Genomic DNA, 50,026 nt, shown 5'->3' on the forward strand with positions numbered 1-50,026 from the left:
ATAGAAATTTTTTAGGAATTACGTGAGTTCATATCTCTAGCCTTTTCTATCCTTCTATTTCCATGTTCTTACGATTGTTATATAATGATAAGTATGTGTTTTATGGGATGAAATGTTTTGACAGTATACCTAATATTAGATGGGAATTTTTGGCGAAAGCAGAGGGAGAAAATTTCATGAAGAAGAAAATCCTGTTGTGGATCTTAGGGATTGTTGGTGTTCTTGTTATTGGCGGCGGAATTTATGCGTATACATTATATTCAAAGGTTTCCAACACATTAGAAGCTGTGCAGCAGCCTTTAAATCGAGAAAAATCAGAAAAGCGCGAAGGTAACGTAGACTTGAAGAGTAAAACACCAATTTCGATTTTAATGCTAGGTGCAGATGAACGTGCGGATGAGCAAGGTCGTTCTGATACCCTACTCGTGCTTACGTTGAATCCAAATACAAAGTCGATGAAAATGGTAAGTATTCCACGTGATACATATACAGAGATTGTCGGTAAAGGCACGAAGGATAAAATTAACCACGCCTATGCATTTGGCGGCATTGATATGTCAGTGAAGACAGTAGAGAATTTCTTGAATATTCCAATTGATTATTATATTGAAGTAAATATGGCAGGATTTAAGGATATTGTAGATGCAGTTGGCGGTGTGGATGTTGTGAATGATCTTGACTTTACATATAGCGGACATCATTTCGTAAAGGGTCCTATTCACTTAAATGGAGAAGAAGCACTTGCGTATTCTCGTATGAGAAAAGAAGATCCACGCGGTGATTTTGGCCGTCAAATGAGACAGCGTCAGGTGATTAAGGCTGTTATTCAGAAGGGGGCAAAGTTTGATTCACTTGCAAACTTCGGCGATATTCTAGGAGCGATTCAGCGTAACGTGAAAACAAACCTTTCGCAGGACGATATGTTCCGTATTCAGCAGGATTATGCAGTAGCGCGCAATGAAACAGAGGAAATTCAAATTGAAGGAACTGGTGGCATAGCAGCTGATGGTATTTGGTATTACCATGTATCGGAGGAAACACGTCAGCAGCTTTCACAAAAACTCCGTCAGCATTTAGAGCTGAAGTAATATAATTCATCATTGGTTAGCTAGTATAAATGTCAGCGATCAGACTTTAAAGCGTACATGTAATGGTTTATTATGACTGCCATTACATGTACGCTTTTTTTGTATTTTGTTATTATAGTATATCTTTCGGACACATTTTATTGTTTATATAAAAGAATACATTGAGTTAGATTCCGCTTTATTTTTCTTGTCCTTAGCTTTTTTAAACGGTGTAGTATCCGGAGCTATTGCTGCTGACGAAAAGATGAAAATCCCCTGGTCGGTAAATTCCAAAAAGCAACGATAGCTTACGATGCCCTACTATTAGAATAGAAGAATCAACTTGCCAAAATTCAGCACATTAAAGTATTATCTACAAGGTAATTATTGACTATCTTATTTTAGTCTAATATAGGAACTTAAGATGAAATTTTAACTGGATAAAAAAGGTGTAAATATATTATATTATGCAACTTATATAATGTTCACCTTGATTAGCAATATAGTTATGCAATGTGCAAAATACACTTGCCGTTTTCTTACAGGAAACATTCTTGCATAGGGGATATTAGCAAGTGATGAGATATATTTGGCAATCAAAAAATGGGTTTTCTGCAACTTTGATGAGGCAGATAACTTGAAAGGGGTAGCTAAGGTGAAAAGGAAGCTATTAGCTTGGATATCAGGAGTTATAGGACTTGCTATACTTGGAGCTAGTATATACACCTACCAAGTGTACGCTAACGTTTCTAAAACATTAAGTGAGGTGAATCAGCCGTTAAAGCGCGATACTTCCACGAAACAGTCTGAAGATATGAAGCAGGGTGCTCCTATTTCCATTTTGTTAATGGGGGCTGATCCTCGCGGAGAGGAACGGGGCCGTTCAGATTCATTAATGCTGGTTACATTAAACCGGACTAAGCAATCTATGAAAATTCTAAGTATTCCGCGCGACACATACACCGAGATTGTCGGAAAGGGAGTCAAGGATAAAATCAATCATTCCTATGCATTTGGGGGCGTTGATACAACAGTTGCGACTGTTGAGAAATTTTTAAATGTACCTGTGCAATATTATATCGAAGTGAATATGGAAGGATTTAAGGATATTGTAAATGCAGTAGGCGGTGTAGATGTGAATAATGATCTAGACTTTACGTACCAGGGCATACACTTTGAGAAAGACACTCTCCATTTGAACGGTGAGGAGGCTTTAGCATACTCCCGAATGAGGAAGCTCGATTCCCGTGGTGATTTTGGCCGGCAAATGAGACAGCGCCAAGTTATGCAGTCTGTGATCAAAAATGGCAAAAATATAGAAACTCTTTCGAACTATGGAGCAATCCTGGACGTGATTCAAAAAAATGTGAGAACAAACCTAACGCAAGATGAGATGTTTAAGATTCAGCAAAATTATGGAGAAACCCGTAATAATATTGAGGAAATTGAAGTCAAGGGTGAAGGCCAAATGATGGGAGATACTTGGTACTATATTGTCTCTGATGAGGTACGTCAGGAGCTATCCAAGAAACTTCGTGAGCAGTTAGAATTACCGGCACAATAGCATGAATACGGGCTGAGCTAAAAGCATAATCGGATCTTTTTTGAACTGAAATGGGAAATGGACTATTAAGGGAACCGAGTAAAATGAATATTTCTATGATGGTCTATTTCCTATTTTTCTTCGAATTTTTATAGTGCAGGGGTTCTGGGGCAGCCCCCTTTTTGTGTTGTTGGAGTGCCTCAGTATACACTGCTTGCTGACATTCAATTGTAAATGTATTTAACATCTATGTTATGCAGGGTAATAAAAGTAATACAATCTTAACCAGTAGATGTATTTACTCCCCGAAATAACTTTGTTAGTCTAATCTGTAGATTAATGGCTAGGTTGTTTGCAGGTCAGACAAGATAGGATTGATGATATATTTGGCTACGATAAAGGCAAACTTGTTGAAAGGCAAGGACGCAAAACTTCAGGTCTACGGTTCTGCTCAAGGGCTATGATGGCTGGGTTACCGAATAGCTCCTAAGGAAAGAGATATTTGATTTATAGGTAAAGATAGGCTTTTGTGTTTTCACGCTTAGGACAGTTCAAAATTATGAGAGGAGGCTACTGTGATAATAGCCAATGCTTTGATATTCAACTCTATTTCCAACGTGATAACTTAGCTGAGAATACTGTAAAGTTAGGTGGCTGCATGATTAAAATATTATCAAATGGTATGTACAAAAGAATGAAGAATCTTTTGGGTCACGATCGACGTAAACAAACAATTTCAAGCTATGAAACTGCTAATGGAAACTTTGTATTTGAAGATGCTTCAAGAAAAAGGAAGATTGTAATCTGGTGTTTTCTCTGTAGTTTGGCCATTCTTGCTCTTATGATACTAGTTATATCTGGCTTAAGTATATATCTTAGCCCTTTGCTGCCAAAGTGGGATACAAAAGAAGTAAACGAATTTTCAAATATTAGACCATCAGGGAAGGAGGCTGCTAGTCCTCTGACACCTTTTGATACTGATAAAAACAGTACCTTCCAACAAAAAGAAGATATACATATGGATGATACGTATGCGTTCTATGTGAATTGGGATCCGAATAGTGAACGATCATTAAAGCGTAATATAGATACGATAGATGTTCTCATTCCCCAATGGTTCCATGTGCAGCCTAACTTAGAACTAGGAGAAGACGTTCAGAAGAATATAGGGGATTTAGCGAAAAAGCATGATGTTAAGGTAGTTCCCTTAATTAGCAATTTAATTGATAATGAGTGGAATCAAGAAGTAGTTCATAACCTATTGATTTCTCCTCCAGCAAGGTCAAAGCTCATACAGGATTTACATGGACAAATTAAAAAGTATGGCTATGATGGCATAAATATAGATTTTGAAAATATAAAGGCAGAAGATAAGGAATTGCTTACAAGCTTTATGCAGGAGCTATACGGCGTGTTTCATTCTGATGGGCTTCTAGTGACAATGGATATGCCTCCAAATGACAACGCATTTGATTATAACGCATTAAAGCTATATTCAGATAAAATGGTTGTAATGTTGTATGATGAAAACTTTCAAACTCCAGGTCCTATAGCCTCATCCACGTGGTATCAAGAAAATCTTGCGCGTATACCCAAGGATAAGCTTGTCGTTAGTTTGGGCAATTATGGTTATGACTGGGAATGGGAAAGCAGTGAGCCTGGGAAGGTAGTATCCTTTGAAAATGTTATGAGAATGGCAGATAAGGCAAACTTGCGGGTCCAATGGGATGACATGAGTAAAAGTCCCTACGTGAGATATACGGATAAAGACAAGCTGCACGAATTATGGTTTTTAGATGGTGCCACATTCTATAACCAATTAAAAACGGCTTCAGCAGCTGGAGTCAAAGGGGTTGCGTTATGGAGATTGGGTACGGAAGATCCAGCGGTTTGGGATGTTCTAGAGAATCGAGGGATTGATACACTGCGTCATATAAAGAGTAGTGACAACATCTACAGCTCTGGAGGGGGTAGTATTTTCCAATCTACATCATCTCAGAAACAGGGAAAGCGAGAGGTTATTTTAAATGATTCCGGTCAAATTTCGGGCGAAGTTTATCAATCTATGCCTAAATCATCTGAGATGGAGCGTTTAGGTAATGCGAAAACGAAGGAAGTGGTGCTAACCTTTGATGATGGACCTGATCCCGAGTATACGACACGTATATTAAACATTTTAAAACAGCATCACATAAAGGCAACATTCTTTGTTATTGGTAAAAATGCTATGCTCAATAAAGGCATTGTGCAACGGATATATATGGAGGGACACGAAATTGGTAACCATACGTTTTCCCATCGACATACAAATAGCATATCATACAACCAATTAAAGCTGGAATTGAATGCGAGTCAGCGTGTAATTCAAGGTATTACTGGGCATTCTTCTTTACTGTATCGCCCTCCGTACGGATATGTGGATACACCTACGGTAAATCCAGATTTTAAAAGGATGCTCTATACGACTGAAATGGGCTATCTTACAGTTAATTATGATATCGATTCCAGAGACTGGGAAGCAACAAACAGTAAGGAAATTGTTGATAACGTTCTACAGCAGCTGCCTAATGGCAATGTGATTTTACTTCATGATGGCGGAGGGGACAGAAGCAGTACTGTTGGGGCACTTCCTGAGATTATTGAGACCTTACAAAGTAAAGGCTATACATTTGTAACAGCTAGTGAGCTAATGAATACGAAGAGAAGTTCGATTATGCCTTCCGTCAAGGAAGTAGAAAGACCGTTAGTAGAGAGCTTTAAAATTATTATAGGAAATGCAACTAGTTTAAATGGAGTTATTTCCTTATTACTTTATACTGTGTTAGCTCTCTCTGTCCTTCGTGTTTTTATACTAGTTTACTTTGCCTTACGGCATAAAAGGCAGGCTCAGCTGTCTAAGGCAGGTAATGATTCATTTCAGCCCTTTGTGAGCGTCATTATTGCTGCTTACAATGAAGAGAAGGTTATCAGCAGGACTGTGCAGTCGATTCTAAAAAGTGATTATCAGCATTATGAAATTATTGTTGTAGATGATGGTTCTCAAGACCGGACTCCTGCGATCGTATCTGAGAATTTCTCTAGTAATGAAAGGGTACATTTAATTCGTAAGAAAAACGGCGGGAAATCTTCAGCGCTAAATAGGGGAATTCAGAAGGCAAAAGGTGACATCATTATTGCTATTGATGCTGATACAATTATTTCGCATAAAGCTATGTCGTTACTTGTCCGCCACTTTATCGATAAAAAGGTTGCGGCCGTATCTGGCAATATGAAGGTTGGGAACATGCGTAATCTATTAACGATTTCTCAGCATATCGAATATGTGACAGGATTTAATCTAGAAAAACGCGCGTTTAGTTTTCTAAATTGTGTTACAGTTGTTCCTGGGGCAATTGGCGCTTGGCGTAAACAAGTGATCTTGGAATGTGGGGGATTTACGGACGATACGCTGGCAGAAGACACGGATATGACCTTAAGAATTTTATGTCAAGGCTATACAGTTGCTATTGAAGAGAATGCGTATGCTTATACAGAGGCGCCGGAAGGTATACGAGGATTTTTCAAGCAGCGGTATAGATGGACTTACGGCACTTTGCAATGTCTATGGAAGCATAAGCGTGTGATGTTTTCTAGGGAGCAAAAATCATTGGGTTGCATTGCAATCCCTAATATGCTGCTGTTCCAATATGCATTGCCCTTGGTGGCTCCTGTTTTAGATGCTTTGGCCATCTTCGGGGCCCTTTCGGGAGATATAAAGAAGGCAGCATTATTTTATTTAGGTTTCTTTATCATCGATCTTGTTATTTGTTTATTTACCTTTAGGCTAGAGAAGTTGAGCCTTAAACCGCTTATTTCTCTTTTCCTGCAACGGATGTTTTATCGTTACATTATGCCTTTAGTTGTTTGGAAATCTATTCATGCTGCCATAAAAGGGACACGGGTTGGTTGGAATAAATTGCAACGATCTGGAAACCTGGAAGTGAGTGAATCGGTCAAGAGAACAGGATGATTTCCCTTTTAATAATTTCTTCAAAAGTCCTTCCCTGTGAGAGGGAGTTCTACTGAGCTAAAGCGCACATGATGTTTGTATACACTTGAACGCCTTCTTTCGTTTGAAAAATCTTGCTATTACCGAATGTATTGGTAATGGCAAGGTTTTTTTCATTTGGCACACAGGAATGCTTTTATTTAGTAAGCTTTATAGTTGACGAGTTTGTTTTTCAACAATCTGAAGCAGACCAATGTCTGCTTGTTTTTTTAACACTGTGAGAAAGTATAAATTTCCAGCTGAAAGCGAATTTGACATAGTCCGAAATTTTAGGAGCACAGTATAAGTGCAACTACGCCTCTATCTTCGCCCAAGGGCAGGGCTCACCAACCGGCGAGTTTTCTTAATCAAACGTTTGATTAAATATGATATTGTGAGCAGTTTAGACGTGAAAGGTGTACGTTTGACAGTTGTTGTAAGGATGTTGTCAAACAAGAGAGGGCTATTGCTTGATATTGAATTGGAGGCATATTTAGTCAAACACAAGTGCAAAGGAAGCCCGCTCATGCAGTATGTTCTTATTTTCTCACATGGAATAAGCATATTGCTTTGACTCATACAGTTCCAGCAATTCTCGATCATCAAGCTCTAGGATTGCTGTTTCATGTAATGCAGCATCTAGTTCTAATACCTTCCTTTCATATGTTTCCCGTTCTACTTCATTTAAAAAATAATATTTGATAATCATAGCTCATGTTTCTCCCTACCATTTCTTTTTTCTAGACAGAATTATACGTCAAGCTATTCTGACAATCAAACGAGAGGGCTTTTTTATAAAACATGATTTTCAGTTATTGAAAGAGAACTCATCCATTGACGCGCCATTAGACGAAGACAGAGACTTATATTTTATTACGAAAATTTCCCATTGCATCAGAATTCACTTCTAGATGGTTAAATTGCAAAAAAAGTGCCGTCCTCTCGTAAGGACGGCTATTTTGTACTGATTAAGAAAAGGGGGTACTAGTATTGTATCCATCCCAGATTTTCTTCATACATAATTTTGTGTATAAAATTCAATCTATTTCCTATTAATGAATAATTTGTAAAAATATAAGGAATTCCGTTGTATATATATGGAATTAAAGATATAATTATATAATAGAAATGTGAGAAAGAAGGAGAGAAAAGCATGCAAACTAACGCGGCATTGGCTCCGAAGAAGCGGAAGAAAACGTGGATTGTAATCGGAATCATTACGGTTATTGTGGTTATGGCTGCTATTAATATAGCAGTTATGCAGAGTAAGAAGACGGGTAAAGCTGCAGATTTACAATTTGTAAATATAAAGGAACGAACATTGAGCAGTACAAAGCTTGTGGCAGGGCGTGTGACACCGGGCGGTACGGAGACATTTTACGTTGATGCAGCCAAGGGAAGTGTAAAGGATATTTTTGTAAATGAAGGCGATGAGGTAGCTGAAGGTCAAAAGCTATTTTCCTATGAAAATCCTGAGCTGGATTTGCAAATTAAACAGGCAGAGCTGCAGGAAAAAAGAACATCCCTGCAATATGATCAAGTAAAGGGAAATATTAAATCGCTAAATGAGGAGATTCAAAAGGCGGAGGATGAGGGTGCGGATGCTGCGGCATTAAATTCTCAGCTAAAGGATCTGGAACTGCAGGAAAAAACAACAGAGATCGAAAAGGAACAAAATCAATTAGAGAAGCAGCAGCTAGAGAAAAAACAGGAGGAGCTTATTGTACACAGCACAATTAACGGGCGCGTACAAACGCTTGATAAAGATGCGGCGCAAACTTCTTCAGCAGCAGTTGGGCAGGCAAAGGTATTTATACAGCTTGCATCAAAGGACCCATACCGTGTGGAAGGAACATTATCAGAGCTGCAGAAGGCACAGGTGCAGCCGGAGCAAGCAATTACTGTTACATCTAAAGCGGTGGCGAATAAAACATGGACCGGGAAAATTATTGAGGTAAGTGATTACCCAACAACGGATGCAACAGCTGAGGCAGCAGGCGGACAGGGAACACAAACCATTTCTTATTATCCATTTAAAGCTGTGCTTGATACACAGGATGGTCTCTCACCTGGCTACCATGTATCGCTTGAAATTAAATTGTCTGCTAATAAGATGATCGCAGCGCCTCGCAGCAGCATTGTAGAGGAAGGAGACGAGAAGTTTCTCTACGTTGTAAAGGATGGCAAGCTGCAAAAGCAATCAGTTAAGACTGGTATGAGTGATGGTGAATGGATTGAAATTACCGAGGGTGCAGAAGCGGGACAGAAAGTGCTTAAAAATCCTTCTGAATCTCAAAATGTGAAGGATGGAATGGAAGTGACTCCAAAATGATTCGTTTGAAGCACGTCTATAAGACCTATCAGCAAGGCGCATTAAATGTACCCGTGCTGCATGACATTGATGTGGAAATCGAAGGCGGTGAGTTCGTTTCCATTATGGGGCCATCGGGTTCAGGAAAATCAACCTTAATGAATATTATCGGTTGCTTGGACCGTCCGACAGAGGGAGAGTACATATTAAATGATGTAAACATTTTACAGGCTGATCAGAAGCAGCTTGCACTACTGCGTAATAAAAATATTGGCTTTGTGTTTCAGCATTTTCACTTGCTGCCGCGGCTTTCCGCAGTAGAAAATGTGGAGCTGCCACTCGTATATGGCGGAATGAGCAAAAAGGAACGACGCCAGCGAGCGCTTGAGGCATTGGGAAAGGTTGGTTTAGCAGATCGGGTTGATCATTTGCCAAATCAATTGTCAGGTGGTCAGAAGCAGCGTGTAGCGATTGCGCGCGCAATTGCTAATCAGCCGTCCTTCATTCTTGCCGATGAGCCGACAGGTGCACTCGATTCAAAATCAGGCGAGCAGGTAATGGATATTTTTACGCAGCTTAACCAAGAGGGAACAACCGTAATTATGGTTACGCACGAGGAAGAAGTAGCTGCTTATACGAAGCGCCGCATTATTTTGCGTGACGGCCGTATTACGGAGGATCGGAGGGAAGTACATGAGCTTCATGGATAGCATTAAAATTGCGCTTTCCTCCATTATGGCGCATAAGCTGCGTTCTGTTTTGACAATGCTTGGCATTATTATTGGTGTCGGTTCCATTATTACGATTGTAGCAATTGGGCAAGGCGGCGAAGCGGCGCTCAAGTCGCAAATTGCCGGCGATGGAAATAACACCATTCAGCTTACCTTTACACCGGATGAAGAGGATTTGTTTGCCAATCCTTTTGAGCAGACGCCGACATTTACGCAGGATAACTTGTTCCAGCTTCGGAAGATTCCAGAGATCTCACATGTGATTACAATGAATAGCTCCATGAATGACATCACAGTGGGGGAAGAAACGAGCAACGTAAACATCAACGGTATTACAGAGGATTATTTCGCGGTGAACAAAGTGGAAGTGACGAAAGGGCGAAAGCTCGATGAAGGGGATTTCTCACAGTCAGATAATGTTGTTATGGTGAATGAACGAACAGTGAAGGAAGTATTTCAAGGGGAAAATCCGGTTGGACAAATTATTGAGGTCATGGGGCAGCCATTTCGGGTTATCGGTGTATTTAAGTCAGGTGATGAGTTTTTAGGTTTTGGACTTCCGGAAATGCTGATGCCATTATCCCTTTGGCCAGTTTTATTTGGAACAGATGATATTCAATCTGTTACGATTCAGGCAGTGGATGCGGATAGCATGCAAATCGCCGGCCAGAAGGCAGCTGATATGCTGAATGCAAGTAAGCCTGATGATTTAAAAGGGAAATATGAGGTATTTAATTTGGAGGAGCTGCAGAAGCAAATTTCGCAACTTACTGGCATTATGACAAGCATTATCGGCGGGATTGCCGGCATTTCTCTTCTTGTCGGAGGGATTGGTGTTATGAATATTATGCTTGTATCTGTGACAGAACGGACAAGAGAAATTGGTATTCGTAAGGCACTTGGTGCAACACGTGGAAAGATTTTGCTGCAATTTCTTATTGAGGCAATGATGCTTACTGCACTTGGCGGCATTATTGGGATTGGGCTTGGTGTTGGTGGAGCGTATATTGTTTCCATCTTTGCAAAATGGCCGCCTCTTGTCTCATGGCAGGTCGTTGTCGGCGGTGTTCTATTCTCAATGATACTTGGCATCATCTTTGGGCTTATCCCGGCCAACAAGGCGGCGAAGCTCGATCCGATCGATGCGCTTCGGTATGAATAAAAAGTGCAATCGACCCGATTTGTTCCCGCGGAAGGCGCTCCTTGCCTTCTATGGCAGGGGATATTCAGCGGATGCGGTCTGTTTTACAACCTGTGGTCATAAGACCTACAGGTTGTATCATAGAATTTTTAATGAAAAAGGAGGAGATTTCTATTGGAACCAAATGTAACAGCAACAAATGTAGAGTTGGAAAAACCGTCATTATGGGCCGTTATTACATCCCCATCTCTTCAATTTGAAAGGATGAAGCAAAAAGCGCCAATAGGTCTGCCTATGCTGCTGATGGCAGTTTTATATGCGGTCATTGGTGCACTGAGCGGTTATTTTGTTGCATCAAGTCCAGAGGTTGCAGGACAGATGCCGGCAGATATTCCAGAGGAGGCGCAATTTTTTGCCTCTGCGACATTCGTTGCGATTATAGGCGGCGCTGGTGCCCTAATTGGTATTCCGTTATTATTTTTAATTACAGCACTGTTTTACAAGATTTGTATGATGATCATGGGGAATGATACATCCTACAAGAAGCTGTTATCGATTTCGATTTATACGAGTGTAATCGGTGTGCTTGGTGGAGTCTTGAATGTGCTGTTGATGGCCATATTTGGCGGCTTAGATGTACAGTATACAAGTCTTGCTCCACTGTTTGAGACAGGCACGATGCTGCATAGAATTGGGGCGGCATTTGAGGTATTTAGTATTTGGAGTCTTGTTGTAACAGCCATTGCATTGCAAAAGACGGCAGGTCTTCGCAAAGGTCAGGCAATTACACTTGTTGTGATATTCTTTGCGATTAGTCTTGGTCTCAGTATGCTTGGCGGCATGTTTGGCAATGCCAGCGTTGCACCTTAATACGTAAGAGAAACGTCACCATTGATGTTGTAATTCTACAATCAATGGTGACGTTTTTTATTGAAGATACATATCTTGAAAGCTGCCTCTGGATATGGGTATAGATTAAAAAGCAACTAGCATGTTCTATACTGGGGACGGATTCCTTGAACATCTCTACTAGGGGGGTGACGGAATTTCATCCTCCCGTAGCTTGAACTATTGATGTACACTGATTTCAGTTGATTCTAACAGGGGATAGCAAATGGGATACATGATTAGAGTCATATTGGTTGGGGATGATGAATTTTAGCGTCAACAGCTTCCTTCAGATTTGGATAAGAAATAATGTATTAAATATTCAAATATAAGGAAGGTGTTCCTGTTTCTATAGCAAATATATAGATTTATAGTTTTTTATTTTCTAAATTTTGGGATAATAGAAAACTATCTTAATTAATATGGTTTACCCTTATCAAGGAAGGAGGGCAGCTACATAACGAAGTCCATATGATTAATTTATATCCTTCATGTGGTTTACTTCTAATATTAGTATCGTTCTTAATAAGGAATTCAGGGGGGCACTATGAAAAAGATTACTAGTTTTGTTTTAAGTGCGAGTTTGGTATTTGGGGCTATTCCTGCTCTTGCAGAAGCTTCTCAATCCGCAGATCAGCCAACTGGAAATCTGAAAAAGGGATCTCAAAAGGTAACTCCAATTGTTCAGGTTCCGGCTAAAAGCGCCAAAAAGGCCAGGGATGTACAAAGTTTTGCAGTCAAAAAAGGTAAAAAGTTTAAAGAAAATGAGCTTATCGTGAAATTCAAGAATACCTATGATGTGCAAAGCTTAGGGGCAGTTCAGGGTGCATTAGGTTTAAAGACGAAGAAGGATTTGGGAGATAAGGGAACTAAGCTTGTGGAGTTTAAATCCGGGGTTAAAATAGAGGATGCAATTAATGCCTTAAAGGCTTCACCTCTAGTAGAATATGCAGAACCCAATTATATTCTATATCCTTCAGATGTAGAAGCGGAAGCAACACCAAAGGATGTCACAGATCCTTTATACGGAGAACTGTGGGGATTGAGAAATACCGGACAAGATATTGAATGGGTTACAGGAACACCAGGAATTGATATTAAAGCAGAGGGAGCATGGCTAAGAACACAAGGAAACCCAAATGTTGTAGTAGCCGTTATTGATACAGGTACGGATATTAACCACCCAGATATAAAGAATCAAATCTGGAAAAACCCGGGAGAGATTGCAGGTGACGGCATTGATAATGATCAAAATGGTTATATCGATGACGTGAATGGTTGGGATTTCTTCCATGGCGATAATACAGTTTTTGATGCCGATGATGGGGATGAGCATGGGACGCACGTATCAGGCACAATTGCAGGCTCTGCTAATAGCATAGGGGTAATTGGTGTTGCTCCAAACGTAAAGATTATGCCGCTTAAGTTCCTTGGACCAGATGGCGGGGACAGTGCCGACGCTATTCAAGCAATTAATTACGCCAAGGCTAAAGGTGTAAAGATTACTAACAACTCATGGGGAGGCGGAGACTTTAGCCAAGCCTTATATGATGCGATTAAGGGCTCAAACTCTCTATTTGTAGCGGCAGCTGGAAATGACGGGGTAAATATAGATACTCAGGTAAGCTATCCTGCTGGTTATGACCTATCTAATATTCTGTCAGTAGCTGCGATTGATAATACGGGAAATGTGGCTGATTTCTCTAACTATGGTACGAAAAACGTAGATATTGCAGCTCCTGGAGTAAGCATAAAGAGCTCTGTTCCGAAAGGATGGTCCTCGGATTATTCTTATGCTTATGAGTACCTGAATGGAACATCAATGGCCACTCCTCATGCGACGGGGGTTGCGGCATTGCTGCAGAGCGCAAATAGCGCTGTTAGCCCAGCGGAGATGAAAAGTTCCATCATGAATACGGTTACAAAACTTTCCTCCTTAACGGGAATAGTTGGGACAGGTGGTCTATTAAATGCGCAGGCGGCTGTTAATACGCAGGCTGATAATGATATTCCAGGTAAACCATTCCCTGGTACAACTGTAAGCGGTACTGTAAGTGCTACAACGGATTTGGATGATGTCTATTCCTTGGATCTGAAAAAGGGTGAAAAGGTAACAGTAACATTAACAGGTGCTACTGGAACAGATTTTGATCTCTATCTTTATAAGCCTAGCGCGACAACGGTAAAAAGCAGTGATGGAATTGCAATTTACTCTGAAAAGGCTGGGACTTCCAGTGAAACCTTCACGTATATTGCACCTGAGGCAGGAACGTATTATGTTGACGTATATGCTTACAAAGGATCTGGAAGTTATACAGCAACAGTGAAGCAAGGAGCAACAGCAGGAACATACGAGAACACTGCTAAGGAAATCGGATATATAGGAACATGGAGCACTTACTCCACTACAAATGCATCAGGCGGATCCGATGCAAGAACAAATGCAGGTGGAGCTCAAGCGCAGTTCGTCTTTAATGGAACAGGGATCTCATTAAAAGGGGTTAAGGCTAATAGCCAGGGAATCGCAAAAATCACGATAGACGGTGTTAGTTCGGAAGTAAGCTTATATTCTGCATCTGCTGTGTATAAGACTGAATACTTTAAAAAGACGGGATTGACAGCAGGAAGACATGTAGTAATAATTGAGTGGACTGGAAAAGCTGCAGCAGGTGCTCGTAAGACATCTACTAATATTAATTTGGATACGATAGTTGTATATTAATCATTTCGAATGATTACATGAGGGACGGGCAAAATGCTCGTCCCTTTTGCTGTAAAAAAATCTCCCAACCCCTTTTGAAACATTCCTAATTTTATACATGGTAGCTGTTTTCTAATTAGCAACTTTAAGTTACGCCTAGCCGAACTTCAAGTTAAGAACACACAGAGTCATGTTTGGGCAGATGAGCATTCTTAGCATTTCTTTTATCGTAAAGGTACCGCGGAATAACAAGAAGGACGCGTCTTTTAGAAGGATGTTATGATGAAGCCGTCTACATTTGAGGAAGCTGCCCAGTTATATGAACGAATGATTCGCAAACAATTAAAGAGGCTATGTATTTATCGGAATCATGATGAATTTTATCAGTGTGGTTTAATTGCACTTTGGAAGGCATATGAACAGTTTGATGAGCGAAAAGGGGCCTTTTCGACGTATGCGTTCTATACAGTGCGAGGTTATTTGCTTGGGAAGCTGAATGGGGAGCGAAGGATAGAAGAAAGGCAGGTTATGCTGGGTCCGGAGCTTGCAGAAACCATTTCAGCTGATGAAGCGGCGAGTGATGCTGATTTTTTTCAGTATTTGGCACCGTTAAATGGGAGGCAGCGCTTAGTTATTGAGGAGCGGTTTTATCATGGTAAGAAGCTGACTGTGATTGCGCAGGAGCATGGGATGACATACGATCAAGTACGTTCATTTTACCGGAGGGCTATTCAGAAAATAAAAGAGTATATCGATGAGCAAAAACTGATGTGAGAGAGGGAAAGGCTGCCGTTTGGCAGCCTTCATTACGTAGAGCAAAGCTGGAAGTGCGTAAGAATGCGGGCGGCTCTTTGCAGCTGTTGCTTGGTATAGTATGTACTGCAGTCAAGCAGAAGCTCCTCGCCATTTGTAAATAACAGCAAGGTTTTCTTTCCTTGCGCCTGGACCTCACGTACATGGGCATAGCAGTACCAAATGCAATCCCATTTGTTTGGTGATGTAGAGGGAATAGGGCAAATGTTTCGTTTCCAGCACAGCGGAATCGGCAGGTTTCTCTGGATATGGAGAAGACGCTTAATGGCCTCTCGTTTGCCTTGGTAGCTTGCGCCAGTACGTATACAAGCGTCGTCGAGCAGCTGCTTACATGTTTTTTCGGAATAAAAGACACCTCTTGTATCAAGAATTTTCGTTTGATATAGCGGATGGGCATAGGGAAGAAACGCAATGGTGTATTCACAAATCTGATAATCTGTTGATTTCATTGGATATCCTCCTTTTATTTTTGGAGTTTTATTTCACTTTTATATTATAACTGGAAATTAGTTCCTTTGAGGTACGAAATTTAAAATTTTAGGACAAAACTTGTAAAAAGATGTTTGAATGTAGCGTTTTCGGGTACGATAACCGTATCTTTACGGGAAAGAGAGAACGAGCATGAAACGAAAACGAATTTTTATTTGGCTGGTCGTTTGTCTTGCGGTGCTTGTAGGGGGAGCTGGTGTTTATGCTTATCAGGTCTACTCCAATGTGAATCAAACACTTGAATCGGTGCATCAGCCTGTGCGTAGAGAGGCGATTGAAGTAAGACCAGAGCCTCTTGAGTTAAAGCAGCTTGACCCCGTTTCGATAGTGCTGCTTGGTGTGGATGAACGGCAGGGAGACAGGGGACGTTCCGATTCTCTTATGCTTGTTACTGTTAATCCGAATGAGAACACAACAAAGCTTGTTAGCATTCCGCGCGATACATATGTCACAATAGAAGGAAAAGGCAGGCAGGATAAGGTTAATCATGCATATGCCTTTGGCGGCGTTCCAATGACGCTGAATACGCTGGAGCGATTTCTTAGTATTCCAATTGACTATTATATTGAGGTGAATATGCAGGGTTTTCAGGAGATTGTTGATGCGGTCGGCGGTGTAACCGTTCATAATACATTTCCTTTTAGCTATGAGGGCCATTCATTTGCAGCGGGAAGCATTCCGCTCAATGGAGCGCAGGCACTTGCGTACGCGCGCATGCGTAAGGAGGATCCAAAGGGTGATTTTGGCAGGCAGGAGCGGCAGCGGCAGGTCATTGAGGCAGTGATGAAAAAGGGCGCTTCTTTTTCTTCCCTTACGCGTTACGAGGAGATCCTCCAAGTTATTCGGCAGCATGTAAGGACGAATCTAACAGCTGCAGAAATCTATGAGATGCAGAAGGATTATCAGCAAGCTGCGCAGAGCGTAGAACAAATTGAAATTATTGGGGAAGGAAAACGAATTGGGGGTATTTGGTATTACGTTGTACCAGAGGCAGTGCGGCAGCAGTTATCAAATCAACTGCGCAAGCATTTAGGACTAGCTACAGAATCTTAATGCAGATTGGAGAATTCCAGTCTGTTTTTGTTTGCTCTAATTTGGTAACATAGAAACGAAGGGAGTTGGTACGATGTGGAAAAAAGTTGGAGCTGCTGGTATTATAGCTTTGACGTTGGGGATAACAGTAGCCGGCAATCTGCATTTTAAGGACAAAATTAAAGCCGCAACAAATAACATGAAAACGGTGCTTCAGGATGCTGTACCTGGAGGACAATCGCAGGACTCTTCTTATACCGAGTACATGAAGAATCTGCCAGAGGCAGTACAAACGAAAATCAAACAGGCGATAGAGACGAAAAAGCCTCTTCAGCTTGTGATTGCTGGGGATGAAGCTGTAACAGGCTGGCCTGAGATACTAACAAAAAATCTACAGGATACATACGGGCCTGGTGTTTTTCAGGTTACTGTGAAATCGTACCCACAAAAAACAACGCAGCAATGGGTAGATGAGCAGATTTTTGAGGATATAGCCCATTCGAAGCCTGATATTGTATTGTACGAGCCTTCTTTGCTTGTTGATGCCGGTGTAATTGGAAAGCAGAAGTCGATGAGTAATATTTCTGTCATTTTGGATGAGATCACAAAGAGCGTCCCAGGTGTTGCTATATTCGTACAGCCGCCGAATCCGCTGCACCAGGCAAAGAATTATCCGATTACTATAAAATTATTAAAAGACAGCATGGAAAGCAAGGGCATTACATATCTAGATCATTGGCAAAGCTGGCCTGATCCAAATGGAGATGATATTGTAAATTATCTTGAAAAATCGGATGGCTGGGCAAATTCAGAGGGACAGCAGGTTTGGGCACAATATTTAACAAACTATTTTACAGGGGACCAAAAGGAATAGAATAGGAATCTACCTGAATATGTTGACTTCATTTCTGTTTACTCCTACGATTAAAGAGAGTACATACAGCAGTGAGGGGGAGCGGGAGTGTTTTCGGATTTTTTAAAGAAAAATAAGAAGATGGCATGGTTTCTGGCGATTGTGCGGTTTTTCTTAGGAATTGTATGGTTTAGGCATGGGTTTGAAAAAATTTCAAACAAAAGCTTTGATGCTTCCGTCTTTCTGAAAGATGCAATTGCTAAAACATCAGGGACTGATCCAGTTGTGCAGGATTGGTGGGCATTTATCGCAAAGTACTTTTTCCTGCCGAATGTTGATATTTTGAATTATCTTGTGCCAATTGGGGAGTTCTTCGTCGGTCTTGGTCTCATGACCGGTGCATTTACAAGACCGGCTCTCTGTTTTGCTCTTATTATGAATTTCTCCTATTTACTAAGCGGCTCCATGAATATTAATCCACAAATGATTCTTTGGTCATGGCTGCTTCTATCGGCACGTGATAATGCTGGACGAGTTGGGGCGGATGGTTGGATTTTTTCTTCTATTAAGAGGAAAATGGCTGCACCGCCAGCCAAGCCGCCGGCTAAACCGCCAGCATGAAAAAAGCCTGTTGAAGGCTTTTTTTGTTTTGCTCACGGAGTTCGATAGTTGAACAGAATATAAATATTTTACTCATGGAAAGATAAATATATAATAGTACTTATAATCTATAATTCGTACGAAAGGGCAAAGTTACTGAAAGGTGACGACGCAAAGCTATAGGGGCTAAGGTTCTTTGAACTATGCCAGCCAGTTTCCGAATACAATTTCCTTTGGTCGATTTATGCAAGATTATGAACAAGGACTAATGGAGGGATTATTTATGTGGGGTTTTATTTCAGCTCTTTTTGCTTGTAGTATTGTGACTGTTTTTATTATGAGTTTGCTAAGGGGGACTAAAAGAATTAATCAACCTATCGATTATGATGAATTAGTGATCCAAAAAGCAAGATACTACCTATCCATGCGTAAATTACCAGCAATGCAAGGGCAAAGATGAAAGATAAACTCAAACAATGGAAAGCAGATTTACGGGAAATCCAAGAAGAAAAAAGGTTGAAAAAACAAAAACATAAGAAAAGTAAGAAATTCAGTGCTAATACATCTGATTTAATGGGCGTGAATCAACCAAAATATATGAAAAATAAAGGGAGATGGCGTCAAAAGTAAAGGCTAAATCGTCTTAATAAGGTGCATGTGATGTGAACATGGGAATGTGTAACGAGGATAGGGCTCGATAGTTGAACAGAATACGGCTTTGGAAATAAATCGAGGGCGACCTAGGCAGCTCTTTTTCTTTTGTTTTGAAAAGGGAAGAAACATGAATAGCATGGCTTTGTTTTAAATAAAACCGTATTATGCTCCCCTTCTTAAGATGTTAATTTATATAATGTAAGAATTTCGTTTTGACGCTCTAATATTGGTGTAACTTTCTTAATTATTTGACGTAATTTCTTCAAAATTATATGTCACCAGCCCGCTCTAGCAAAGTAAATCCACCCGGTCCTCAAAAAGAACCGGAAACAAAACAATAGGATAGCAAGCAAAACGTTGTACATCTACAGCCTAAATTCGTAGCATGCTAACTAATAATTTTCTAAGAACTTGAATTTACTTCAAGTTCTTTTTTTGTGTTGAAAGGAGGTTATGCACTTTCTGTGAAAGAATAAAAAGTGCCATAATTTAAGAAATGGACAAAAAAAATAGAAGGTATTAACCCTCTACGAAAAAATATTTAGCTATGTATTTTACTATCTCGCCCTTCTTCTTCTTTCTTCTTCTCTTCCTTCTTCTCTCAATGCTTCGTCACGGTCATGACTAAGCAAAGCTGAAAAGGCTATTCCTAATACTGTGATAACCATTTTAAAAGGCCACTTAAAGAAAACTCGCCAAAATCCAAATTTTTTTATTAGTAAAATATTTATACCCCATCCTACTATCATTACTAATAGCCACAACCAGCCATCCATTAATACGTCTCTCCTATCAATATTTGAACTTCCCGCTTAATGTAAAATCGATTACTTTCTTCTCAATAAGTCTTCTATTCTATCCAGCTTGTCCTCTATGGTGTCTCCGGCCAATAACCTACCTATAATTGGAATAATAACAAAGATAACAAAAATAATAATAAATACCTTAATAATTTGCCATCCATTACTCAAGGTTTTAGCCGGGTGGGTAACCATCCACTTAAAATCGTCTAAAATGCCCCAATTACCTGTAAAAGCCATGTACCCCACAAAGAAGATGACGCACATTAACAATCTCAATAAAAACTTATTCATGTCTTCTTCTCCCTACAACATCTAATTTCAAATCTAGCATATTCAAATCTATTATAAAGAAAATGTTGGTAGGCTTACCATGGTAATTGATTCCTGTTAATTTGAGGGCTATTTTTTATCTTTTTGATGTCATAACTTAAGAAAGTTACAAATATCGGTTCAGCTTTACACTAAATTTGCATATTATCCCTTTATGAAATATGTTCAGGTAGTATAATTTTCATTGTTTAGAAAAAGGAGGTAAATATATGGATTTTAGAATTATTAGGGATGCAGCGGGAAAAGCCATTGGACTTGAAAGGGTGCATGGTGGGACTACTATAGCACTAATCTTGACAATACTTTTGGCACCCTTCATTTTCTTACTCTTTTCTGGTGCAATCATGAATGCGACATATTATCATTGGTCCTTTTTAACTAAATTATTTATTGTTTTCACAATAATTCTCTGTGTATTATCCAAGCGTGGAAGCAAAGGGAGATATGGAAGTAGTTTACTTGTTTCGTTTCTTCTTTTCCCTTATATGATCATTACACCATTATTTCTTCTTGCTCCATTCGGTTTTCTTGTGGAGCAAACAAGTCTGGGTGATTACCTTGTTGGGGAAACTAACAAATCACATCTTTTACCTAGTTACTTGTTCTTTGGTCTGGCCCCTTTGTTTGTAGTTGGAATTACCAGGGGGCTGCTAAGTTTTTTTGCAGCCTGGTCAGACGGTTCAGGGGAAAAGAAAAAACAAAAAAGAGTACAAGAAATGAAACCGATGGAAGAAGTAAAAGAAAGACGGTTAACAATGTTGGCACGGGCAGAGAAGGAAATTGAGAAGAGAAATAGACGATCCTGATAACGCTATTTTGTAGTAGGTCAGGGGCAGCTATCGGCTGTCTCTTTTAGATAGATATTTTTCAAGGGTAGTCCAGAGCTGCTCTCTTTATTTTGTAGAAAGAGGATAAGGAAGTGGAAGACATCCGTGAAATCAAGCAGGAACAGAAGGATATGCAAAGGGATACGCGTAATCTCAAAACTCGGATTACTGTGAATGGGCGAGAGATTACGGACATTAACAAACAATTGGAAAAATCAATAGCAATACAGCGTGGATTTTGCGCATGATCATTGATGCTATCGTGGTTAGATTAATTGGTCTACTTATGAAGGGGCGTATGAGAGTATTAAAAATCTTATGAAATCCTCTCAGCACCAGTAGGGCTTTCCTAACATATAATAATAGGACAAGTTGATAATATTGGGAGGAGAGTGATATATGGAAGGAAACGAATGTCCAAAAGAAGAGATGAAACAATATAATGAAGAACAAAAGAACCTATACCGAGATGTCCGTTCCTTAGAAACAAAGGTACTTCTGAATGAAATCAAAGGAGAGCTTCAAGGAATCAAAAGTAATACCACCTGGATTCTACGTGTTATCATAGGTGCCGTTATTACGTATATCTTATCAGTTTTATTTCGGGGTGGGCTGTAAGATTACTCTAGATAGGTGGGACTATACGGTCTATTGATTCATGTTTGTAATAGGAGATAGTGAGATAAATAAAGGGATTTACTATGAAGCTCACAAAAGGGGGCATTTTTAAGGGGTGGCGTAACTGGAAAACTATGGTTGCCCTTTTTTCACACTGTAGGAAAGTATAGATTTCCAACGAGAAACGAATTCAACGTAGTCGGAAATTTTGGGAACCCAGTATAAGTAGGGCTACGCCCCTGTCTTCGCCCAAGGGTAGGGCTCGCTAATCAGCGAGTTTTCTTTATTGGCCGGCTTAATTGTAACCCATTATAATCTTTTGCATTGGGAAATCGAGCTAGACTTTTGGAAAGAAATTGTATTTACGATTGGTGTTCCTTTGGGATTTGGACCAACCATGAAACGAACGGAGATGCTGGATAATGACACTCACATTAAACTGGTTGCTTGAGAAAGCGAACAAGAAACTAAATATGGCAGGGGTGAATTTTTGGACAGCAGATAATGTTTTTAACAGTCAGAAGTAGTTTATCTAAGCTATTTGTTTTATTTCTTGGACTTGTTTCATAATCTATATTAAAGAAAAGTATTCAGTAGATAACATCTGAGGAAATGGAGGTGAAAGAAATGAAATGGCGTTATATTTTGCTGCTTGCATTAATGGGTGGCCTCCTCTATTTAGCAAATACGAATCCAGAAAAGGGAGAATACACAAAGTGGGCTTCCGAGCAGCTTATTCAGGGGAGTGATCTTCATAAGGCGTTATCGAAAACCGAACAGGAGGATGCAGGCAGTCTTTTTGGGGAGCTGGCGTCCCTTGGTAAGCGACTAACAGAGAAATACGTACAGCCACAGGTTGGTTTGTTAATTGAAGAGTATACAACAAAGAAGGACTATATATTTTTTTCTACATATACAACCTCATTCACCATCGGAGGGAAAACTTATACGTATGTAACAGTTGGTGCAGCGAATCGTTTCGTGCCGATTCAAGTACCAGAACAAACGAAGGAGGAAGGAGCCTAGGCTCCTTCCTTTTTCGTACTGTAAGAAAGTATAAATTTCTGGCTGAAAGATAATTCGACGTAGCGAGAAATTTTAAGAATAAAGTATAAGGGCAATTACAACTCTGTCTTCATCCAAGGGCAGGGCACACCAATCGACGAGTTTTCTTTATTGATAATGATTGATTATTACAGAGACATAGGGTTAAACATTTGTATATAGAAGCTTAAGCCAACCGATAAGCGAAACCCATAAAATGAACGACAGGACACTTCCAAAAAACAGTCCTTTCAAAAAATTTCCTTCCGTGTGTGTGTTCATACTATCCTTCCTTTCTGGAATGAATAATAGTCATTATTGGTTTGAGATGCTTATACTATACATAATATTCCACATTATTTTTGTAGGCTCTTTCGAAAAAGGGAGGTTTAAGTCTGAAAGAATCACATTTTTCTTATACCGTAGAAAAGTATAAATTTTCGGCTAGAAATTATTCGACATAGTAGGGCATTTTAGGGGTAGAGTGTAAGTGCAACTACATTTCTGTCTTCGTCTACCAACCCTATTAGGAGGAAATTGAAAGAAGCGGCCTGAGAAGATTCCCTCTTTTTACGTTGTCAGTCATGAGTAAACGAGAACAATGTGATTTCTTATATTTGCATAGTATGCGGGAACAGAAGCTATATCTAATTTATAGATGCTTTCCTTAAAATTAATCGTTCTCGTTTTTGTTGGATCACGTTTAAAGTATTTCATCCAATAAGATAGTGAGAAATTAGAGAAGACCTAGTATGACTCATTTGTATGATTACACGAAATACAACATATGGGTAATTTATACTTTTCCGAGATTGATTGTTTAACACTAAAATCTATTATGCTATTATGTAAACATTGAAAATTAATAGACTGGGGAACGAAAGAATGAAATCAATCTTATTGAGAGCAGGATTATTAACTTGTTTGATACTCTTAGGTTACTCTTATAAAGGAGCTTCCGCGGAGGTGACATGGCCATCTAAATGCGTATCATATGGTGAAATAAAGCCAAATCAAAATCCTTCTTTTCAGCATTTAAACTGCTTACTAACAAATGCAGCTTTAGAAGCAAACATCCCTCCCGAGGTTGTAAAGGCCGTGGCTACAAAGGAGAGCGGTTGGAAGCAATTTGATGGAAACGGTCAACCGATCATTTCACAAGATGGTGGAATTGGCCTCATGCAAATTACAAATCAATCAGGCTATGATCAACAGAAATTGAAGTATGACATCAACTACAATATCCAGGCTGGTGTTGAAATTCTTAGTAACATGTATCAGCGTACAGATCTTCCAAAAATAAAAGATGCCAAATCAGAGGTTATTGAGAACTGGTACTTTCCTGTCATGGCTTATAACGGTACGAAGCCTGCAAATAGCCCTCTTTATCAGTCCGATGGAACAAGAAATATAAACGCCTATCAAGAAGAAGTCTTTTCCTTTATTGAACGAGACAGCTTCCTAAATGATACAAAGTTAGGCCAGTACCCTTTTAAGACAACTGATTTTGAATATGATTCCAATAGTGATGCGAACATTAAATTTGAAAAGATGGAATATACACTAACAGATTCGCTGCATCCTTCTACATACCTTTTCCAAACAGGTGATCAGGTAGTTGTAACAAAGGATAGTGTAAATTTAAGATCACAACCTAGTAGCTCCTCTTCAATTGTAAGTGTGTTAGCTAAAAACACTAGCCTGATTATCCAGGGGAATTTTTCATATGATCAATCTTTAAGCAGTAGCAACCAATTTGTATGGTACCCAGTGAAAACTGCAGATCAAAGGGTAGTGGGTTATATTTCCTCTGCCTACATTATGGAAGTAGGAAAAGTAACAAAAGTAAATGTAACAACAGATAAACCAAGCCCCCAAGCTGTGGCAACACCGATTACGTTGACAGCTACATCAGAGGGAAGCAGCAACCCTATATATAAGTTTTACATCTTTGAGGGAGATACGGGAAAAGTAGTACAAAACTACAGTGAAAAAAATACCTTTACATGGAAACCAGAACGAGCAGGAACATATAGGTTATCAGTACATGTGAAGGATATTAACTCCCAGGCGGCTTATGATACTTACTATTCTTTCTGGTACAAAGTACAGGATGGGAAGGTAACCCAGATAAATGTAACAACAGATAAATCAAGCCCTCAAGCTGTGGCAACACTGATTACGTTGACAGCTACATCAGGGGGAAGCAGTAACCCTTTATATAAATTTTATGTCTTTGAAGGGGATACGGGAAGAGTAGTACAAAACTACAGTGAAAAAAATACCTTTACATGGAAACCAGAACGAGCAGGAACATATAGGTTATCAGTACATGCAAAGGATATTAACTCTCAAGCAGCTTATGATACTTACTATTCTTTCTGGTACAAGGTACAGGATGGGAAAGTAACTCAGGTAAATGTAACAACAGATAAGATAAGTCCATAGAATACTGGTACTCCAGTTATCATTTCAACAACATCTGAAGAAAGCAGCAACCCGGGGTATCGATCTGTGTCCGGGATGGTAACTGTGTTCTTACTACATCGCAGGAGTATAGGGCGAATAGTGCAACTACATAGACACCAACAAAGTCTGGAGTCTATACAGTAATTGTTTATGCAAGAGATAAGAACTCTGGAGCGAATTATGGATCTCGAGCGGAAATGTACTATAGAGTACAATAAATAAAATAACCAGCAAAACCAAAAAGGGCGCCAACTATGATGCGCTCTTTTCTCATGTCCATCGGTATTTGAGCAAGCGGGGACAACGTGCTCGTTCTATATACCACATCAGTCTCAAGGCCTAGTAATGGCAAGGGATTTGCGCTGTTGGTTTTGCTAGCTTGCTAACGAAATGAAAACTTGAGTAAAAAAACGAAAGGTAGTATTGCCGCTGAAATATTGGTTGTATACGATTTTGAACGATTGAGGGTTGGAGTACGAATTGAAAAGCATTAGCATCCTCGAAAAGTATGTTTTAAACATTATTTTTGGTCACCACTTCCTGCAGAAGAATTAAAAATCTTCTATGAAGCAATAGATAAAGGAGTAGAAATGGTTCTTAAAATACGATCTAGTATTTAGCCATCATCAATAAATTTAGGGGTTGTCCATTTTTGTCCTTCTGTGCTGTTAGTTTTTGTAAGTAATTGAGGTTTTAATTTACTTTTTTCACCAAAATCCCCATGATAAGATATAAAAATAAAGCGTTTTCTTTCCCGTTGTTCTTTTTCATAGAAGATTCTCTACTTAGAAAATTAATTTTGTTATTTTACCTTTCTAACTGTTTTTTATGATTCTAACAGGTATAGAAGGTGTTAGGTAATTCACTAGATAAAGGCATAACCTTTAGTCATTTGTTCTTTGTGAGGAAAAGGCTTTTTGAGAAGGTTAATCTTGTTCTTTTGATTTTCTTAATTTTCTTATTGGGATATGCATGAGCTATAAAGAGCACGGGGGAGCGATGAAACTCTACTTGTATTTGGTCGCTTAAGTGGAGTGGAGCTAGTAGCGAAACCGACCCCCTCTAAATAAATTATGGGGGGATTTTTTTGAAAAAAGGTAGCTTATTAGCAGGTATTGGAGTTATGGCATTGAGTGTCGGTATATGGGGAAATCCTTCAATTTCCTTAGCAGCAGCCCCACCAAAAGTCTCTGGAGGATCTGTAGTTTTAATGGGATTGGAACCAGAGGACGGACATCTTGAGGGCGGGCGTCGGGCTCATGGTCCTATTAGCGCTTACGTAAACATCGTAAAAAAAATGAAAGTTACAAATGGTGGAAATGGGATCTTAGTAATCGGCGGATCCGGAAATGATAATAATGCTATTAAGGTGTTTTGGAAGGAAATAGCATCAAAAACTAATATGAAAGCGACTTTTGTATCTGGTAATAATATTTCTAGCCAATCATTTGATGGGTTTGCCATTATTGCTATCGCAAGCGATATATACAATACCCCAAATGGTGGATTAACGAATGAAGAAAATGACTTGTTAGCAGCACGTGGGGGGGATATAGCCAATTTTATAAATAAAGGCGGTGGATTATTTGGGGGAACCTCAGATTTTGATAATCCATATGGATACATGACAAGATTTGGAATCTTTACATTTAATCTTTATACCAACAAACCTATTATTAATAAGGTCTCGATAACTACTGAAGGTGCGGCATTTGATATGAAAGCTGATGAATTGAGTGTACCGGCTTGGCACGATGAATTTACGGCTTTCCCAAATTTCTTTAAGGTTTTGGTACGTAATGAAACGCCTTTACAACAATTTTCACAAAAAAATCCACTTGCAATCGGTGGAAACAGTGTTATTATATCCCCACAATTTGGATTTAAAAAGGTAACAGGAGGGGGATATGTTGAAAATGATAAGAATAAGCAATCATTTGGTTTTAACATGTTGCCGGACGAACAAGGTTTAAGAGTTCAACTTGAATATAATGATCATTTGAAAAGTAATAAGACTGATGTAGTAAAGATAAAAATAGATAATTATGCGATGAGTCTGAAACAAAAGCTTGCAGAAATTAAGGAGAATGGAAAAACTATCGGGATTGAATTTGATACAGTCGGAGAAGTGACAAGTTCTACCTCTGGCAAGCAAAACAGCACTATTCATATTAGAGTTGTTGATCGTGGGGAACCTGGTACAAAAGATGAGTTCCGATTAACTATACTTGATGGACCTAATAAAGGATATACATCACAGTCTGGTATAATTCAAGGAGGCAATATTCAGGTACACCAATAACCTGAATTAATTAGATTGCGAAGGGGAAGACAAACGGGGTTGTTGAAAAATACTCATTCAAAGTAACGAGAAGACAAATTCCTACAACATGTAGAGCTTGTCTTCTTTTTTGTTGAGAATACAATTACATTTTCAACAAAAAAGTTATTTGTTAGCGAAAGACACCTAATCTTGTTGTTCTAAAGAACGATTCTACGGTGGATGGTGTAAAGTTCTATATTAATTTCTATTTTTAGAGTTAGTTATGATAAGTTTCTAATTTTTTTATCTATAATAAAATTTGGAATTAGATTATAATTATTTCCGTAGGCAAACCTTGTGAAAACATGGGGCGCAAAGCTTTAGGGGCTAAAATAGCAAATGTTATCAAGCTAGCCAGCTGCCGTTCACGTGAAAGAGGAATTAGAGGAGTGAATGTATATGAAAATTGAAAAATTTAATGACGGAGTGGAAATCTTAAAAGTATTAGCTCATCCTGCACGAATTGCACTTGTAAAAGTTATGATTGAGAAAGGACCTGTAAATGTAACTACTCTTTACGAGGAACTTGAAGCACCACAAAGCACAGTTAGTCAACATCTATCAAAATTGAAGAGCGCCAAGGTTATTTCAGGAAAACGTAGAGGTTTAGAGGTTTACTACGAGGTGAAGGACGAGCGAGTAGAAACCATTCTCAATACAGTAGCTAGTGCTTAAGTTTCATTACAATAAAACTATTTGAAAGCGGATTGCTGCGGCAGTTCGCTTTTTCTTTTGCTTCAATTGTCAGTACTAGTGTTTAACAAAACCTTCGGCTTACAGCTATACAAAATATAAGATATAGGTAATTGGAGAGGAAAATAAGATAATCACACAAATATAAGTAAATGTTACCAATCTATATGAATATTAGAATTTAAAAGAGGAGTGTGATAAAATTTTTTAAGAGGGGGCACTTACATATGAATTTTTGGAAAATGTTTACGTTTATTGTTATTCTAGTACTAACTCTCCAATATCCGGCTCAGACACTTGCGTCAGAATTAGTAGATACGGAGCTACCGTCTTTGTCAAATGTAGAAACAGATAAGCAGAATTATCAGGCTGGCGAAACAGTAAACATCAGTATTATGGCAACGGATGATGTTTCGGGGGTTAGGGATGTAGTAGCAAGGATAAAAGGTCCTGACGGAACAGAGTTAGCTGGGGCAGGAACTTATGATACTGTTAGTGGCAAGTGGATTGTGAAGATTCCGCTTAATATATCTGTACAACCAGGCAAATGGCAGATTTTACGTGTCTCGCTTTTTGATAAGGTAGGGCATTTTGTTAGCTATGAGAATGGTGTAGATTATACAGCTGAATTTAATGTGGAAAATACTTCACCAGTAGATACAGAACTACCATCTTTGTCAAATGTAGAACCAGATAAACAGACCTATCAGGCTGGTGAGACAGTAAGCCTTAACATTACAGCAACGGATGATGTTTCAGGAGTTAGGGATGTAGTAGCAAGGATAAAAGGTCCTGACGGAACAGAGTTAGCTGGGGCAGGAACTTATAATACTGTTAGTGGCAAGTGGATTGTGAAGATTCTGCTTAATACGTCTGTACAACCAGGCAAATGGCAGATTTTACGTGTCTCGCTTTTTGATAAGGCAGGACATTTTGTTAGCTATGAGAATGGTGTAGATTATACAGCTGAATTTAATGTGGAAAATACTTCACCAGTAGATACAGAACTACCATCTTTGTCAAATGTAGAACCAGATAAACAAACCTATCAGGCTGGTGAGACAGTAAGCCTTAACATTACGGCAACGGATGATGTTTCAGGAGTTAGGGATGTAGTAGCAAGAATAAAAGGTCCTGACGGAATAGAGTTAGCTGGGTCAGGAACTTATGATACTGTTAGTGGCAAGTGGATTGTGAAGATTCCGCTTAATACATCTGTACAACCAGGCAAATGGCAGATTTTACGTGTCTCGCTTTTTGATAAGGCAGGGCATTTCGCTAGCTATGAGAACGGTATAGCGTATACCAAGGAGTTTTTTGTGGACCCTAAGCCAAAGGTCCAAGAAATAAACGTAACAACAGATAAACCAAGTCCTCAAAGTGTAGCAACACCTATTACGTTGACAGCTATCTCAAAGGGAAGTAGCAAACCTATATATAAATTTTATGTCTTTGAAGGAAATACCGGGAAAGTAGTACAAAACTACAGTGAGAAAAATACCTTTACATGGAAACCAGAACGAGCAGGAACATATAGGTTATCAGTACATGCAAAGGATATTAACTCCGAAGCGGCTTATGATACTTATTATTCTTTCTGGTACAAAGTACAGGATGGGAAAGTAACTCAGGTAAATGTAACAACAGATAAACCAAGCCCTCAAGCTGTGGCAACACCGATTACATTGACAGCTACCTCAGAGGGAAGCAGCAAACCTATATATAAATTTTATGTCTTTGAAGGAAATACGGGAAAAGTAGTACAAAACTATAGTGAGAAAAACACTTTTACATGGAAACCAGAACGAGCAGGAACATATAGGTTATCAATACATGCAAAGGACATTAACTCCGAAGCGGCTTATGATACTTACTATTCTTTCTGGTACAAAGTACAGGATGGGAAAGTAACTCAGATAAATGTAACAACAGATAAATCAAGCCCTCAAGCTGTGGCAACACTGATTACGTTGACAGCTACATCAGGGGGAAGCAGTAACCCTTTATATAAATTTTATGTCTTTGAAGGGGATACGGGAAGAGTAGTACAAAACTACAGTGAAAAAAATACCTTTACATGGAAACCAGAACGAGCAGGAACATATAGGTTATCAGTACATGCAAAGGATATTAACTCTCAAGCAGCTTATGATACTTACTATTCTTTCTGGTACAAAGTGCAGGATGGGGAAGTAACCCAGGTAAATGTAACAACAGATAAGGTAAGTCCATAGAATATTGGTACCTCAGTTATTTACAGAGGGGTAATGAACGAAAAGCATCCTCTAGACGGCGCTTTTCGTGACTGCTGTAATTGAAAATGTACTAGTTGATTTAATGGGAATTTTGGTATATTGGTAACGTGGATAATTGAATTAGATAAGTTTATCTCCGCTGAATAGCGGTTTTTTTGTGTTCTGCTATTACGTTAGAATTATGAGCATCTTTCATAGGAAGGTGTTTGATAAGTACCCTTATGTTTATATTATATATGGCAACATGATTACACCAAGAAAAAAAGAACTGCAACTCGAAAAAACACATTACAATGATGTCATTCCAACTACGGGGATAACTAACATCAAGGAAAATACAGCGCACGTTCTTTCCATCAAGCAATTTAGGAAGTAAAAGGTATTGAAATTTCTTCGTTAGTAGCTATCTTGGTTAGAAAGGATAATATATGAGGAAGTCACTTAACAGAAAATCAGTATGGATCGGAACAGCTTTGATTTTTTTAGGCATTTCTATGCCGCATTGGCTCAGTTCAAAAAATGTAGGTCTAGATAAGTTAATGAGTAGTATGGAAGAAAATCCTCAAGGAAATACCCTCTTGATCATGGCTTTTTCGATAGTTACGCTTAATACAGTCCGCGCACTTCCTTTTTATCTCGGTGCCATTTTGTTGGGAAATGGAGTAGGGGAACAATTACAGAAAAATTGGCTCAAATTAGTGATTCCTCTTGCTGCCATCCCATTTACCTATGTGATTATAAATCTATCAGTTAAATCCAATTATCATTTTGGTGCCCCAGCCATTCTTATACTTTTATGTATTATTTTAATACAGCTGTTGGAAAAAGGGCGATTGGGGTTATTTATGAAATCCGTTATTATTGTTCAAATTCTTTTTGGAGTTCAATGGTTAGATGAGGTTCCCTTTCTTACAGATTATGGGTTTGGTCATGGGAGAATCTCCACTACAGTCAAGCTATGGGCTGTTAAAACTGGGTTTGATCAAGCTCTTTCATTATATGCAATCGTACTTTGTACTATATTTCTAATTAATGCCTTCATTCTAACGGGGTATTTGGTTAAATGGAGAATAATTCAAGAGCTGCATATTGTAAAATTACAGGCTCTTGAAGCCCGTTCTGATAAAGAGGTATTAAATCTAGTTCATGATTTAAAAACCCCATTAGCCTCTATTGAAGGAATTATTTCTTTGATTGGCCTATATAACAAAGATGGAAAAACCGAAGAATATTGCCATGTGATTTCAGTATCTATTCGTTCTATGAGTGAAATGATTTCTGAAATCTTATATAAATCTCATAAAAGTTGTTGTTCCTTAAAAAGTCTAGTTGATTACATTTTATCAAGTCGATTAAGTGGTACGAATAAAAGGGTTTATCTAGAATTACCCGATAACCCAGAAGAAGTTAAAATTTTGATTAATAAAATCCGGATGACCCGTGCAATCGTGAATTTGATTAATAATGCTTTTGACGCTATTGAAGGATATCCTGAAGGAAAAGTAACGATAAAAGCTAAAATGTATGATAATCAGATTTTGTTAGGTGTATCTGATAGCGGAAAGGGAATGTCTGAGGGGGAGCAGACGAAGATTTGGAGAGCAGGATATAGCACAAAAGGCCAATCAGGGATTGGATTATCTTTTGTTCAGCAAGTGATCGAAGAGCATAATGGAACAGTGTCTATTGAAAGTAACATTGGACAAGGAACCACAGTTTGGCTTCACTTAGCAGGGGGAAATGATGATGAAGATTTTAGTTGTTGATGATGACAAATCTGTTCGCTATATGTTGAAGGAAATTTGTGATTTTGCAGGGTGGGAAGCAATAGCTTGCAGCAATGGAATAGAAGGTGTAGAGCAATTTGTAAAAAATGAGATTGATGTCGTTCTCGTAGATTTTCATATGCCTGAAATGGATGGATTAATGACCGTTCATGAAATTCGCAGGCTTTGTAGAGAGGTTCCTATTCTCGTTTTAACAGTAGATGAACGACAAGAGCTTGCGGATCGTTTTTTAGCAGGAGGAGCAACAGACTTTGCATTAAAACCAATAAAAGCACCTGACCTCATTAGCCGAATTCAATTACATAAGCGACTCTTCGAAGCGACAAAAACAAAGGAGGATGTTTTTGTAACGAAAGGAATGAGTCAAACGACGTTATCTCATGTTTCAGTATTTTTACAATCCTGTAGCCAGCCTTGCACAATTGCTGAAATTACAGAAGAAGTAGGTTTAGCTTATCCTACAGTTTATCGCTGTCTCGTTCACTTAATCCAAACAGAGAAGGTCCGTAAGATTGTAAGCTATCAAAAGATTGGTAGGCCTAAACATCTTTATCAGTGGATATAAACTTAGCACACAAAGCATAAATTTTGTCTGGGATTACAGAGACAAAATTTATGCTTTTTACTTTTTTTCTTTTTTTTCCGTTTTATTAGAAAAAAAGAAGAGATATACTCTTCTTAGCTTAATGGATGAAAGGGTTTTCAAAAGAGGGGGAGTTATTTTAAGCAAAAAGATTTTTTTTGGAACCTAATCATGAAATTGAAACAGAGGAGGTGTTTTTAAATTTTAATCAAGTTATCCTCTGGGGAATGTAGCTTCTTTGTAAAGATCAAGGATTTGCAGACTATCTAGTATAGTGATGCTCTGTTTAAACTCTGTTTTATGATATTAGTATGCGTCTTAACTTATCTTCATTTGTGCTTCCATTTCATTTTTTAATCACCCCAGACTAGACTAAACATTTATTGTTTCCATGTTTCCTTTGTAGCTAAGGCCATGCTTTAGAATTCATTACACAATACAAAGTTAGTAAGAGATTAGATTTACAAGGCGACTTTTTTTCTTTTTTTTCTCTGTGGTTTATGTAAGAAAATATAACGCAAATGTGTTTTTAAAAAAAGTTAGCGATTATGATAGGAAACAAGGTTTTACAAAATCCTAGAAAAAGAAGGGAGTATTGGAATGAAAAGAATAGGGCTAGCATGGCAAATCTGTATTGGGTTAATTGGAGGAATTATTGTAGGAGCCATTTTCTTTGAAAATCCAAAAGTGGCGGAGTTTCTGCAGCCAATCGGAGATATCTTTATTCGTCTAATTAAAATGATTGTGATCCCAATTGTGGTCTCAAGCTTAATTATTGGTGTAGCTGGTGTGGGCGATTTGAAAAAGCTCGGTAAACTTGGTGGCAAAACCCTTTTATATTTTGAAATTATTACGACTATTGCCATTGTAGTTGGGTTGTTAGCAGCAAATATTTTTCAGCCTGGCAGTGGTATTGATATGTCATCCTTGCAGAAAACCGATATCGGCAGCTATGTTGCTACAACTGAAGAAACAAAAAGTCACGGCTTTGCGGAAACATTTGTTCATATTGTTCCTCCGAATGTCTTTCAAGCAATGGTAGAAGGTAATATGCTAGCGATTATTTTCTTCTCTGTGTTATTTGGCATGGGAGTAGCTGCAATTGGGGAAAAAGGGAAGCCGGTTTTAAAGTTTTTCGAAGGTACAGCTGATGCGATGTTCTATGTAACAAATCAAATCATGAAGTTTGCTCCGTTCGGTGTATTTGCCCTGATTGGTGTGACAGTATCCAAATTCGGTGTTCAATCACTCATTCCGTTGAGTAAGCTAACGATTCTAGTTTATGCGACGATGATATTTTTTGTTATTTGTATATTAGGTATTATAGCTAGATGGGTAGGTATCAACATCTTTCAGTTTATCAAACTATTAAAAGATGAACTTATCTTGGCTTACTCCACGGCAAGCTCTGAAACTGTTTTACCAAGGATTATGAACAAGATGGAGAAGTTAGGATGTCCCAAAGGAATTGCTTCATTTGTTATTCCAACAGGATACTCGTTTAACCTAGATGGTTCCACGTTGTATCAGGCGATAGCGGCTATCTTCATTGCACAAATGTATGGCATTGATTTATCGATTGGTACACAAATTTCGTTAGTGCTTGTATTAATGGTTACATCTAAGGGGATTGCCGGTGTTCCAGGCGTGTCATTTGTTGTATTGCTGGCTACGCTTGGTACGGTTGGAATTCCTGTAGAAGGGTTAGCATTTATTGCTGGGATTGACCGTCTTTTGGATATGGCAAGAACAGCTGTAAACGTGGTAGGAAACTCATTAGCGGCAGTTGTTATCTCAAAGTGGGAAGGCCAGTTTAATGCCACAGGTAGAGTAGATCGCATAAAAACAAGAAGTGAAGAGGTCTCATAATACCTTAACCTTTTGGTTCATTGTTTATTACTACAATTTCTCGAAATTATTGTAGGGGAAGAAGTTTATTTTCATACATTTTGCAAGAGGCTATAGGATTTTAAAAGACATAAAAGGAGAACTATCTATGAAATACCTAAAAAAATCTATGTTAGTTACTTTTAGCTTTTTTTGTCTGACTACACCAGCTTTTGCAAGCGTTCCTGGGGTAGATGATTCTATGAAAAAAGGAGCAACAGAAGGAATAGTATCGGTTTCCCATCCATTAGCTGCTGAGGCGGGTAAAAAAATATTAGAGCAAGGTGGAAATGCGGTTGATGCAGCAGCTGCTATTCAACTATCGTTAAACGTTGTTGAACCAATGATGTCAGGCATTGGTGGCGGCGGCTTTATGATGATTTATCGTAAGGATGAAAATAAAATAACTATGCTTGATAGTCGTGAAATGGCTCCAGAGAACGTCACACCTGAACTTTTTTTAGATGAAAAAGGACAACCAGTTCCTTTTAATGAGCGGCATACAACTGGAAAAGCAGTAGCTGTTCCAGGGACGATAAAAGGGGTTGAAGAAGCCCTTGAGAAATATGGAACAATGAAGCTATCTCAAGTGATTGAGCCAGCCATTGAGCAAGCAGAAAAAGGTATTAAGGTTAACTGGTCAATGGCCCAATATATTGATGAGAATGTCCAGAAGCTCCAAAAATATCAAACAGCAGCAAATGTGTTTGTTCCCAATGGTAAACCTTTGAAAGAGGGAGAAACCCTTGTTCAGCCAGATTTAGCAAAGACGCTTAAATTAATTCAACAACAAGGATCTAAGGCATTTTATACAGGTGAAATTGGGGAAGCACTTGTCAAAGAAGTGCAACAACGTGGCGGAACAATGACAACAAAAGATCTAGAAAACTATGTAGTGAAAGAACGGGAGCCTGTTAAATCGAATTATCGGGGCTTTGAAGTTGTCAGTGCAGCTCCACCAAGCTCAGGCGGTTTGACCGTTCAGGAGATTTTGAAACTAATGGAAGGTTTCGATGTACAAAAGATGGGAGTAAACTCACCAGCATATCTTCATCATCTCACAGAAGCAATGCATTTGGCTTATGCTGATCGAGCGGCTTATATGGCAGATGAAGACTTTTATGATGTGCCGACAAAGGGACTTTTGGATGAGGAATATATAAAGGAAAGAAGACAGCTTATTAATCCAGATAAGGCTACTGCTGCTGTTAAAGAGGGTGACCCATGGAAGTATGAAGGCAAGGATTCCCCTTCTCAAGTGACAGTAAAAGAGAGCAACCCAATCGGACAAACAACTCACTTCTCTGTTATGGATAAATGGGGAAATATGGTTTCCTATACGACAACGATCGAACAGGTATTTGGTTCTGGTATTATGGTGCCAGGCTACGGATTTATGTTAAACAATGAAATGACCGATTTTGATGCGACCCCAGGCGGCGTTAATCAGGTAGAGCCAAGAAAACGGCCAAGAAGCAGTATGTCACCAACCCTTCTTTTAAAAGAAGGTCAGCCGTTTATGGCTATTGGTTCCCCAGGGGGACCAACGATTATCGCCTCAGTTGCTGAAACGATTCTTAACGTTATTGATCATCAAATGCCAATCCAGGAAGCTATTTTAACACCTCGCATTTATTCAGGGGGTTATCCTACCGTTAGATGGGAGCCAGGAATTGATCAAAATACAAGATTAGAATTAATGGCAAAAGGCCATGTGTTTGAGGAAGTTCCACAAAATATTGGGAATGTACAGGCGGTTATCTTTGATTATGAAAATGGAAAGATGTATGGGGGAGCCGATGATACAAGAGAAGGAACGGTGCTTGGTGTAGATGCAGTATCATATACGTCTAAAGAGCCAAGAGCAATAAAAGAAGAGGAAAAAGGACCGTTTACTTTTAAAGTAAATGGTAACGTGTATCCATATACGGCAAAGCAAATGAAGATAATTGATGGAAAACCTTTTATTCAATCAGATAAATTATTGCTCGGTTTAGGTGTTATTGAATCAGCAGATTTAACAATATATAAATCGGATAAAACATCGTATTTACCTGTTATAAAAGTCGCAGAGTCATTGGGATATAAGGTGAGCTGGAATGAGGGAGAGAAGGTAGTACTGCTAGAAAAGGATTTATCTAATTCCGACAGCCCAAATGATGATGAGGATGATGAGATTATCACGAAATAACCTTTTAAGTATTTTGTAGGTCTGGGTTAACTACAGTTTGTAGGGATAAATAGAGGGGGAACCGTAATGAGTGTGAAACAATTCGAGATTAGAGGAGAAAAACAGAAGACAAACGAACAGCTGAGTGTGTTAGAAAGCACTCAGCAGGTGATTCATACAGCTCTTGAAAATATGGGATATAGAGAGGAAGTATATGAATTATTAAAGGAACCCCTCAGATTACTAACGGTTCGGATTCCTGTCAGAATGGACGATGGCTCTGTTAGAGTATTTACCGGATACCGTGCGCAGCATAATGATGCGATTGGACCGACAAAAGGGGGGATTCGCTTCCATCCGAATGTGACAGAGGAGGAGGTAAAAGCTCTTTCTATGTGGATGAGTATTAAATGCGGAATTACAGGTCTTCCTTATGGAGGCGGAAAGGGCGGAATTCAATGTGATCCAAGGGAAATGTCCTTCCGGGAATTGGAACGGTTAAGTCGCGGTTATGTTCGTGCTATCAGTCAAATTGTTGGACCAACAAAGGATATTCCTGCTCCTGATGTATTTACGAATTCGCAAATTATGGCATGGATGATGGATGAATATAGCCGAATTCGTGAGTTTGATTCGCCTGGATTTATTACAGGGAAGCCATTGGTATTAGGTGGTTCTGTCGGGAGAGAATCCTCTACTGCTAAGGGCGTGATTATCGCAATGAAAGAAGCTGCAAAAGTGAAAGGGTTAGAAATAAGAGGCTCCAAGGTGATTATCCAAGGGTTTGGAAATGCGGGGAGTTTTCTGGCGAAGTTTCTTCATGATGAGGGAGCGAGGGTTGTTGGGATCTCGGATGCGTATGGCGCTTTATATGATCCGGAAGGTCTAGATATTGACTACTTATTAGATAAACGAGATTCGTTTGGAACGGTTACAAGGCAGTTTTCAAGCAGGATCACAAATCAGGAACTTCTCATACAACCATGCGATATTTTAGTGCCAGCAGCACTTGAAAACCAAATTACCGAAGAAAATGCCGCGGATATTCAGGCGCAAATCGTAGTGGAGGCAGCCAATGGACCGACAACGTTAAGGGCGACAGAAATTTTAACTGAAAGAGGGACATTAATTGTTCCGGATGTGTTGGCAAACTCTGGTGGTGTTATTGTTTCTTATTTTGAATGGGTGCAAAATAACCAAGGTTATTACTGGACAGAGGAAGAAGTCGACACTAAACTCGAAGCAATCTTGACGGCATCTTTTTTGCAGGTTCATCAAACGGCCATTACTCGAGGAATTAATATGAGATTGGCAGCGTATATGGTCGGATTGAAAAAGATGGTGGAGGCTTCTAGTTTTAGAGGATGGATATAAGTCTAGCAGAGTAGAAGGTTTTGTCATTGGGGTTCTCTCTCCATTCTAAAGGATTACAGGATAATTTTTCATTGGAGGAAATGTTTCATGTGGGTAATCACTGTTTATGCTAAAAATAAAGTTAACATGCTTGAATTTGAAGTTGAGGGAGAGGCGAGGCAGCTTTCGAGAGAATTCAGGGCTGTAAAATCCTTTCTGAGGTCATTTATTTTAATGATTAAAGCCCTATGATATCAACTTATTGTTGAATAACTTAAAAGGTAGGAATCCTCTGGGGAGGTATTCTTATTAACTGTAACAACACAAACCTTAGAAGTATGTACAAGAGAGGGGGCCTGAGACCCCCTCTTTTATACATTTAATTCAGCTTAACTTCTGCCACAGTACGCTCGACAATACGAGCTCCCTTTTTGCGGGCATTTTGCCCGAGTGTTAAAAAGACATCGGCTGCGAGCACTGTATCCATAACGCTGTTCACCGCTGCCTCATTCACAGGAGTGATGGGGCTATCGATGGTGAATGTGACGGTTTTGCCATCCTCACGCAAAAACTGCAATTCAAGAACCTGCATGTGTGCTTCCTCCTTCTTTAAACGGTTTAGGATAGGGCTAGCTCAATGAAGAATATCAAGGAGCTAACCGCTTGATTACGCTTGGGCTACGTCATTTGTGCTTAGCATTTGCACCGCGTCTAGTGTGTATGTTTGCAGGGAAGCAAGGGCGATTGCTGCTTCATGCACCTTTTCTGGCTGTGCATTTGGCTTGATTCCTTTGTACAGCTTGTTTTTCAAAACAGGCTTGCCGTTCATGTCCATCCCGCCATTGAAGACGAGGCGTACACTTACATCTGTTATCAATGTTTGTACTGCCATCTCTATCACCTCCTTCGCCTGATATATACATACGAAGGGAGAAAATGGGCTTAAGCGGCGAAAAAAGATTTGTTTTTCCTGTCTGTTATAGAGAGAGCCGTGCCCTATGTCCGCTTTTCAAAAATATATGGTAAACTGATGAGGAGATGGAGGGGACACTAGCAATGAAGAAATGGATGCAACTATGGCTGCCAGTGCTGCTTTGGGTAGGGATGATTTTTTATTTTTCCTCGCAGCCATACGAAAAGCAGGATATGAGACCAACATTTGCGCAATATGTAGATGAGCATACTGTGGAGAAATATTTTTCTTGGGTAGATTTTCGTTATGTAGGACATGAGGTTAGCATTGCCCATTTAGGAGTACCAGGCTTTTTAGAGTTCTTTTTACGAAAGGGTGCACACTTCTCTGTATACTTTGTATTAGCTATTCTACTGCATCGTGCACTTTCCCATTATTCCATGAGGAATGGACAGACCGTGATGCTTGCGCTGCTTTTAACGGCTGCATATGCCGGATTTGATGAAGTGCATCAGTCGTTTACAAAGGATCGGACGCCGCTTTGGCAGGATTCTGTTTTAGATACAGTCGGAGGATCGTTTGGACTTGCCGCTCGGTTGCTGTTTATGAGACGGAAGCGTAGAGGTTCAACTGCCCGTATATAGGAGCTACAGAAAAGGAATATGCTTTGGAGAAGGAACGTCCTGGGAGAACCAGGACGTTTCGTTTATATTTTGCACGCCCAGCTAAGCTATTGTCTGATAGCTGGTAAAAGTCCAGCCCAGAGAATATGGGTGAAGACCATGGAAGGTGTGAAGAACTTGGAAGACAGCACCTAAGAATCCTCGAAGTTAAGGGGATATCTCCTCCCTCATAGTTTTCCTATACAACAATCACAAATATAAAGCTGCAATACCTACGTATTCTTTAATTGCAAGAAATAACGGTGTTTGGAGAGAAGGAGTGAGTTGATTTAGGTCTATAGATAAATCTTGGCTCGATTGGTAGTCTGTAGGATAGGGTTGTACACTAATCCCGAGATTGTTAAAGTTTCTTACTGCCCGTTCCATATGAAAGGCCGATGTGACCAAAATAGGGTTGTGCAATTTGTGTTTTTTCAATAATTGCTTTGTAAATTTGGCGTTCTGCTCAGTGTTAATACTCTTGTTTTCAAGGATAATTTTCTCTTCTGGTACTCCTAGGCTAATGAGTTGGCGTTTAGCGATATTAGCCTCATTTCCGTAACTTGTAAATACTTGACCACCCGAGAGGATAATAGGTAATCTTGTTTGATTGTAAAGTCTAATAGTAGTTAGTAGCCGATTGGCTCCATTACCGGAAAGTTGGCCTTTCCCATCGATATCCGGTGAATCGGGTGTGGCTCCACCCCCTAGCATTACAATGACATCTCCATCCACTTGGGAAGGCGGTGTATGACGTTGCTCTAATGTTTGGGTGAGGATATTCCCGGTTAAAGGGATTACAGATATGTAAAGGAGCAGCGTAATAATAAATAACACTTTAGCTGCTAATTTTTCCCGTCGGTATAGCCAAATACTCAAAAGAACTAATACGGTTACGAACCCCCCTGGCGGAAGAATGAATCCGTAAATGAATTTTATAATGTAAGTCATAGCGGACGCTGCTCCTTTCTTCCTCCTGATTATAACTCACACTTAACTCTAGATTAAACTAGTATTAAGTGAAAATATTTAAATTTAAACAAATACGGATTTTGTAATATAGGCATTCTACTTTGTAAAAAATATATACATTGGAAACGTTTTCATATATGATTGATGTACAAAGTTAAAGAATGTAAATGATTAACAAAACCTGTTGAGGAGTGAGTTTATATGGAAGAGCAAGGGAATTTCTTAATTGGTTTAATGTGTGGAGCCCCTTTGAGTGTTCTACTATGGATTTCATTCTTTGGGTGGTTAAAGTTAATGTGGAATCTTATTTTATAAATGCTTTAAGTGAAAACTTAGAGAAGAGAATATGATGTTCTTTTTTGATTTTACGTCAAAACACCATTTTTTTATTAATCTAGAGGGGCAAGGATGCTGCAAATACGGTTTTTGTAGTAAATAATAAATAAAGAACGATTTCTGCTTCCTTTTTATGATTAAAAGAAACTTTAGAATATAGCAGGGGTAAAAAACTTACTAATAATCGAGGTTTCCTTGAAAGAAAGGATCTAGGGTTCTCATTGGTTATTTTCATGCAAACCTGTTCGCTATAAAAAGGCCTTTAAAGGCCTTTTTTATCAGAGTGTCGAGAAACCCTTGGGTTTCTCGACACTCTACGAGTGCAACTACGGCACTGTCTTCGCCAATCGGCGAGTGTTCTCTAATAGTCTTATCTTATGCCAATTAGTGTGTCGCCCGTATAGCTGATTTCAACAATTTTATTATAGTATTCGTTTGTATAGTCTATCCCTTGTCGTGAAGGGATTAATTCGAGTGTTTCTCCACCATTTAGAGGTGAAAATGCAACTGCATCGTCACCTGCCCCTAAACAAATGGCAACGACTACTGTGACGTCAGAAGGAATTTTAATAATCTGGTTGGCTCTAACCTTGTTTAGGTTAAGTCCTGGATTAGCGGCTGCAATATCTTGCAGTGTCGCATTATAAAATGCAGCTAGTTCGCTAACCGTTTCTCCCTTTTTAATGCTAACATCAAGAATGGTCTTTTTTGTAGCATTTACAGGACTTGCGATAGGTTGTTGCACCTGCTGTTGTATCATTGGACTTGCAGTAGGGGTTACTGCTGTTTCTTGACTTGCTGGTATGTATAACGAATCAGGATCAACCTGGTGCTGTGTAATATAATTACTTCTGTTTACTTTGAGTTTCTCAGCTGGCGGCAGGGTGATAACCGTTCCGGCAACGAGCTGCCCTTTTTTGTTCAATTTGTCTTGGTTCACATCTAAGACCCTCTGCCAAGAGAGTTCCTGATAATAAGACGCTAATTTGCTCGGTGAGTCCCCAGGCTGAACCTGATAAGCAATATCCATTCCGCATTCACAAGCTTCTGAATGAGTATATACCAAAAGTCCGCTCACGAACACAAATCCTGTCAGCGCTCTTCTTAAAACTGGCTTTTTGTTGCTATTCTTCGTTCTTTGTAGAAAGCTTGTGCTGATAAATTTTAATTGGATCCCCTCTAGTTTAAAGATTTTTCTCTTTGGTTTCTTTCCAAACCTTGCTTTTCTGCTTGCCCCGGCTGGTACAAAGAAGTCGTCCATTGTTAATGTGGCAGTTGCTTGAATAGTTGAAGTTTGCATTTGTTCTCCTCCTTATGGATAGGACGTGTTATTTTGAAATTTGAGGCTGTTGAAAAATATCAGGATTTTCAAATGTGTCAACCATTTCTTATGTATAAATGTAGAGCAGAGCAAGCATAGCGCGGTAGTTTGCGCTGTAAAAGCGTATAAATCTCTAGCTGGAAGACTATTCGACGTAGCGAGAAATGTTAGGAATACAGTATAAGGGCAACCACTCCTCTGTCTTCATCCAAGGGCAGGGTTTGCCAATCGGCGAGTTTTCTATATTTAGATGTCGAAAAATTCTGATTTTTATTTTCATACTTGAACTTATATCTATCTATGTGTAAATAATTCGTCATGATTTTACATAACTCCTTCAGATTAGGAGGAATTCGTGTCTTATCAGCATAAATGAAGTATCTGAAAGGGGAGTATATCAAAAGCTATTAGCAGCACAAGAAAAAGGAGTGCTGCATCATGCTACACTCCTAATAACTCCTTCAATTCATCTGTTGTTAGCTCTGTAATCCAGTTGTCGCTTGTAATAATGGCATCATTGAGCGATTGCTTTCGGTCGAGCATTTCATCAATTTTTTCTTCTAAGGTTCCGGTCGTAATCATTTTATGCACGTGTACAAATCGCTTTTGGCCAATGCGGTAGGCGCGGTCGGTTGCTTGGTTTTCTACAGCAGGATTCCACCAGCGGTCGTAGTGGATCACATGATTGGCAGCTGTTAGGTTCAGACCAATGCCGCCTGCCTTTAGTGAGAGAATGAAAAACTTATAATGCCCATTTTGAAACTGTTCAATCATGTTGTCGCGTTCTGTCTTCCGAACGCTGCCGTTTAGAAAGAGAACCCGTTCTCCTGTTGCTTCTTCGATGAGCTGCTTCAGCATATCTCCCATGCGGATATATTGCGTGAAGATCAGGCAGCTTTCATTGCGATCCTGAATATTGTCTACAAGCTCCAGCAGCTTTTGCATTTTTTCTGAGCGTTCAATCACATCATGCGGCTCTGCTTCCTTTAGGTATAGCGCAGGGTGATTGCAAATTTGCTTGAGCTTATTGAGCATCAGCAAAATAAAGCCGCGTCGTTCAATGCCCGAGAGCGTTTGGATATGAGAGAGTGTATCCTGAACGAGCTGCTCATATAAAGAGGCTTGCTCGACGGTGAGCGGGCAATATTCTTTTTGCTCCTGCTTGTCCGGCAAATTGAGCGCAACATCCGGGTCCTGCTTCGTGCGGCGCAGCAAAAATGGTGAAATGAGGCGCTGCACCTGTTGGATCTTCGAATGATCGTTATCTTTTTCAATCGGTGTTACAAAGCGGCGCTGAAACTGCGGCAGGCTGCCGAGATAGCCATGGTTGAGAAAATCAAAAATGGCCCAAAGCTCAGAAAGCCGGTTTTCCATCGGTGTTCCTGTCAGTGCAATCTTATGATGGGCGTTCAGATGGCGAACGGCGCGGGATTGCTTCGTTTGCGCATTTTTAATATTCTGCGCCTCATCAAGGACAACGCTGCTCCACGTATAGGAAGCAAGCTCCTGTTCATCGAGATTAGCTAACGCGTAGGATGTGAGAACAACATCAGTGTCTTGTAGAGATGACAAGAATTGATCACCCTTTGGCCTGTTGCTTCCGTAATGAAGAGAAACACGTAAGCTTGGCGCAAAGCGTTCCAGCTCTCTTTGCCAGTTTCCAAGCACAGAGGTCGGAGCAACGATGAGCGCCGGTCCTTGGCTTAAGCTATGTTCTTTTGCGTATAAGAAGTAAGCAATGGTTTGGATGCTCTTGCCTAGCCCCATATCATCAGCCAGCAGTGCTCCGAATCCCAAGCCGCGCAAATATAGCAGCCATTCCACACCCTTTTGCTGATACGGCCGCAGCTCGGCGTGCAGCTGCTCTGACACCGAAAGCGGCGGCACTTCACCAATTTCTATTAAGCGGTGCAGCAAGCCCTCATAATAATCATCCAGCTCAATTTCAATTTCAGAAAATGGATCATCCTCATCAAGCTCCTGCACGAGCTCGGCATCGGCGCGAAGCAGTTCCTGTTGCAGAAGATCTTTCATTTGTAAACCATAGCGATCCGCTTTGTCCATGAGCTTCTTTACCTGTTCGATAAATGCTGGGTCCAGCTTAATCCATTGTCCATTAATATTAATCAGTCTGCGATTTTGTTCGACAAGCTGGCGGAATTCCTCCTCTGACAGCTCAATGCCGTTTGTGGAGATGCGCCAATCAAAATTAACAAGCGTATTGATGCCAAAGAAGGATTGACCGCCGTGTGCAGTGTCGCTTTTTACCTTGGCCCGAAGCGAGAAGCCATTTTGGGCGAGCGCCTGCCACCAGGACGGCAGCAAAATATCCACACCAGCCGCCAATAGTTCATTGCTTGCCTCTGTTAAGAAGCGCCATGCTTCTTCTTCAAATAGCTCATGGCGCCACACTCCATCCTCCAGCAGCCATGGGACGAGCTTTCCCCAGCCTTCGTATGCGTTTTGAATGCGGTCTTCATGGCCTTGCCAGCGTTTTGGGAGCGAAGCGGCATTCTCGTATACATATGAGCGCTTTGCCCCCCGTTTTGGAACAAGGACTGTTTCCAGATGCCACATTTCCCCGTCCTCATGGGGCTCTAGCAGGCGAAGACTAATCGTAAACGGTGTATCATCCTCGATATAGCCAATTTTGCGGAGCCAATCCTCTTCATCTGCTGCAGCGAGCAGCTGCTTGAGGGAGAATTCACGGTGGTTATACAGCCGTTTTGCTTTTTCCCACTCCTCGCTTGGCAAGGCCTCCATGTGCAGTGTTTCATTGACCGCATCGGAAAATAATTGTGCAAGCATCGAACCGTTGACCAGGGCGTGTGCCGGCTTCCAAATCGGCTCGTTTGCCCAATGCTCCATGTCCGGTAGGAAGAGTCCTTCCTTGTAGTCACTCCATGCTTCCTGCGCAGCACTTTCAGGCATCCATGCTTCCATGCCGTAGCGTAAGGGAGCGAAGGAGTTCGCTGGGCGCTTTGCTGTATATTCAAGTGCTTGAACAGCGGTTAGGATAAAACCTTCGCGTCCCTTATAGCACTCTTCCTGCAGAAATGTTCCGTAAAATGATGAGGTATGCCATGCAAAAGCATGACGAAGCCAAGAGGAACGCGACACGGGAGCTCCTGTTTCATCCTCTCCCCACAAAAACCATGCTTTTCCTACCCCTGTTAGACGTAGTGTAATTTCAGGTTTCATCGAGCAATTTTCCTTTCTTCAATTCTTCTTGAAATGCCCGCAAGCGGGAGAATGAAGCTGCAAGCTGTGTGATGTAGACATTCCATTCTTCCGTTCGCTTCAATTTCTTGTAGTGAGTACGTAATTTTTTCAGATAGCGAACAGCCAGCTTATAGGCCTGCCTGTTTTTCATTCCGATGGCATCGATTACCCCCTGATGATATAAAGGAAGAACTGCTTCACGGTCTTCTTTTTCTACATCCTTTAATGCTTCTCTTAAGCCTTCGAGCGTTTCAAAGCCGACGAACATCCGGAGCTCTGCCCATGTACGGTATTGCCCTCTTGCAATTAGGTATGTTTCGTATTGCCGTAGGCTGTACGGAAGCAGCTCCTGCAAAATAGTTTCAAATCCGCCAGTGTCGTTTGTGTGATTCACATAATACTCGTAGGAGGAGAGAAACAGCCGGACAATGTCGTTCTGTAAAAACTGGTCTTCAGCTCTGGCCAAATATTGCTTGAGCTTCTTATATGAAAACGAGAGCCAGTGCTCGACGCGGTCCCACTGAAGTTCGGCACATAATTCCTCAACCCAGTAGAAATAAAAGCCGACAAGCATATCCGACTCTGCTTCTAGCAGCTCCATTGCTTCTGTATCCTTTTGGTAGAGAAAGAGGACATGTGACAGGGCAAGTGACCGAAGAAGAGAGGGCTCTGTTGCCTCCAGCTTTGTTTGCTCTTCTAGAAGCCAGTCTGATTGATTCAATACGTCTGTCCAAAGATAGCGATACAAAAAGAAGCGCTCCTGCAGGCAAAGAGTATGCGAAAAGAACAAGGAATGCACAAGATCACTTGTTCGTTTTAAGAGCGGCTCAAATGCAAGCGGAAAGGCAGTGGTTTTTATTTTTTCAATATGCATTTCGACTTCGTCAATAAAGCGGTGCGCCACTGCAGTTGGGCTGAAGTAGGAGTAGGTTTGTTCTGCCGCATATTGCTCTGCCGCTTCAAGCAAACGCTCAAAGGAAAAAAGCGCAGCACTAAGCTCAAACAGCTCACGCAGCGCAGCGGAGCGCGGCGCTTTTTTCAACAGCTTCATATAAAAATCTTCAAAGATGCTCATGAGATAGTACATTTTTCGATATGAATATTTATTTTGTTCTGCTTTAAAGCTTGTAAATTCCCGATCAAAATAACGAAGCCAGCTATCAAAATCAAGCTCATCAAATGTTGATGCCTGAAGCAGCTGCTTTGCTGTTTTTAGCTGAGGCTGAGCAGGCTTTCCTTTATTCTTAAACCGCTTTGAAATCTCTCCTACTTGTCCAAAGCTTGATGCGGCATAAAACAAAACAGCAGCCTGATGCTCGCAATAGTCAATTTCAAAGCAGTCACAGGAGCCTTCTGCTGCATCGTTGGTGGGAAGAGCTGAATCATACACACCGGTTTCGTCTTCTACAGTTCCTTCTAGCACAAAGCCGTTGAATGAAACATTATATACACGGCCTTCCCGATACAGCTGCAGCCCCTTTGCCATGAGGGAGCGATCCGATTCTGCCTTCGGATCCAGCTCTGCAATCATCGTGTCGGCCATCGATAACACATCTTCTTTTTCTAGTGAATGCTGAAGCATACAATCCCTCCGTACAAAAAAGAATTCCATCTACTCATTATAGCCCAATTTTTGAATTATGAGAATTTTAGGCGCTGAGACTCGACTTGTTCATCATTCCAAAAGCCAGCATCAAGGAAGCAAATTAGAGGCATGCTTTGACGTAAGGATCCTGTAGAATCGCCTCAACGAGCGGCATCATCTCATTTGTAAATGGAATATCAATCGGGTATGGCTTCTGTGAGCCAGGCTTCACACCGTATTGTTTACATTCATATTGCACACCAGTGCCGCTTGTCCGAATGATAAGTCTGTAGCGGTTATCATTATCCGCTAATGAAAAGTCGATAGCAACAACCTCATTTTGTTCATCATGATAGCGGCGAGGGGTGCCGATCCAGTCTGGCTTTGCGTGTATATTCATTACAAATCCTCCGTTTCTATTGTTTGCATGTCGGTACTAAGCAGCTGTTTGTATTTTTCTTAATCTTTAAGAAAGCATAAATTTCTGGCTCGCTGCCAATTCGGCGGGTCTTCTTTCATTATAGACAAAAAAGAAGTCTATTTCTCCATGAGAGAAGCAGACTTCTTTATAGTTTCAAGCTTTATTGGTAGACTTTCACTTTTACTGTTTTGCGGCCCCATTGCAGAGCTTGTTGTGTTGTTGGCATTAAAACGTCAATTCTATTGCCTTTAATCACACCGCCCGTGTCACCTGCAATCGCATCACCATAGCCTTCCACCCATACCTTTGAGCCAAGTGGAATTACCTTTGGATCAACTGCAATAAGCTTCACATTCGGGTTTGCCTTCACATTGTAGCCAGTAGCGGTAATGCCCGTTGTTGATTCCCATGGTGTATAAGCAGTTGCTTCTGCATAAAATTCCTTGGCAACAGCTGGTGCTGCAGGTGCTGCAGGCGTTATGTATGGTCTAAATACGTAAGCGGTTTGCCCGTTATAGTTAACCTTCATCCAGCTATTTCCTGCATCAGCCAGTACATGTACAGCTGCTCCTTTACGAAGCTGTGCAAGAACACCATAGCCTGTTCCAGGACCAGTACGTACATTTAAGACGTCCGCACTTACGTGATATAATTGGCCTGTAGGAGCAGGAGTAGTGCTGCTAGTTTCCTTTGTATATGCCGTGCTCACGTAAGCAGTTTTTCCGTTATATTGAATTTGAAGCCAGCCGTTCAGGCGTTGTGTTACATTTAAAGATTGTCCGTTCGTTACTTTTCCCACAACAGCAGAGCTTGTCGTTGGTTGTTGTCGAACATTTAGTGCACTTGCTGTTACAACTGTTGCAGCATCCGCCGAAGATGCAAAAAAACCAAGACTACAAAGTGCAGCTGCTGTCATGCCAAATAATTTCTTCATAATTTCCCCCGTTGCCCGTTGTTTAAGTTGCTATTATTATAGCAACTTTTATACTAGCAAAATGAAAAATTACATAACTAAAAAGTTTCTGTAATATCAATGTAACATTCTGTAATGTATAAAAAATGGGAAAATAGGTGTCGGACCTTGGCGGAATAAGGGTTTTGTAAGCGTTATCGAAAAATGGAATGTAACAGACGAACATGTCTATTTCCTGAGAAATAAATCGAATATCTTCTGTAAATGTCGATATAGAATAAGGCAGTTGCTATTTGTGATTTATTCCTAAAATTCCCTGATTTATCAAGCTTGCTTCTAGCTGAAAATTTATACTTTTACAAGTACAACAAAAACAATGGATTAAACTGTCTGTTTGTGGAAAAATAGGTTGATTCTTTATGAAAAATGTATTATATTAGTAATCGGAAGCGTTTTCAAACAGAGCGGGGTATGATTCAATATACTGTTTAGAGCAGTAATAGGGGAAAGAACTTCCTTCTGTTACTAAGGATTTAAATTCCACAGCGGCTGTTTTCTTTATGGGGATGAAGAAATCGGCATATTTTTAAGGTAATAACCACACACAACAAAAAGGATGCGATAATCGAGGGGATTATCGTATTCTTTTTTGTTTTACATTGATATAGAGTGAAAAAACGATTTTATTCCGCATGATGGGAGTTGAATTTTTTTTTAGAATAATGATTGTGCGTCGATTTTCCAGTGTATCTACTACAATTTTTCTTTACATTTTAAGAACGTGTCAATTTCTAGCTAGAAGACAATTCGACGTAGTGAGAAATTTTAGGAATAAAGTATAAGTAGGGCTACGCCTCTGTCTTCGCCCAAGAGCTAGGCTCGCCAGTCGGCAAGTTTTCTTTAAAGACGAGAAACGATTTCCCGTTTGAGCATTGTATAGCTCTCATGATCTGCTCCCGTCCTTAAAATAAATTATGAAACAAAAGGAAAAGAACGTCCTATTGCTGGAAAACATTCTTTTGCCTTTCTTAATATGCGTACAAATGGGTATCTATTTTCTCTCCTAGAGTAATAGATTTATAATTCAAACAATTGATATAGTAATATACAAATCGCACAAACTGTTTTTAGTTCGTTTTTGCATAACCTAAGAAATGCTGCTGCCAATATGGGTTGCTGAGAGAACTGATGGCAACGCCGGAATCTCCAGCTTGGATAAAGCTGCCGCCTCCAAGGTAAATCCCCATATGAGAAGGACCAGCAGTATAGGTGTTTTGGAAGAAAACAAGATCACCAGGCTGTGGATTTGTCGTCTTAGTTAGGCTGCTCCAATAACCTGCTGTGTTAGTACGTCCAAATGAACTATCGAACTTATGGTAAACGTGATAAACAAAGCCGCTGCAATCAAATCCCGATGGAGTTGTTCCGCCCCAGACATAAGGTGTGCCAACTAATGATTTTGCATAAGACAGCAATGATGCTGCATTATTCGATCCAGCTGTAGATGGCGTTGGTGCAGGAGCAGGAGTTGCAGGAACTGCAGCTGCTACCGGTGTTTCGGAAAGATATGCTTTTGCAACATAGCCAGTTTGTCCATTATAGCTAATTTGGAAGAATCCGTTTTGTTCATTGGATACTTCAAGCTTTTGTCCGAGCTTCACGCTTCCTAGTACTCCATATTGTGAACCT

Annotated in this window: 43 protein-coding genes and 4 riboswitches; of the genes, 30 read left to right on the plus strand and 13 right to left on the minus strand. The window is 39.9% G+C overall.

Features of this window, described 5'->3' with window-relative positions:
- Positions 1-176: 176 nt before the first annotated feature.
- The 3 genes from tagU (AAHB12_RS07655) to AAHB12_RS07665 all read left to right on the plus strand — a co-directional run bounded on the left by tagU (AAHB12_RS07655) (position 177) and on the right by AAHB12_RS07665 (position 6,619).
- On the plus strand, positions 177-1,088 hold the full coding sequence (tagU, locus tag AAHB12_RS07655) for a polyisoprenyl-teichoic acid--peptidoglycan teichoic acid transferase TagU (protein ID WP_342044851.1): 912 nt from the start codon (positions 177-179) through the stop codon (positions 1,086-1,088).
- A 634-nt stretch (positions 1,089-1,722) separates the two neighbouring features.
- Positions 1,723-2,631: a polyisoprenyl-teichoic acid--peptidoglycan teichoic acid transferase TagU gene (gene tagU, locus AAHB12_RS07660; protein ID WP_342044852.1), complete on the plus strand. Its 909-nt coding sequence runs from the start codon at positions 1,723-1,725 to the stop codon at positions 2,629-2,631.
- A 369-nt stretch (positions 2,632-3,000) separates the two neighbouring features.
- A riboswitch (cyclic di-GMP riboswitch) is annotated at positions 3,001-3,090 on the plus strand.
- Positions 3,091-3,268: 178 nt separating this feature from the next.
- Positions 3,269-6,619, plus strand: coding sequence for a glycosyltransferase (locus tag AAHB12_RS07665; RefSeq protein ID WP_342044853.1), 3,351 nt, complete (start codon positions 3,269-3,271; stop codon positions 6,617-6,619).
- A gap of 565 nt (positions 6,620-7,184) precedes the next feature.
- Here the strand turns inward: AAHB12_RS07665 and AAHB12_RS07670 are convergent.
- Positions 7,185-7,346, minus strand: coding sequence for a hypothetical protein (locus tag AAHB12_RS07670; RefSeq protein WP_342044854.1), 162 nt, complete (start codon positions 7,344-7,346; stop codon positions 7,185-7,187).
- Positions 7,347-7,790: 444 nt separating this feature from the next.
- On the opposite strand from AAHB12_RS07670, the gene AAHB12_RS07675 reads away from it, so the two are divergent.
- The 6 genes from AAHB12_RS07675 to AAHB12_RS07700 all read left to right on the plus strand — a co-directional run bounded on the left by AAHB12_RS07675 (position 7,791) and on the right by AAHB12_RS07700 (position 15,183).
- Positions 7,791-8,969, plus strand: coding sequence for an efflux RND transporter periplasmic adaptor subunit (locus tag AAHB12_RS07675; RefSeq protein WP_342044855.1), 1,179 nt, complete (start codon positions 7,791-7,793; stop codon positions 8,967-8,969).
- On the plus strand, positions 8,966-9,658 hold the full coding sequence (locus tag AAHB12_RS07680; RefSeq protein ID WP_129727586.1) for an ABC transporter ATP-binding protein: 693 nt from the start codon (positions 8,966-8,968) through the stop codon (positions 9,656-9,658). The genes AAHB12_RS07675 and AAHB12_RS07680 overlap by 4 nt, the downstream gene beginning before the upstream one ends.
- The gene (locus AAHB12_RS07685) at positions 9,642-10,841 is read left to right on the plus strand and encodes an ABC transporter permease (protein WP_342044856.1); all 1,200 of its coding nucleotides are present in this window, start codon (positions 9,642-9,644) and stop codon (positions 10,839-10,841) included. Before AAHB12_RS07680 ends, AAHB12_RS07685 begins: the two co-directional genes overlap by 17 nt.
- A 153-nt stretch (positions 10,842-10,994) precedes the next feature.
- Positions 10,995-11,690: a Yip1 family protein gene (locus tag AAHB12_RS07690; protein WP_342044857.1), complete on the plus strand. Its 696-nt coding sequence runs from the start codon at positions 10,995-10,997 to the stop codon at positions 11,688-11,690.
- Positions 11,691-12,255: 565 nt separating this feature from the next.
- Positions 12,256-14,430: a S8 family serine peptidase gene (locus AAHB12_RS07695; RefSeq protein ID WP_342044858.1), complete on the plus strand. Its 2,175-nt coding sequence runs from the start codon at positions 12,256-12,258 to the stop codon at positions 14,428-14,430.
- Positions 14,431-14,688: 258 nt separating this feature from the next.
- Complete coding sequence (locus AAHB12_RS07700) at positions 14,689-15,183, plus strand: sigma-70 family RNA polymerase sigma factor (protein ID WP_342044859.1); 495 nt, start codon at positions 14,689-14,691, stop codon at positions 15,181-15,183.
- 32 nt (positions 15,184-15,215) lie between these two features.
- Here AAHB12_RS07700 and AAHB12_RS07705 read toward each other — a convergent pair whose 3' ends face one another.
- On the minus strand, positions 15,216-15,671 hold the full coding sequence (locus AAHB12_RS07705) for a competence protein ComK (RefSeq protein ID WP_342044860.1): 456 nt from the start codon (positions 15,669-15,671) through the stop codon (positions 15,216-15,218).
- 172 nt (positions 15,672-15,843) lie between these two features.
- On the opposite strand from AAHB12_RS07705, the gene tagU (AAHB12_RS07710) reads away from it, so the two are divergent.
- From tagU (AAHB12_RS07710) to AAHB12_RS07730, 5 genes are all read left to right on the plus strand, one after another.
- Positions 15,844-16,764 carry a polyisoprenyl-teichoic acid--peptidoglycan teichoic acid transferase TagU gene (tagU, locus tag AAHB12_RS07710; protein WP_342044861.1) on the plus strand — a complete coding sequence of 307 codons (921 nt, stop codon included), beginning with the start codon at positions 15,844-15,846 and terminating at the stop codon, positions 16,762-16,764.
- A 73-nt stretch (positions 16,765-16,837) separates the two neighbouring features.
- Positions 16,838-17,617 (plus strand): SGNH/GDSL hydrolase family protein, encoded by a 780-nt coding sequence (locus tag AAHB12_RS07715; protein WP_342044862.1) that lies wholly within the window; start codon positions 16,838-16,840, stop codon positions 17,615-17,617.
- An 87-nt stretch (positions 17,618-17,704) separates the two neighbouring features.
- Complete coding sequence (locus tag AAHB12_RS07720; protein ID WP_342044863.1) at positions 17,705-18,217, plus strand: DoxX family protein; 513 nt, start codon at positions 17,705-17,707, stop codon at positions 18,215-18,217.
- A gap of 115 nt (positions 18,218-18,332) precedes the next feature.
- Positions 18,333-18,418, plus strand: a riboswitch (cyclic di-GMP riboswitch).
- Positions 18,393-18,656 (plus strand): hypothetical protein, encoded by a 264-nt coding sequence (locus tag AAHB12_RS07725; protein ID WP_342044864.1) that lies wholly within the window; start codon positions 18,393-18,395, stop codon positions 18,654-18,656. It overlaps the preceding riboswitch by 26 nt.
- Positions 18,653-18,826: a hypothetical protein gene (locus tag AAHB12_RS07730; protein WP_342044865.1), complete on the plus strand. Its 174-nt coding sequence runs from the start codon at positions 18,653-18,655 to the stop codon at positions 18,824-18,826. The genes AAHB12_RS07725 and AAHB12_RS07730 overlap by 4 nt, the downstream gene beginning before the upstream one ends.
- Before the next feature lie 581 nt (positions 18,827-19,407).
- Here the strand turns inward: AAHB12_RS07730 and AAHB12_RS07735 are convergent.
- Both AAHB12_RS07735 and AAHB12_RS07740 read right to left on the minus strand, forming a co-directional pair.
- On the minus strand, positions 19,408-19,626 hold the full coding sequence (locus tag AAHB12_RS07735) for a hypothetical protein (RefSeq protein ID WP_342044866.1): 219 nt from the start codon (positions 19,624-19,626) through the stop codon (positions 19,408-19,410).
- Positions 19,627-19,677: 51 nt separating this feature from the next.
- The gene (locus AAHB12_RS07740; RefSeq protein WP_342044867.1) at positions 19,678-19,944 is read right to left on the minus strand and encodes a hypothetical protein; all 267 of its coding nucleotides are present in this window, start codon (positions 19,942-19,944) and stop codon (positions 19,678-19,680) included.
- Positions 19,945-20,192: 248 nt separating this feature from the next.
- Between AAHB12_RS07740 and AAHB12_RS07745 the strand changes: the two genes are divergently transcribed.
- From AAHB12_RS07745 to AAHB12_RS07815, 15 genes are all read left to right on the plus strand, one after another.
- The gene (locus AAHB12_RS07745) at positions 20,193-20,789 is read left to right on the plus strand and encodes a hypothetical protein (protein ID WP_342044868.1); all 597 of its coding nucleotides are present in this window, start codon (positions 20,193-20,195) and stop codon (positions 20,787-20,789) included.
- A 113-nt stretch (positions 20,790-20,902) separates the two neighbouring features.
- A complete protein-coding gene (locus AAHB12_RS31685; RefSeq protein ID WP_446715525.1) occupies positions 20,903-21,058 on the plus strand; it encodes a hypothetical protein in 156 nt (51 codons plus the stop codon).
- Between the two features lie 151 nt (positions 21,059-21,209).
- On the plus strand, positions 21,210-21,428 hold the full coding sequence (locus AAHB12_RS07755) for a hypothetical protein (RefSeq protein WP_342044869.1): 219 nt from the start codon (positions 21,210-21,212) through the stop codon (positions 21,426-21,428).
- A gap of 286 nt (positions 21,429-21,714) precedes the next feature.
- Entirely contained in the window at positions 21,715-21,879 is a 165-nt protein-coding gene (locus tag AAHB12_RS07760) for a hypothetical protein (protein WP_342044870.1), read from the plus strand.
- 176 nt (positions 21,880-22,055) lie between these two features.
- A complete protein-coding gene (locus AAHB12_RS07765; RefSeq protein WP_342044871.1) occupies positions 22,056-22,454 on the plus strand; it encodes a DUF4359 domain-containing protein in 399 nt (132 codons plus the stop codon).
- A 903-nt stretch (positions 22,455-23,357) separates the two neighbouring features.
- On the plus strand, positions 23,358-24,920 hold the full coding sequence (locus AAHB12_RS07770; RefSeq protein WP_342044872.1) for an SH3 domain-containing protein: 1,563 nt from the start codon (positions 23,358-23,360) through the stop codon (positions 24,918-24,920).
- A gap of 1,004 nt (positions 24,921-25,924) precedes the next feature.
- Positions 25,925-26,008: riboswitch (cyclic di-GMP riboswitch) on the plus strand.
- A gap of 20 nt (positions 26,009-26,028) precedes the next feature.
- Positions 26,029-27,243 (plus strand): post-COAP-1 domain-containing protein, encoded by a 1,215-nt coding sequence (locus AAHB12_RS07775; RefSeq protein ID WP_342044873.1) that lies wholly within the window; start codon positions 26,029-26,031, stop codon positions 27,241-27,243.
- Between the two features lie 298 nt (positions 27,244-27,541).
- A riboswitch (cyclic di-GMP riboswitch) is annotated at positions 27,542-27,630 on the plus strand.
- A 27-nt stretch (positions 27,631-27,657) separates the two neighbouring features.
- Positions 27,658-27,939: an ArsR/SmtB family transcription factor gene (locus tag AAHB12_RS07780; RefSeq protein WP_446715526.1), complete on the plus strand. Its 282-nt coding sequence runs from the start codon at positions 27,658-27,660 to the stop codon at positions 27,937-27,939.
- Positions 27,940-28,184: 245 nt separating this feature from the next.
- Positions 28,185-30,191 carry an Ig-like domain repeat protein gene (locus tag AAHB12_RS07785; RefSeq protein ID WP_342044875.1) on the plus strand — a complete coding sequence of 669 codons (2,007 nt, stop codon included), beginning with the start codon at positions 28,185-28,187 and terminating at the stop codon, positions 30,189-30,191.
- Positions 30,192-30,640: 449 nt separating this feature from the next.
- Positions 30,641-31,978: a sensor histidine kinase gene (locus tag AAHB12_RS07790; protein WP_342044876.1), complete on the plus strand. Its 1,338-nt coding sequence runs from the start codon at positions 30,641-30,643 to the stop codon at positions 31,976-31,978.
- Positions 31,953-32,564 (plus strand): response regulator, encoded by a 612-nt coding sequence (locus tag AAHB12_RS07795; RefSeq protein ID WP_342044877.1) that lies wholly within the window; start codon positions 31,953-31,955, stop codon positions 32,562-32,564. The genes AAHB12_RS07790 and AAHB12_RS07795 overlap by 26 nt, the downstream gene beginning before the upstream one ends.
- Before the next feature lie 618 nt (positions 32,565-33,182).
- A complete protein-coding gene (locus tag AAHB12_RS07800; protein WP_342044878.1) occupies positions 33,183-34,451 on the plus strand; it encodes a cation:dicarboxylate symporter family transporter in 1,269 nt (422 codons plus the stop codon).
- A 127-nt stretch (positions 34,452-34,578) separates the two neighbouring features.
- Positions 34,579-36,660, plus strand: a complete 2,082-nt coding sequence (ggt, locus tag AAHB12_RS07805) for a gamma-glutamyltransferase (RefSeq protein WP_342044879.1) — start codon at positions 34,579-34,581, stop codon at positions 36,658-36,660.
- A gap of 66 nt (positions 36,661-36,726) precedes the next feature.
- Positions 36,727-38,013, plus strand: coding sequence for a Glu/Leu/Phe/Val family dehydrogenase (locus AAHB12_RS07810; RefSeq protein ID WP_342044880.1), 1,287 nt, complete (start codon positions 36,727-36,729; stop codon positions 38,011-38,013).
- Between the two features lie 87 nt (positions 38,014-38,100).
- A complete protein-coding gene (locus AAHB12_RS07815; RefSeq protein ID WP_342044881.1) occupies positions 38,101-38,244 on the plus strand; it encodes a hypothetical protein in 144 nt (47 codons plus the stop codon).
- A gap of 127 nt (positions 38,245-38,371) precedes the next feature.
- Here the strand turns inward: AAHB12_RS07815 and AAHB12_RS07820 are convergent, their stop codons facing one another.
- The gene (locus tag AAHB12_RS07820) at positions 38,372-38,584 is read right to left on the minus strand and encodes a DUF2922 domain-containing protein (RefSeq protein ID WP_342044882.1); all 213 of its coding nucleotides are present in this window, start codon (positions 38,582-38,584) and stop codon (positions 38,372-38,374) included.
- A 75-nt stretch (positions 38,585-38,659) separates the two neighbouring features.
- Positions 38,660-38,884, minus strand: a complete 225-nt coding sequence (locus tag AAHB12_RS07825) for a DUF1659 domain-containing protein (protein ID WP_342044883.1) — start codon at positions 38,882-38,884, stop codon at positions 38,660-38,662.
- 164 nt (positions 38,885-39,048) lie between these two features.
- On the opposite strand from AAHB12_RS07825, the gene AAHB12_RS07830 reads away from it, so the two are divergent.
- Entirely contained in the window at positions 39,049-39,549 is a 501-nt protein-coding gene (locus AAHB12_RS07830; protein ID WP_342044884.1) for a VanZ family protein, read from the plus strand.
- A 228-nt stretch (positions 39,550-39,777) separates the two neighbouring features.
- Here AAHB12_RS07830 and AAHB12_RS07835 read toward each other — a convergent pair whose 3' ends face one another.
- From AAHB12_RS07835 to AAHB12_RS07865, 7 genes are all read right to left on the minus strand, one after another.
- Positions 39,778-40,518 (minus strand): YdcF family protein, encoded by a 741-nt coding sequence (locus AAHB12_RS07835; protein WP_342044885.1) that lies wholly within the window; start codon positions 40,516-40,518, stop codon positions 39,778-39,780.
- A 727-nt stretch (positions 40,519-41,245) separates the two neighbouring features.
- A complete protein-coding gene (locus AAHB12_RS07840) occupies positions 41,246-42,175 on the minus strand; it encodes a LysM domain-containing protein (protein WP_342044886.1) in 930 nt (309 codons plus the stop codon).
- Positions 42,176-42,637: 462 nt separating this feature from the next.
- Complete coding sequence (locus AAHB12_RS07845) at positions 42,638-45,397, minus strand: DEAD/DEAH box helicase (protein WP_342044887.1); 2,760 nt, start codon at positions 45,395-45,397, stop codon at positions 42,638-42,640.
- On the minus strand, positions 45,387-47,000 hold the full coding sequence (locus AAHB12_RS07850) for an SWIM zinc finger family protein (protein ID WP_129727612.1): 1,614 nt from the start codon (positions 46,998-47,000) through the stop codon (positions 45,387-45,389). The genes AAHB12_RS07845 and AAHB12_RS07850 overlap by 11 nt, the downstream gene beginning before the upstream one ends.
- A gap of 124 nt (positions 47,001-47,124) precedes the next feature.
- Complete coding sequence (locus AAHB12_RS07855; RefSeq protein ID WP_342044888.1) at positions 47,125-47,403, minus strand: DUF3910 family protein; 279 nt, start codon at positions 47,401-47,403, stop codon at positions 47,125-47,127.
- Positions 47,404-47,584: 181 nt separating this feature from the next.
- A complete protein-coding gene (locus AAHB12_RS07860) occupies positions 47,585-48,358 on the minus strand; it encodes an SH3 domain-containing protein (RefSeq protein WP_342044889.1) in 774 nt (257 codons plus the stop codon).
- 1,106 nt (positions 48,359-49,464) lie between these two features.
- Positions 49,465-50,026, minus strand: a 562-nt coding sequence (locus AAHB12_RS07865) for a C40 family peptidase (protein WP_342044890.1), incomplete at its 5' end; no start/stop codon positions are given.

The sequence above is a fragment of the Bacillus sp. OTU530 genome, assembly GCF_038440375.1.

Excerpts from the sequence above, each read along its gene's own strand:
- AAHB12_RS07670 (WP_342044854.1), bottom strand. The coding sequence starts at position 7,346 with ATGATTATCAAATATTATTTTTTAAATGAAGTAGAACGGGAAACATAT.
- AAHB12_RS07840 (WP_342044886.1), bottom strand. The coding sequence starts at position 42,175 with ATGCAAACTTCAACTATTCAAGCAACTGCCACATTAACAATGGACGAC.
- AAHB12_RS07735 (WP_342044866.1), bottom strand. The coding sequence starts at position 19,626 with ATGGATGGCTGGTTGTGGCTATTAGTAATGATAGTAGGATGGGGTATA.
- AAHB12_RS07810 (WP_342044880.1), top strand. The coding sequence starts at position 36,727 with ATGAGTGTGAAACAATTCGAGATTAGAGGAGAAAAACAGAAGACAAAC.
- AAHB12_RS07745 (WP_342044868.1), top strand. The coding sequence starts at position 20,193 with ATGGATTTTAGAATTATTAGGGATGCAGCGGGAAAAGCCATTGGACTT.
- AAHB12_RS07755 (WP_342044869.1), top strand. The coding sequence starts at position 21,210 with ATGGAAGGAAACGAATGTCCAAAAGAAGAGATGAAACAATATAATGAA.
- AAHB12_RS07770 (WP_342044872.1), top strand. The coding sequence starts at position 23,358 with ATGAAATCAATCTTATTGAGAGCAGGATTATTAACTTGTTTGATACTC.
- AAHB12_RS07700 (WP_342044859.1), top strand. The coding sequence starts at position 14,689 with ATGATGAAGCCGTCTACATTTGAGGAAGCTGCCCAGTTATATGAACGA.
- AAHB12_RS07675 (WP_342044855.1), top strand. The coding sequence starts at position 7,791 with ATGCAAACTAACGCGGCATTGGCTCCGAAGAAGCGGAAGAAAACGTGG.
- AAHB12_RS07785 (WP_342044875.1), top strand. The coding sequence starts at position 28,185 with ATGAATTTTTGGAAAATGTTTACGTTTATTGTTATTCTAGTACTAACT.
- AAHB12_RS07825 (WP_342044883.1), bottom strand. The coding sequence starts at position 38,884 with ATGGCAGTACAAACATTGATAACAGATGTAAGTGTACGCCTCGTCTTC.
- AAHB12_RS07855 (WP_342044888.1), bottom strand. The coding sequence starts at position 47,403 with ATGAATATACACGCAAAGCCAGACTGGATCGGCACCCCTCGCCGCTAT.
- AAHB12_RS07705 (WP_342044860.1), bottom strand. The coding sequence starts at position 15,671 with ATGAAATCAACAGATTATCAGATTTGTGAATACACCATTGCGTTTCTT.
- AAHB12_RS07780 (WP_446715526.1), top strand. The coding sequence starts at position 27,658 with ATGTATATGAAAATTGAAAAATTTAATGACGGAGTGGAAATCTTAAAA.
- AAHB12_RS07860 (WP_342044889.1), bottom strand. The coding sequence starts at position 48,358 with ATGAAGAAATTATTTGGCATGACAGCAGCTGCACTTTGTAGTCTTGGT.
- AAHB12_RS07850 (WP_129727612.1), bottom strand. The coding sequence starts at position 47,000 with ATGCTTCAGCATTCACTAGAAAAAGAAGATGTGTTATCGATGGCCGAC.
- AAHB12_RS07740 (WP_342044867.1), bottom strand. The coding sequence starts at position 19,944 with ATGAATAAGTTTTTATTGAGATTGTTAATGTGCGTCATCTTCTTTGTG.
- AAHB12_RS07795 (WP_342044877.1), top strand. The coding sequence starts at position 31,953 with ATGATGATGAAGATTTTAGTTGTTGATGATGACAAATCTGTTCGCTAT.
- AAHB12_RS07800 (WP_342044878.1), top strand. The coding sequence starts at position 33,183 with ATGAAAAGAATAGGGCTAGCATGGCAAATCTGTATTGGGTTAATTGGA.
- AAHB12_RS07765 (WP_342044871.1), top strand. The coding sequence starts at position 22,056 with ATGAAATGGCGTTATATTTTGCTGCTTGCATTAATGGGTGGCCTCCTC.
- AAHB12_RS07665 (WP_342044853.1), top strand. The coding sequence starts at position 3,269 with ATGATTAAAATATTATCAAATGGTATGTACAAAAGAATGAAGAATCTT.
- tagU (WP_342044861.1), top strand. The coding sequence starts at position 15,844 with ATGAAACGAAAACGAATTTTTATTTGGCTGGTCGTTTGTCTTGCGGTG.
- AAHB12_RS07680 (WP_129727586.1), top strand. The coding sequence starts at position 8,966 with ATGATTCGTTTGAAGCACGTCTATAAGACCTATCAGCAAGGCGCATTA.
- tagU (WP_342044851.1), top strand. The coding sequence starts at position 177 with ATGAAGAAGAAAATCCTGTTGTGGATCTTAGGGATTGTTGGTGTTCTT.
- AAHB12_RS07830 (WP_342044884.1), top strand. The coding sequence starts at position 39,049 with ATGAAGAAATGGATGCAACTATGGCTGCCAGTGCTGCTTTGGGTAGGG.
- ggt (WP_342044879.1), top strand. The coding sequence starts at position 34,579 with ATGAAATACCTAAAAAAATCTATGTTAGTTACTTTTAGCTTTTTTTGT.
- AAHB12_RS07790 (WP_342044876.1), top strand. The coding sequence starts at position 30,641 with ATGAGGAAGTCACTTAACAGAAAATCAGTATGGATCGGAACAGCTTTG.
- AAHB12_RS07835 (WP_342044885.1), bottom strand. The coding sequence starts at position 40,518 with ATGACTTACATTATAAAATTCATTTACGGATTCATTCTTCCGCCAGGG.
- AAHB12_RS07820 (WP_342044882.1), bottom strand. The coding sequence starts at position 38,584 with ATGCAGGTTCTTGAATTGCAGTTTTTGCGTGAGGATGGCAAAACCGTC.
- AAHB12_RS07815 (WP_342044881.1), top strand. The coding sequence starts at position 38,101 with ATGTGGGTAATCACTGTTTATGCTAAAAATAAAGTTAACATGCTTGAA.
- AAHB12_RS07730 (WP_342044865.1), top strand. The coding sequence starts at position 18,653 with ATGAAAGATAAACTCAAACAATGGAAAGCAGATTTACGGGAAATCCAA.
- AAHB12_RS07715 (WP_342044862.1), top strand. The coding sequence starts at position 16,838 with ATGTGGAAAAAAGTTGGAGCTGCTGGTATTATAGCTTTGACGTTGGGG.
- AAHB12_RS07685 (WP_342044856.1), top strand. The coding sequence starts at position 9,642 with ATGAGCTTCATGGATAGCATTAAAATTGCGCTTTCCTCCATTATGGCG.
- AAHB12_RS07845 (WP_342044887.1), bottom strand. The coding sequence starts at position 45,397 with ATGAAACCTGAAATTACACTACGTCTAACAGGGGTAGGAAAAGCATGG.
- AAHB12_RS07695 (WP_342044858.1), top strand. The coding sequence starts at position 12,256 with ATGAAAAAGATTACTAGTTTTGTTTTAAGTGCGAGTTTGGTATTTGGG.